A 56,845-nucleotide genomic window follows, 5' to 3' on the forward strand; every position below is an offset into this window, starting at 1 on the left:
ACCTGACGCACCGACTTGCTCGCTCCACCGCCGCCATAGGGGCCGTTGGTGTAGAGGGTTTCCACCTCGTTGCCGATGCGCACCGCATCATTTTTGGTGGCGCAGCGCGCCGCCACACGCAGCCGCACCTCCCAGGGCTCGCCCTGGGCGCGCTGGGCCAGGTCGTCACCGTGCAAGGCGCTGACGCCTATCAGCTCGCTGCGTATATCGTCGCAGGCCACACCGGTCAGTTGCAGGCGCTTGCGTACGATCGCTTCGGCCAGGCGCCCGCGGGCCACCGCACCAGGGCCGCCATAGGACATCTGCCCTTCGCCGATCCAACCGTCGAGAAAACCCACCGACACCTTCAACGCCTCCGGGCGCGCGCGCCCACTGGCGCCTCGCACCTGGACCTCATCTTGATCCAGGGCCTGAAACGTCACCTGACTGAAATCAGCCGTCACATCGGGCGTAAGGTAAGCGGCCGGATCATGCACTTCGTACAACAGTTGCTCGGTGCAGGTAGCGGTATCGATGCGCCCGCCGGAACCGGCCACCTTGCTGATCACCGCATGGCCCATGGCATCGATTTCGGCCAGCGGGAAGCCAAGGCGGTCGAGTTCGGGCACTTCCTTCACCCCGGGGTCGGCGAAGTAGCCGCCGCTGATTTGCCCTGCGCATTCGAGCAGGTGCCCGACCAGGGTGCCGCGCCCCAGTAGCGTCCAGTCGTCGACGCGCCAGCCGAACTCGAACAGCTGCGGTGCAAGAAACAGCGACGGATCGGCCACACGGCCGGTGACCACGATATCTGCATCGGCCTGCAAGGCCTGCACGATACCCTCTGCGCCCACATAAGCGTTGGCTGAAATCAATCGATCGCCCAGTTCAGAGAGGGTGGCACCGTTGTCGAGGGTCTGCTCGGGCCATTGCTGCAAGGTGGCGAGCACATCGTCGCCGGTCAGCGCCGCCACTTTGATACCAGGCAAGCCCAGCTCAGCCGCGATGCGGCGGATTTCAGAGGCCGCGCCCAGTGGGTTGGCCGCACCCATGTTGGTGATGATGCGCAGGCGCCGCCGCGTGCCGTCGGCCCCTGGACCTACGTAAGGCAGCACGCGGCGCATGCGCTCGCCCAGCAAGGGGTCGAAACCACCGTGCGGGTCCAGCAACCGCGCTTGCTGCGCCAGGGCGATGGTGCGCTCGGCCAGGCATTCGAACACCAGGTAGTCCAGTTCACCCTGTTGCGCCAACTCGATGGCCGGCTCGATGCGGTCGCCCGAATAACCGGCGCCAGCGCCGATGCGTATGGTCTTCATCTAGAAAACTCCAATGACCAGGGCGGTCAAGGTCATCAGAACCGAGGCCGCGAACAGGAAAGGGATGGTGAAGCGCTGGTGATCGGCCAGTTCGATCTTGCACAGGCCAACCAGCAGGAAGGTCGCGGGGGTCAGTGGACTGACCGGAAAACCCGTGGTGTGCACGCCCAGAAGCGAAGCCTGGGCTACTTGCATCGGGTCCACGCCCAGGGCTCTGCCAACCTCGGCGACCACCGGCATGATGCCGAAGTAGAACGAATCCGGGTCGAACAGCAGGCTCAGGGGCATGGAAAGAAAACCGACTACCGCAGGAATCAGTTGGCCATGCCCTGCAGGAATCTGCCCCACCGCCACCTCGGCCATCGCTTTGAGCATGCCGGTGCCTTGCATGATACCGGTGAAGACGCCCGCGGCCAGAAGAATGCTGGCCATGGTCAGCGCGGTCTTGGCATGGGCGTCGATGCGCGCCCGCTGCGCGTCCACGTTGGGGTAGTTCAGGCACAAGGCGAGCACGGTACCGACCATGAACATCACCACCGGGTCCACCACCCCTGCGATCATTACGCCCATCACCACCAGGGTCAGCAGCAAATTGGGCCAGAACATGCGCGGCTTGCGCAGCTCGCGTTCGGCGTCAGTCAGCACACGCTGGTGAGGGGTGACGTCGAGCGCGTCCCGGCCCAGACCCAGGCGCCGTTCTTCGCGTCGCCCAAGCCAGTAGGCACAGGCGAAGACGAAGATCAGCCCGACGATCTGCACCGGAATCAGCGGCTGAAACAGGTCAGCCACCGGCACGTGCAGCGCTGCCGATGACCGCAGCACCGGGCCGGTCCAGGGCAGGAAGTTGACCCCGGCCGCCATGGCCGTGACGCAGGCCAGGATGCGCTTGTCCATGCCCAGGCGGGTGTACAGCGGCAGCATCGCGGGGATGGTCACCAGGAAGGTCACTGCGCCCGAACCGTCCAGGTGCACCAGCAGGGCCAGCAGGGCCGTGCCCATGACGATGCGCGTCGGGCGTGTGCCGACGCGCTTGAGGATGCGGTCGATGATCGGGTCGAGCATGCCGGCGTCGGTCATGATGCCGAAGAACAGGATGGCAAAAACGAACATGCCCACGACCGGGGCGACGTTCTTGATGCCGGTGATGATGAAGCCGCTGGTTTGCAGGCCGAAGCCACCGAGCAACGCCGCGATGATGGGCAGGGCGATCAGGGCGACCAGGGGGGAGATGCGTTTGCTCATGATGCTCACGAGCATGCACAGGACAGTAGCGACACCGAGGGTGGCGAGCATGGGGTTTCCTCTTCGGGCTCAGGTCCGCGGTTGCGAGAGAAGGCCCTGTTGTTGTTTTGCAAGAGTAATAACAACGGCGTTAGGCTCTGTGAATTGAAATATTCGGCAAGCCACGTTCGGAAAAACAAAATGAAGAATGCGATACAGCTCATCCGCGCGTTCCTGGCGGTGGCGCGAACCGGTAACTTTTCCAAGGCCGCCCTGACCCTGAACCTGTCGCCCTCGGCGCTCACCGTGCAGATTCGCCAACTCGAAGACTGGCTTGGGGTGACCTTGCTCGAACGCAGCCCGCGTCACGTAGGCCTCACCGCTGCCGGTCAGCATGCGTTGTTGCCGATGGAAAAGTTGCTGCTCGATCTGGACAACATCGTCGAGGCGGCCCGTGACCATGCCACCTCCCGCCGTGGCGTACTGACCATCGCGGCCCTACCCTCGCTGTGCTCGGGGTTGCTGCCAGGCGTGGTGCAGCGCTTTCGCGAACGCTTCCCCGGCATCGAGGTCAGGCTGCGTGACGTGGTAGCCCAGCGCATCGATACGCTAGTTCTGGAGCAGGAAGTGGATTTCGGCCTGGGTGTGCAGGCACGGCCTACCCAAGGGCTGGCGTTCAAGGCCGTGCTCGAAGATCGCCTGTGCCTGTACGTACCGCACGACCACCCCTTGGCCAGGCATACGGCGGTGACGCTGGCCGAAGCGGCGGCATACCCCATGCTGCTGACCGGACGGGACAGCAGCGTGCGCAACCTGGTCGAGCGGCTGTTCGCCGACGCGCGCTTGCCCCTAGCGGCAGGGCTTGAAGCCAACTACATGTCGACGGTGCTGGCACTGGTGCGTCAGGGCCAGGGCGTGGCGTTGTTGCCCGAGTCGGCCGACGAGGGCCGTCACGAAGTGAGCAAGGTGGCGGTGGATCATCCGGGAGTGGTACGCGAGATCGGCGTGATCACGCGGGCCGAACAGGTGATGGCGCCGGCCGGTGTCGAATTCCTGCGATTGCTCAGGCCCTAGCCTGGGTGTGAAACGCTCGAATACGCGGTGAGACTGTGTTGCAAGCAGCCCCGTCTGACCGTCGCCCCAAGGCACTTCACACAGCGCTCAGAGCTGCTGCAGGTGCCCGTACAGTTTGGCGTACAACCCGCCCTCGGCAATCAACTGCTGATGGTCGCCGTCCTCGGCCACATGACCGCCGTCGAACACCAGCACCCGGTCCGCCTGTTTCACCGCCGACAAGCGGTGGGCAATGATCAGCGTGGTGCGGCCCTTGAGAAAACGCGCCAGCGCCTGATGCAGGTTGTATTCGGTGGCAGCGTCCAGCGCCGAGGTGGCTTCGTCCAGAATGACCACCTTGGGTTCGGCCAGTACCATGCGTGCAATGGCCAACCGTTGACGCTGACCGCCGGACAAGCGAACACCCGAACGTCCCACCACGCTGTCCAGGCCGTGAGGCAGCGCGGCGATGGTGCCGTCGAGCTGAGCGATCCGCAGTGCCTGCCAGCAGGCATCATCGGTGCAGTCCCGGCCCATGGTCAGGTTGGCCCGCACACTGTCGTTGAACAGCGACGGGTGCTGCAAGACCACGGCCACCTGCTCACGCAGGGTTTCCAGGCCGATTTCCTGCAGGGTGGCACCGCCGAAGCGAATGGTGCCTGCATCCGCGCTGTACAGCCCGAGCAGCAGCTGCACGAGCGTGCTCTTGCCACCCCCGCTGGCGCCGACAATGGCAACCTTCTCACCGGGTGCGATGGCCAGGTTCAGGTTATCCAGCACCGGCTCGTCGGCGTAGGCAAAGGACAGGTCCCGTACCTCGATGCCCACCGTTGCGTGCCCGGCGAAAGGGTCACTGGCTGCCGGGTACTGGGGCTCGTCGGCGCGTGCCAGCAGCTCATTGAGGCGGTTGAGCGCACCGCCAGCGGCATAGTAGGCATATTGCAGGTTCAGCAACTGCTCGACCGGGCCGATCATGAACCAGAGGTAGCTGAAGACGGCAAGCATCTGGCCGATCGACAAGTCCGAGAACAACACCGTCAACATGGCCGCTGCGCGGAAGATGTCGATGCCGAACTGGAACAACAGTCCGCTGGCGCGGCCGCTGGCGTCGCTCTTCCACTGCGATTCCACGGCGTAGTCGCGCACCTCGCGAGCCTTGACGCCCAATCGACCGAGGAAATAGCCCTGGCGGTTACTGGCGCGGACCTCCTGGATGGCATCGAGCGTTTCGGCTAACGCCTGGGTGAAGCGGGCCGTGCTGTCGTTCTCGAGCTTTTTCAGGTGCTTGACCCGCTTGCCCAACTGCACCGTGAAGTAGATGACCAGCGGGTTGAACAGCAGGATCAGCAGCGCCAGTTGCCAGTGCATCCACAGCAGGATGGCGGCCGTGCCGGTGAGGGTGAGCATGGCGACCAGAAAGCGGCTGAGGGTCTCGCCCACGAACTTGTCGAGGGTGTCCAGGTCCGTGACCAGGTGCGTGGTGACCGTGCCGCTGCCCAGGTTCTCGTACTCTTTCAGGGAAATACGCTTGAGCCGTTCGATCAGGCGAATGCGTAGCCGGTAGACGATGTCCTTGGCCAATCCGGCGAACAGCCTGGCCTGGATGACGTTGAACGCCAGTGCCGCCAGGCGCAGGCACAAGGTCAGGCACAACATCAGGCCGATATAGCCTGCTGCGACCTGCCAGCCAGACGGCAGCAGCTGGTTCATCCACTTGAGCGCGGCATCGCCGTGCCCGAGCAGCACTTCATCCACCAGCAGCGGCAGCAATAATGGGATCGGGACACTGCAGCAGGCTGCCAGCACGGCAATCAGGTTCGCCGTCCACAGCTGCTTTTTGTGGTGCAGGGCAAGCCGGCGGATTTCCGACCAGCTCAACCGGTCGGCCGAGCCCGCCGGCTTGGACGGCGCCGGGTCGGGCGACCCGGGCACATCAAGCATTGGCAGCCTGCTGCAGCCAGCGGCCAAGCAACGGTTGCAGACGCTCAAGCGGCTGATAACCGTTGGTCAGCAAGGCCAGTTGGCCGTTGCGCTCAGCGAGCAAGGTCGGGAAGCCCGCGATGCCCAAGCCTTGCGCCCAGGCGAAATCCGCGGCGGTGGCAGCGCGGGTTTCGGCGCGGGTGAACGCCTCGGCGAACGGCCCGCGCTCAAAACCCGCCTGCTCGGCCAGCTCCACCAGGTGCGGGGCGGTGGTCACGTCATGAGCCCCTTCATAGAACGCAGACTGTATGGCTGCCAGCAGAGGCCAGAGGCGCTCGCCATCCAACTCGCGGGCAGCAACCAGTGCTCGGCAGGCCGGTTCGGTGTCGTAGACAAAGCCGTCGGGCATGGCGCCCTCGAAATTGAAAGGCTGCCCCGTTGTCTGGGCCACGGCCTGCCAATGCTCGAGAATGTACTTGCGGGTGGCGCCGTCCAGCGCGGCACTGCCGCTGCGCAGCCCGCCGACCACCAGATGGGTAGGCACGCCCGCCTGACTGGCCTGATCGATCAGCGCACTGGCCACCGGTGCGAAGCCCCAGCACCAGGAACACATCGGGTCCATCACGTAGATCAGGCGCGCAGACATCACTCAGGCCTCGGCTTTGTAGTTGTGGCCAATCGGATGTGGCAGGTTGCGGGCCTTGGCCAGCTCGATCTGCTTCTGCCGGTCGATGGCGCTGCGGCGGGTCTTTTCGCTCAGCGAATCCCAGCAGTGCGGGCAGCTTACACCTGGCGAGTAGTGCTCCGAGGCACGCTCCTGGGCATTGATCGGGTGACGGCAGGCGTGGCACTGGTCATATTCACCCTCGCTCAGGTCATGGCGAACCGTGACGCGGTTATCGAACACGAAGCAGTCGCCCTCCCACAGGCTTTGTTCCTGTGGCACTTCCTCGAAGTACTTCAGGATGCCACCTTTCAGATGATAGACCTCCTCGAAGCCTTCACCGAGCATATAGCTGGACGCTTTTTCGCAACGGATGCCGCCAGTGCAGAACATGGCGACCTTCTTGTGGCGGGCCGGGTCGAAGTTGGCCTTGATGTAGTCGGGAAATTCGCGGAACGTTTCGGTCTTGGGGTCGATGGCCCCCTTGAACGTGCCGATGGCCACTTCGTAGTCGTTGCGCGTGTCGACCAGCAGCACCTCGGGGTCGCTGATCAGCGCGTTCCAGTCCTTGGGCTCGACGTAGGTGCCCACCGCCTGATTGGGGTCGACCCCAGGCACGCCCAGGGTGACGATCTCTTTCTTGAGCTTGACCTTGGTACGGTAGAAGGGCTGCTCGTCGCAGTACGACTCCTTGTGGTCGATGTCCACCAGGCGCGGGTCGCTGCGCAGCCAGGCCAGCAGGCCGTCGATGCCTTCGCGGGTGGCCGACACGGTGCCGTTGATGCCCTCATGGGCCAACAGCAAGGTGCCTTTGACATGGTTGTCGAGCATGGCCTTGAGCAGCGGCTCGCGTAGCTCGACGTAGTCTTGCAAGGTGACGAACTTGTACAGCGCCGCGACGACGATGGGGTGTGACATGAATCAGGTTCTCCAGGTGGCTGCCCTCGTAAGGGGCGGACCGGGTTACACAATGAACAAAGGGCCGCCGCACGCCCATCGCAGGCACACATGCCGCTTCAGGTGCCCGGTGCGTCAACGCAGTGGGGTTACCTGAAGCAGCTGGCGTACCAGCGATGGGCTGTGCAGCAGCCCCTTTTTGGGATGAAGCGGATTCTACCAGAACAACAGCAAGCTTTCAGTGCCCGCCGCCGGCGCAGACAGGCGATGCCGGCGCGCTGCCGACCTGTGCCCATTCATCGCCGGTATAGGTGTGAATCGCCAGCGCATGAATCTGGCCCATCAGCTCGCCCATGGTCGCATACACCTTCTGGTGCCGCTTGACGCTGTTCAAGCCTTCGAACACCTCGCTCACGATCACGGCCTTGTAGTGGGTCTGCTGACCACGGCTGTGCATGTGGCTTTCATCGAGCACCTGCAGGTGCTGAGGCGCCAGGCTCGCCAGTTGCTGTTCGATACGCTGTTGCATGTTCATGGCCGTGCTCACTTCTTGGCTGGCGCGGCTGCCTTGCCGTAGTTAGGGTCCAGCTCCTTGGTCATGTCTTCAAGCAGCTTGTTGACCACCGGCACCGCCGGTTCGAGGGTCTGCTGGGTCAGCTGAGCCGATTGCTGGGTGACCTTGGGCATCTCGCGCAGCACCTTGCGGCCAAGGGGCGACTCGTAGAACTTGACCAGGTCCTTGAGCTCTTGCTCGGTAAAGGTCTGGGTGTAGAGGTCGACCATCTTGGGCTTGAGCTTCTTCCAGCCGATGGCGTTGTCCAGCGCGGCGTTGGCCTTGGCCTGGTAGCTTTCCAGCACAGGCTGCTTGGAGGCAGGCGCCTTGGTCTGGGCAAAGCGCTGGGCGAACATCTGCTGCACTTGCATGTACACCGGCGTGCCCAGTTTGTCGGCATTGGCCAAGGTCAGGAATTTCTCGGCAGCGGCGTTGTGGCTGGGGGTGGCGGCCAGGACCTGGCCACTGGCGCAAGCCAGGGCGACAGCAGCACAGAGGACACGAAGACGGGTCATTGCATTTCCTTCAGGAGGGGGAGGCGGTACCTCAGAGCGAGCATTCTGCGCCCGCCAGGGCGAGCTGCTCAAGTGGCACGACAGGCGATTGAACCGCCAGGTCGCATGAGGGCCTAAACTGCTGATTCTGACTGACAGGGAGTGAATGCAGCATGAGCCGTATCGAAACAGACAGCCTTGGGCCGGTTGAAGTTCCTGAGCACGCCTACTGGGGCGCGCAGACTCAGCGCTCGTTGATCAACTTCGCCATCGGCCAGCAACGCATGCCGCTCGCCGTCCTGCATGCCCTGGCGCTGATCAAGAAGGCCGCTGCCCGCGTCAACGACCGCAACGGTGCACTGCCCGCCGACATTGCCCGGCTGATTGAGCAGGCCGCCGATGAGGTCCTGGACGGCAAGCACGACGATCAGTTCCCGCTGGTGGTCTGGCAGACCGGCAGTGGCACGCAGAGCAACATGAATGTCAACGAGGTGATCGCAGGTCGCGCCAACGAACTGGCCGGCCAGGTGCGCGGCGGCAAGTCGCCGGTGCACCCCAACGATCACGTCAACCGCTCCCAGAGCTCCAACGACTGCTTCCCCACCGCCATGCACATCGCAGCCGCCCAGGCCGTGCACGCGCAACTGCTGCCGGCCATCGCCGAGCTGTCCTCGGGCCTGGCCGAGCTGTCGGCACGGCACCATCGCCTGGTCAAAACCGGACGCACCCACATGATGGATGCCACGCCGATTACCTTCGGCCAGGAAGTCTCGGCGTTCGTGGCGCAACTCGATTATGCCCAGCGCGCCATCCGCGCCAGCCTGCCGGCGGTGTATGAGCTGGCCCAGGGCGGCACGGCGGTGGGCACGGGCCTCAATGCGCCCCAGGGGTTCGCCGAAGCCATTGCTGCCGAGCTGGCCGCTCTGTCCGGGCTGCCCTTCGTGACCGCACCCAACAAGTTTGCAGCGCTGGCCGGGCACGAGCCGCTGACCAGCCTGGCTGGGGGGCTGAAAACCTTGGCGGTGGCCTTGATGAAGATCGCCAACGACCTGCGCCTGCTCGGATCAGGGCCCCGTGCGGGGTTGGCCGAGGTGCGCTTGCCCGCCAACGAGCCCGGCAGTTCGATCATGCCGGGCAAGGTCAACCCGACACAGTGCGAGGCGCTGTCGATGCTGGCCTGCCAGGTGCTTGGCAACGATACCACCATCGGTTTTGCCGCCAGCCAGGGGCATCTGCAGTTGAACGTGTTCAAGCCGGTGATCATCCACAACCTGCTGCAGTCCATCGAGCTGTTGGCAGACGGTTGCCGCAACTTCCAGCAGCATTGCGTGGCGGGCATCGAGCCAGATACCGAGCAGATGGCCGCACACCTGGAGCGAGGGCTGATGCTGGTAACGGCACTCAACCCGCATATCGGGTACGACAAGGCCGCAGAGATCGCCAAGAAAGCCTATGGCGAGGGCAAGACCCTGCGTGAGGCGGCGCTTGAGCTGGACTACCTCACCAACGAGCAGTTCGATGAGTGGGTAAGGCCGGAGAACATGCTGGCGCCGGGTGGCAAGGGTTGAAGTCTGTGGGGGCGGCTTGCGTTGCCCCCTTTTATTCGGCAACGCCAAAAAGGCTCGCGCATTGGGTGTGGGAGCAACTGCCTTGCACCGCATCCGGGCCAGCGAGTCCCCGTGTGAGCGGCAGGGATAGGCTGCCGAGCGGCCGCAACCATTCCTGCTGCTCCTGCTGCCCAACCGGCGTCTGATCAGAGGCGCCACCCGCCCCCAACACCTAGGACACCTGCGCAAGCCGCGCGCGACGTGCCCGCCATCCCGCCACCAGTGAAGGCCCGAGCGCAACCAGCGCCGAGCCTGCCACCACGACCACAGCCCCTACATACCCGAGCATGTTGATCTGCTCCGCCTGCACATACTCAGGCCACACCAGCGCAGCCAGTGCCACCGCCACGAACGTCACCAAGGGCGTCAATGCCAACGTCGCACTGACCCGGGAAGCCTCCCAATGCGCCAGGGCTTCGGCAAAGGCGCCATAGGCCACCAGCGTGTTCAGGCAGCACGCCAGCAGCAGCCAGCTCTGTACGGGGCTCAGTTGCAAGACTTCCAGCGGCTGCACCCAAGGCGTCAGCAGCGCCGCGCAGCACAGGTAGATCATCATCATCACCTGCTGCGAGTTCCACACCGTCAGCAACTGCTTCTGGCTCAAGGCGTAGAACACCCAGATACTGGTGGCCAGCACAATGGTGAGCACACCCGTGGTATAGGCGCCAAGCGAAGTCAACAGTTCTTCCAGGCGCTGGTTGAAGAACAGCCCGAAACCTGCCAGCAGGATCAACAGCCCCACCCCCTGCCCTACGCTGAATCGCTCGCGAAACACGAATACGCTGGCCACCAGCAACAGCACCGGCCCCAGCTGCACCACCAGCTGCGCCGTACCAGGGCTCAGCAGCTTCAAGCCGATCAGGTACAGCACGTAATTGCCCATCAGCCCCAGCACCGCCACCCCCACCAGGCCCCTGCCCTTGCGCGTGAGCCTGCCCAAAGACGGCAGGCGACGGTTGGCCGTCAGCCAGGCGCACAGCAGCCCACCGGACACCAGCAGGCGATACCAGGTCACCGTCAACGGGTCCATCACCTGCAACACCTGCTTGAGCTTGATCGGCAGGATGCCCCATAGCAATGCAGTCAACAGGGCAAGCAGCAGGCCGTGAACCCAACGGCCGGAGGTGGTATGCATGGTGTCCTCGATCAGATCCGTGGTGGGGGTGGCTGAATTCTACGGGGTTGCGCAGGTAACCAGCGCAGGCATGCCGGGAAAAGAATTCATCACGTCATTCTATGGGGGCATGATGCGGGCAACACACCGGAGCGCAGCCGCGTTGCACATGCCCACCTGCCTGTCAGGGGTACGCGCCCCGCCTACTTCTTGTGCTTGGCGAACGCCGCTTCCAGCGCCTCGTTGATAGTGCGCAGGACCTTGACCCGCGCCCAGCGCTTGTCGTTGGCTTCGACCAACGTCCAGGGCGCAATCTCGCTGCTGGTGCGGTCGACCATATCGCCTACGGCCTGGCTGTAGTCGTCCCACTTGTCGCGGTTGCGCCAGTCGTCCTCGGTGATCTTGTAGCGCTTGAATGGGGTTTGCTCACGCTCCTCGAAGCGTTCGAGCTGGGTCTGCTGGTCGATGGCCAGCCAGAACTTGACCACTACCACGCCCGCGTTCACCAGTTGCTCTTCGAAGTCGTTGATTTCGCCATAGGCGCGCATCCAGTCGGCAGGGCTGCAGAACCCCTCGACCCGCTCCACCAGCACCCGGCCATACCAGGAGCGGTCGAAGATGGTGAACTTGCCACGCGCGGGAATGTGCCGCCAAAAACGCCACAGGTAAGGCTGCGCGCGTTCTTCTTCGGTCGGCGCGGCAATGGGCACGATCCGGTACTGACGGGGGTCCAGGGCAGCGGCCACGCGCCGGATCGCACCGCCTTTGCCCGCCGCATCATTGCCTTCGAAGGCCGCTACCAGGGCATGACGGCGCATGTGCTTGTGACGCAGCAAACCGGCCAGGCGCGCCTGCTCGGTGACCAGTTGCTCTTGATAGTCGGCCTTGTCCAGACGCACTGTCAGGTCCAAGGCACCGAGCAGGCTGCGCTGATCAATGCTGCGCCCAAGCGGCGCGACATTGCCCACGTGCTTGCCCTTGGGATTGTTGGCCAGGGCCGCCTGCAAGCTGTCGAGCAGGATACGCCCGACGGCCAGGCTGCGGTAATTGGGATCAACCCCCTCGACGATATGCCAGGGCGCGTAATCGCGGCTGGTGCGGCGCAGCACACGTTCCCCGAAGCGCACGAAGCGGTCGTAGGTGTGCGACTGCTGCCAATCCAGCGGGCTGATCTTCCAGCTGTGCAAGGGGTCGTCCTTGAGGGATTTGAGCCGCGCCTTCATCTGCTTCTTGGAAAGATGAAACCAGAACTTGATGATCAACGCGCCTTCATCGCACAGCATCTGCTCCAGGCGTTCGGCGCCGTTGATGGCCTGGTCCAGCACCGCATCCTTCAACACTCCATGCACGCGCCCTTGCAGCATCTGGCTGTACCAGTTGCCAAAAAACACCCCCATGCGCCCCTTGGGCGGCAAGGCGCGCCAGTAACGCCAGGCCGGTGGCCGCGCCAGTTCCTCGTCGGTCTGCTGATCGAAGGTGAGCACATCGATCATGCGCGGGTCCATCCACTCGTTGAGCAGCTTGACCGTCTCGCCCTTGCCGGCCCCCTCCACGCCATTGATCAGCACGATGACCGGAAAACGCGCTTGCTGCTTGAGCTCATACTGGGCCTCGAGCAGTGCTTGACGCAGGGCTGGAACCTCGGCGTCGTAGGTTTGCTTGTCGATGCTGTGACCAATCTCGGCAGATTCGAACATGCACGGGCTCCTTCAATGGATAAACAAGACTAGCGCAAAAGCACACCTGGGGCGGGGGTTTGGGCTGCAAGAAAGCCCCAGCCATGCGACTATCGCCACTTCTTCAGTCGCTTGTCGCTGCGCACCCGCCATGACCGTATCTCCCCCTCTCCAGCACGCCCAGATCGACTGGGACGAACAGGGCCGCCCTCATTCGCGGCATTACGATGACGTGTACTTCGCCGTCAACGAAGGCATCGATGAAACCCGCCATGTGTTTCTCGGACAGACCCGCCTGGCGGAACGTTTCACTGCAATGGCGCCCCATGCCTGCGTGGTCATCGGCGAGACGGGCTTTGGCACCGGCATGAATTTCTACTGCGCCTGGCAACTGTTCGCGCAACATGCCCACGCAGACGCCCGGCTTCATTTCGTCAGCGTCGAGAAATTCCCCCTGGACCGCGATGACCTGGCCCGTGCCATCAGCCTGTGGCCAGAGCTTGCCGCTTACAGCCAGCCTTTGCTGGCGCAATACGTGGCAGTGCACCCGGGGTATCAGCAATTCACCTTCGAAGGTGGGCGCGTCACCCTCACCCTGCTGATTGGTGATGTGCTCGAGCAATTGCCAGAGCTCGACGCCCAGGTCGATGTCTGGTTCCTCGATGGCTTTGCCCCTGCCAAGAACCCCGACATGTGGACCCCGGCACTGTTCGCGCAACTGGCGCGGCTGTCCCACCCCGGTACCGTGCTGGGTACGTTCACCACCACCGGCTGGGTACGCCGCAGCCTCGTGGAGGCGGGTTTTGCCATGAAGAAGGTGCCTGGCATCGGCAAGAAGTGGGAAGTAATGAGCGGGGCGTATGTGGGCCCACCCCCTGCCCCGACAGCACCTTGGTACGCCCGACCGCCTTCAGGTGATGGGCCGCGTCAGGCCGTGGTGGTGGGTGCAGGGCTGGCCGGCAGCTGCACGGCGGCAAGCCTGGCCCGTCGAGGCTGGCAGGTCACGGTACTGGAGCGGCATGCGGCAGCGGCGCAGGAAGCGTCCGGCAACCCGCAGGGGGTGCTGTACCTCAAGCTATCGGCGCACGGCACGGCCTTGTCCCGAATGATTCTCGCCGGTTTCGGCTACACCCGCCGTCAGCTTGAGCACCTTCAGCGCGGCGAGGACTGGGACGCCTGCGGCGTCCTGCAACTGGCCTTCGACGACAAGGAGGCGGCGCGCCAGGACAAGCTGGTGCAGGCCTTCGAGCCCGGGCTGGTACACGCATTGACCAAGGACCAGGCCCAGGCCGCTGCCGGCATCACCTTACCGGCAGGTGGGCTGTTCTATCCCGAAGGCGGCTGGGTGCATCCACCAGCGCTGTGCCGCCAACAGCTTGAGCATCCGAACATCCGCCTGGTCCCGCACCAAGAGGTTCTGTCGCTGCACAAGGTCGCTGGGCGGTGGCAGGCCTGGGCCGGTGATCAGTTGCTGGCCGACGCGCCAGTGATGGTCCTGGCCAGTGCTGCCGAGGTCAAACGGCTCGAGCCTTGTGCCGGCTTGCCGCTCAAGCGCATCCGTGGGCAGATCACCCGGCTGCCCGCAACACCCCAGAGCCAAGGGCTGGGCACCGTTGTCTGCGCGCAAGGCTATGTAGCGCCTGCGCGATGCGGCGAACACACCCTGGGCGCCAGCTTCGATTTCCACAGCACTGACCTGACCCCCACGGCGGCCGAGCATGAGGGCAACCTGGCGCTGCTGGACGAAATTTCTCCTGACCTGTCCCGCCGCCTTGGCGCAACGGGGTTCAATGTGCAGGCGCTTGAAGGCCGCGCCGCTTTCCGGTGCACCAGCCCGGACTACCTGCCTATTGTTGGGCCGTTGGCCGACGACCCTGCCTTCGCCCAGGCCTATGCAGCCCTTGCCCGGGACGCACGACAAGTGCCGCAGGTGGCATGCCCTTGGCTCGAGGGCCTGTACGTCAACAGCGGCCACGGCTCACGGGGTTTGATCACCGCGCCGCTCAGCGGTGAGCTGGTGGCGGCCTGGGTCAGCGGCGAGCCGCTGCCGGTACCGCGAACGGTCGCCGAAGCCTGCCACCCCAACCGCTTTGCACTGCGCCGGCTGGTTCGGGGCAGATAGCAGGTGCCTCGTCCAGGCAGGCGCCCTGCGACAATAGGGCGCAGCTGCGACCTTTCATCCCCGAGCGCGAATAAGGCTTAATACGGGCCTTGTTCGCCTGGGGGTCGGATGACCGTACGTGCACGCTCACTTGTGTGTTTGCTTGCAGCCATTGCCGTGCTGTTCAACCTGCTGGCGATGCCGCTCGACCGCGCCTTGCAATCCCCCAGCATCGACAGCCAATCGCTGATCCTGGGCAGCTTCTGCAGCCTGCACGGTGCGCAAAGCCTGCCCAAGTCACTGCTGGCCCAGCTCAAGGCCGAACTGCCGCAGCTTGACGATCAGCCAGAAATGAAACACCAGGTCGGTGACTGCTGCTGTGGCCATGCCGGGCATGCCTTGATGGCCAGCAATTACTATCGCCACCTGTTCCCCCGCTACTGGCCCGACGCACTGCTGATCGGCGACAGCCACAAGCTGCCGTTGCCGCGTGAGCAGTGGCCCAAGCTCAACCCCCGCGCCTCCCCCCTGGCCTGACCCGTCGCCGCTTACCCAATGCTGCCCCGCACCATGCGGCGCGCAGCGCTGCTCGACTGTCTCCAGGAAACACTTCATGTCTGCGTTTCGTCATACCGCACGCGCCGTCCTGCCCGTGCTCGCTGTTTACAGCCTTAGCCCCTTGTCATCGGCCGTTGCCGAAACACGCTCTGCCGAGAACTCGATAATGACCCTCGGTGCGGTCAGCGTGACCAGTACCGAAAGCGGCCCGCTGGCCACCCGCAGCGTGCTCAGTTCGGTGGATATTCTAGGCGGTGACATCCTCGAAAAAATGCCAGTGGCCTACAGCTGGGAGCTGTTGCGCCGGGCACCGGGGGTGATGCTCACCGAGTTCAACCAAGGCACTACCTCGGGCAAGCTGTCGTTTCGCGGCTTCAATGGCGAAGGCGAAGTGAATGCGGTCAAGTTGCTGATCGATGGGATCCCCAGCAACACCAATGACGGCAACATGCCCTTCATCGACGCGGTGTTCCCCATGGACATCGACAGCATCGACGTGGTGCGCGGCACCAGCGACCCGCGCTATGGCCTGAACAACATCGCCGGAAACGTCAACATCAACACCCGCACTGGCGGCAACTACAACAAGGCGCGCCTGCGCTACGGCAGTTTCAACACCCGCGAGGTGCAACTGGCCAAAGGCATCGAGACCAGCAACTGGACGCAGAACTACTTCTTCGCCCGCCAGCAGGTCGACGGTTACCGCGATCATGCCGACACCGAACGCTACAGTTTTGGCGGCAAGTGGTTCTATACCCCTGACGATGGCAGCTATCGCCTTGGCCTGATCGCCCGCCACTACGAGTCAGAAGCTCAGGAGGCCGGCTACCTGACCGAGGATGACGCCCGCCATCATCCGCGCATGAGTAATGACTACAACGCCACGGACAAAGGCACGCGGCGAATGAATCAGGTCAGTGTGCACCTGGACGCCGACCTGGCCGAGACCCTGTCCTGGTCGGCCAAGACCTACTTCAATACCTATGACGACCGTCGCTGGACCCAGTACTGGCGCACGAGTTCACAGCAGGAGCGCGACACCTACGAGGACCAGTACGGCGCCATCACCTCGCTGACCTGGCGACCCCAGGTGGACTGGCTGCACGCCTTTGCGCTGGAAGGTGGCAGCGATGTGCAGAAGCAACAGAACCGCAGCGAGCGCTACCGCACCGTGGAGCGTGTACGCCAGGCGCAGACACGCGACCAGGACTTCGACTTCAACACGGTCGGTGCCTACGTGCAGGCGCAGATCGAGCCGTTCGAATCGTTGAAGATCGTGCCGGCCTACCGGGTGGACAAGATCAGTGGTGACTTCACCAACAAGATGACCGGGCAGGGCTACGACATCAACGACTACGGGCTGATCAAACAGCCCAAGCTCAGCATTGTCTATTCGCCATGGAAGTTCGCCAGCGTTTATGCCAACTGGGGCCGCACCTTCCAGGTCGGGACCGGCGCCGCAGCGTACAAGGTGCCGCCGCGCAACGAGGACCTGGCCCCTTCGATCAACGAAGGCTGGGAAACCGGCATCAAGTTCACCCCGGCCAGCTGGGTCGATGGCCGCGTGGCCTACTGGCGTCAGGATGCCTCTGGCGAAGTGAGCCGGCGCCTGAACGACCCCAGCGGGGAGTCAGACAATGTCGGGGAGACACGCCGTTGGGGCTACGACCTGCAGGTCAACCTGCACCCGGACGAGCGCACCGAGGTATGGATGTCGTACTCGTGGCAGTACTCCAAGATCCTTGAGCCCAGCAGCGCGTTACCAGGCAGCAAAGGCCAGGAAATCGATCACGTGCCCCACCATCTGTGGAACACCGGCATCAGCTACCAGGCCACGCCCGCACTGCAGCTGACTGCCTGGGCGAACGGGCAGACCCACTACTACCTGGAGCGGGAGAACACCCAAGGTACGTATGGCGGCTACGTACTGATGAACCTCGGTGCAACCTACAAGCTCAGCGAAACCATGAGCGTGGACTTGCAGTTGAAGAACCTGACCAACCGCTACTTCGAGTACGTCTGGTACGACCCGGATGGGGCAGATGCGTCACTGCACTCCCCGGGCGACGGCCGTGCGCTGTATGCAGGGCTCACCCTGGACTTCTGATGCAGGCCACGGCAAGCCCTCCAGCGTGGCTTGCCGTGGCGTCACCGCTTGAGCAACAGCATGAAGAACACCCCGCCCAGTGCTGCGGTCGCAATGCCGATCGGCAGGTCCTGCGGTGCGATCAGGGTACGGGCAGCCACATCCACCCACACCAGAAACACCCCACCCAGTAGCGCACTGACCGGCATTAGCCGCCGATTGTCCGCCCCCACCAGCAGGCGCGCTACGTGGGGCACCATCAGGCCAACGAAACCGATGGCGCCCGACAGCGAGACCAGCACCCCGGTCAACAAGGACGTGCAGATGAACACCTGAAGGCGCAGGCGCCGGCCGCAGACGCCCAGGCTGATCGCGGTCTGCTCTCCACTCATCAGTGCATTCAGGCCGCGCCCCATCACCTGTAGGGCACACAGCCCAAGCAGCACGCACAGTGCCGGCAGCCAGATGACCTCCCAACGGGCAGCCCCCAGCCCACCCAGCATCCAGAACACCACCGACGCCGCAGCGTGCTGGTCACCGGTATAGAGCAGCACGTTGACCACGGCCATGAGTACGAAGGACACCGCGACCCCCGCCAACAGCAGGCGATCGCTTTCCAGGCGCCCACTGCGACGCGCCACGCCGATCACCAGCAGCATGCTCCCTATTGCCCCCGCGAACGCAGCCAGCGGCAGGCTGAGTACACCGACAAAGTCCCCGACATAGAGCATCACCAGCACCGCGCCCAACGCCGCGCCGGCGCTGACGCCCAGCAAATGCGGATCTGCCAGGGGGTTTCGGGTGACGGACTGCAGGGCTGTGCCCACCAAGGCAAGCCCTGCCCCGACCAGTGCGCCCAACAGCACACGCGGGGCACGGATGAGCCAGACGATGTGCACCTGGCTCTTGCTGAGCGCAGGCCCCCAGTCGATGCCCAATTGCTGCGCGACGATCCCGATGACGTGGGTCAAGGGCACCGATGCCGGGCCAAATGCCAGCGACACGACCGATGACGACACCAGCAGGATGACCAGCATCACGATCAGCCAACCATAATGCACCGGGCTGCGCGCCAAGGTCACGGTGCCCCCGCTGCGAACAGCTCGGGGTGCAGGGCGCGGGCAATGTTCTCCACCGCCTCGACGTTCTCCACCGAGGGGGTGACCTGCAGGTAGGTCAGGGGTAAGAAGCGCTGCTCGCGAATGGCCCGTACCTCTTTCAACGCAGGCTGCTGCATCAGAAAATCACGTTTCTGCTGCCAGGTCCTTGGCCCGTAGTCGACAATCAGGATCACGTCAGGGTCGCGCTCTACCACGCTTTCCCAATTGACCTGGGTCCAACTGGCGGCCACCTCGTCCATCACGTTCACGCCACCGGCTGCGTCGATCAGTGCCTGCGGCATGCCCAGACGCCCCGATGTCATCGGACGATCTTCGCCGCTGTCGTACAAAAAGACCCGTGGTCGGTGTTGCGCCTGCCCTACCCGCGCTTGCACCGTGGCGATTCGCTGGCGCATCTGGTGGATCAGCGCTTGCGCCTGGCGCGGGTGATCGAACATGCGCCCCAGGTTGTCCAGATCGCGGTAAACGTCATCGAAACTCGCACGTTGGCCAGACATGACCCAAGAGCAGGACTCGCTCAACTCGTAGACCGGGACCCCAAAGGGTGCCAGCGTCGCGGGGGTGACCGGCCCTCCTACGTGCATGCCATAGTTCCAGCCGGCGAAAAACAGGTCGGTATCGACTGCTAGCAGCGTTTCAATGGAAGGATACCGACTGGCCAGTTGCGGTATGCCCTCCAGCGCAGCGTCAATCCATGGGTCACGGTGTTTACTTCGGGTGAACCCTGTGTAGCCGATGATGCTGTCTCGCAGCCCCAGGTGCAGCAGCATGGCGGTCATGTTCACATCGTGCACCACCACCCGCTGGGGAGCCTTGTTGAACGTCACCAGGCGCTCACAACTGCGCACGTTCAGCGGGTACTCGCTGGCCACGGCAGGCAGCGCAAACAAGAGCGTTATCAGGGCAATCAGAAAGCGAGCGTTCATGGTCGGGTTATCCAGGTAATGCGGGGGTAAGGGTGCAGCGGATGAAGGTCGACCAGCGCCTGGACACCAAACACCTCCTGGATCAGTTCGCCGGTCAGCACCTGCTGGGGCGTGCCACTGACACGGATTCGGCCAGCGTCGATGACGTACAGGCGGTCGCAGAATGCCGCCGCCAGGTTGAGGTCGTGGAAGCTGGCCAGGGTGCTCAGCCCCAGGCTGCGCAAATGCCGCAAAAGCCCAAGCTGGTAACGCGGGTCGAGGTGGTTGGTTGGCTCGTCGAGAATCAGCAGTTCAGGGGCCTGGACCAGTGCCCGGGCCAGTAGCACGCGCTGCTTCTCGCCCCCGGATAGCGAAGCGAACGTGCGCCCGTCATAACCTGCCAGCCCAACCAGCACGAGCGTGTGAGCAACCCTTTGCCGGTCCTCGGGCGAGTCGCCGTCAAACAGGGCCTTGTGCGGCGTGCGCCCCATGGCCACCACTTCGGCAACACTCAATCCAAACTCGCCAGGAAACTCCTGAAGCACCACCGCGATACGCTGGGCACACCAGCGCGGGCTGCGTTGCCAGATATCGGCACCGCTCAAGCTGACGCTGCCTGCGGTGGGTAGCGTGGCGCGATAGGCGCAACGTAGCAGGCTGGTCTTGCCACTGCCGTTAGGGCCGATAAGCCCTACGCACTCACCGTCGTCCACATGCAGGTCCACGCCTTGCAGGATCTGGCGCACCCTGCGCCCCGCCTCGGGCACTGCCCAATGCAGGCCCTCGATACTCAGTCGAGTCATCGGATTCACTCCAGCAAGCACCAGCCCGAAGGCCGGTGCAACAGGTCAGAAGCGGTAATCCGCCGTGACGAAAAATGACCTTGGCTCGCCCAGGTACCACTGGCGCCCATTGTTGCCGGTGGTGGTCGCGTACTGGCGATCGAACAGGTTGTTGAGCTGCAAGCCCAAGGTCAGGTCCGGCTGCACGTGCCAGTCAACGTTGGCGTCGACCACGGTGTAGCTCGGCACCTGCACGGTGTTGGCATTGTCCCCATAGCGGCTGTCGACATACCGCGCACCCGCCCCGGCACTGAGCAACCGACCAAAGTCCTTGCTCAACCACAGGTTGGCCGATCGCCGGGGCACATCGACCGGCCGATTGCCGTTGTAGTTGCTGGTGCCACTGGCAAACTCGTCGTACTCCGCGCGCACCCAGGCGGCGTTGGCCGAAAGCTGCACATCGTAGGGCAGGCGCAACGCCAAGTTGGCCTCGATGCCGTCCGAGGATTGCTGGCCGACCTGTTGCTGAAGGACAGGGTTGAGCGGGTCGCTGCTCAAGAGCTTTTTCTTGACGATGTGGTAGGCCGCAAGCGTCCACTCGCCACGGCCATCAGGGAGCATCTGTTTGACACCGACTTCGGTCTGTTTGGCGGTACTCAGGTCCCAGCTTTGTTGCGCTGTACTGAGCGTCAGCAGGTTGCTCACGCCCTCGGTGCTGGTGGCGTACTGACCATAGACCGAGAGGTCCTCGGTCAGCGCGAACACCAGGCCTGCCCGCCAGTTGTCGCCACTCAGGCTGCGGTCCGAGCGGGTATCGGTGTCCAGATCGTCACGGTTCAGATGCACCTGATCACGCCGCACACCGGTGATCAGCGACAGGCGCTCGGTGAGTTGCGTGCGGTTTTCGGCGAACAGCGAGAATTGCCGTGCCTGGTTGGCTTCGCGCGAGCGATAGGGGTCGGTGCTGATGTAGTCTCCGCCGCCCGAGCCCGACAGTGGCACGGTGTCGGTAAAGGTATTGCCAAAATCATGTTTGCGCACGAAGCGGATCGCATTGTAGTCGGCGCCAACAACGGTCTGGCTGTCCAGGCCGAACAACGCGTGCTGCAGGGTGAACGACTGGCGATCCCCGATCTGCTCCTGGGTCTGCTTGATGCTGATGAAACTGCTGCGCTGCACCTGGTCGCCAGGCAGCCAGGTGTAGCTTTCGGCATTTCGCCACCGGCGCTGGGCCTTGAGGAAGTACAGCTGATTGCTGGCGGTCAGGTTGTCGGTGATCACCCAGTCCGTGACCAGGCGAGTGGACTGATCGTTGTAATGCACCTCGGCATTGGCCACGTTGTAGTTGTGGTCACGCAGCGACTCACGGTAATGCCCATTGACCAGCGGCGTACCGAAATACTGCTGCGGATCCTGGTCACCGTAGTCATGGCTGAGGGTGATGCTGAAATCGTCGTTCGGCTGCCAGCGCAATGAACCGCTGACAGCAACGCTGGCTGACTCACCACGGTCGACCCAGCCATTGCTGTCCAGTTTATTGAGGTTCAAGCGATAGCTCAGGGTATCGGTCAGCGAACCGCCGCTGTCCAACGCCAACTGCCGGCGATCATGGGAACCGTAGCCCAGGCGGACATGATTGCGAACCTCGCCGTCGAAGGGCTTCTTGGGCACCACGTTGATCACCGCACCGGTGGCGCCCTCCCCGTACAACACCGAAGCCGGGCCGCGCAGTACGTCGATGCGGTCCACGGCCCAGGTGTCCACGGGAAACGTGACGGTGCCAGCACCCACGTACAGGCGGGTGCCGTCATACAGCTGCATGGTCGAACTGTGCCCGGTGAAGCCACGGGCCGAAAGCGCAGTGCCACCGTTGCCAGGCGTGCCGATGAAGGTGATGCCGGGGGTGCGGGTCACTGCTTCCTGCACCGTGGCGTTGTTGCGTCCACTGATGTGCTCGGCGCTGATGCTGGTGACGCTGGCTGGCGTTTCCAAGGGCGTGAGGTGCAGGCGCGAACCGCTGGTGCCAGGGGTGTGCAAGTCCATGGGAGGGTTCTGCTCGGCAGTGCCGGTGATGGCCGTGGCGGGCAATGCCAGTGCAAGGCCGTCTTCGGCTGCCTGAATCGGTACGGCCATGCACACACAGGGCACCAGGCTCGCACCCAGCAACGCCCCTTGAGGGGTATGAAAAACACTAAAGCGGGACATATCTTTCCTTTTGCAGCAGGAATGAAAGAATCCCGGAGGGAACAACGCATGGGGAACGCGCAGGCGCACGCGCCCACGGAAACCGGCCTGCGCCCGCCCACCGCGGGTTTGCCAAACAAGGCTTCAGGCCGGTCTCCGGGCTCGCGAGGGTCATGATGCCGTCACCTTCCCATGCCTGTGGCACAGTGGTCTGTCGAAAGCATCGCTCGCATACCGTTGCGGGGGCAGCGCCGGACTGATCACCCTGGGGCGACGAACCGGCTTCCCGTTTCACCCCATGCACGGCGGCAGGGGGCACCTGAAACAGGCGCGCAGATGACCACCAAAATCGTCCTGGGTCAACATCCCGTGTGGATGATGAGCCGCCGCCAAGCGTCGACGAACGGCATTGCGAAGATTAACGCCCCCCGCCTGGCGGGCTTCATCCGAGCGTGCGAAGGCGCGCTCAGGTAGGCGTAGCACTGGGTTTGAACGCGATGGATCGATGCTGGACGTCGACCCACAGAGGCGGACTTCAGCCACGAGGAATCACCGAAATTCGCACCAAAACCAGGCGCCCACGTAAAGTTTTATTGAACGATCGGGCCTTGCACGCCCTCGAAAAACCCAGACCGCTCACCGAGGCGCGTTCAGATGACGTGTTCGCGCCCAGTGGGACAGACGACCGTTCGGCGCTGTTCATACGCCCCGAAGCGAGTCAACAACGTTACTGGCTGGCAGCTTTGCGTACGCTTGGTATCAGGTAACGCAGGCTGTACGACACGCGCCACACGTACGCGACCATGTGCCTGGTGGCCGGCATGAACCCGGCATTCATCGCCGCGCAACTCGGGCACAGCGTGCAGGTGCTGCTCTGCATGCGCCAGGTGGATCACCCCCTCACGATTGGGCGGGGCTTGATCAGCCCTGGCGTTTGGAGGCGGTACAAATGGGGTACGAGTGAAAAGCCAGTGACGCCATGAGTGCCGAAACTCAAAGGGTTTACGTTACATGTGCGGACTAGCTGGAGAATTGCGTTTCACCCCCCTCGGTCAAGCCCCTCGCCCAGCCGACCTGGCTGCCGTTGAGCGAATCACTCATCACCTGGCGCCACGTGGCCCGGATGCGTGGGGCTTTCACAGCCAGGGGCCGATCGCCCTCGGCCACCGTCGCCTGAAAATCATGGACCTGTCCGACGGCTCCGCCCAGCCCATGCAGGACAGCACGTTAGGCCTGTCACTGGCCTTCAACGGCGCCATCTACAACTTCCCTGAACTGCGCCAGGAACTGCTGGACCTGGGCTATACCTTCTGGTCCGACGGTGACACGGAAGTGCTGCTCAAGGGGTACCACGCCTGGGGCGAGGCCTTGCTGCCCAAGCTCAATGGCATGTTTGCCCTGGCTATCTGGGAGCGCGACAGTCAGCGCCTGTTCCTGGCCCGCGACCGCCTGGGCGTAAAGCCCCTGTACCTCTCGCGCAACGGCGAGCGCCTGCGCTTTGCCTCCACCTTGCCGGCGCTGCTCAAAGGGGGCGACATCGACCCGATGCTCGACCCGGTGGCGCTGAACCATTACCTGAATTTCCATGCCGTGGTCCCGGCACCGCGCACGCTGTTGGCCAACGTGCAAAAGCTCGAACCCGGGACCTGGATGCGCATCGACCGCCACGGCGAAGTCGAGCGCAGCACCTGGTGGCAACTCCAGTACGGCCCCAACCCGGATGAGCGTGACCTGACCCTCGAGGATTGGACCACACGCGTACTGGACGCCACCCGCGATGCAGTTGCCATCCGCCAGCGCGCCGCCGTCGACGTGGGCGTGCTGCTCTCCGGCGGTGTCGATTCCAGCCTGCTGGTCGGCCTGCTGCGCGAAGTGGGTGTGGATGACCTGTCGACCTTCTCCATCGGTTTCGAGGATGCAGGCGGCGAGCGCGGAGACGAATTCCAGTACTCGGACCTGATCGCCAAGCACTACGGTACCCGCCACCATCAACTGCGCATTGCCGAGCACGAGATCATCGACCAACTGCCCGCGGCGTTCCGTGCCATGAGCGAGCCGATGGTCAGCCACGACTGCATCGCCTTCTACCTGCTGTCGCGGGAAGTGGCCAAGCACTGCAAGGGCGTGCAGAGCGGCCAGGGAGCCGACGAGCTGTTTGCCGGCTACCACTGGTACCCGCAGGTCGATGGCGCCAACGATGCATTCGCGGCGTACCGCGAAGCGTTCTTCGACCGCAGCCATGCCGAATACCGTGACACCGTGCAGCCGGCCTGGCAGCTGGAGAACGATGCCGCCGGCGACTTCGTCCGTGAACACTTCGCCCGCCCTGGCGCCGACGCCGCCGTGGACAAGGCCCTGCGCCTGGACAGCACGGTGATGCTGGTGGACGACCCGGTCAAGCGCGTGGACAACATGACCATGGCCTGGGGGCTGGAAGCCCGTACGCCGTTCCTGGACTACCGCCTGGCAGAACTGTCGGCCCGCATTCCGGCACGCTTCAAGCTGCCCGACGGCGGCAAGCAGGTGCTCAAGGAGGCGGCGCGCCGAGTGATTCCGCACGAGGTCATCGACCGCAAGAAGGGTTACTTCCCGGTGCCTGGCCTCAAGCACCTCGAAGGCGCCACCCTGGGTTGGGTCCGCGACCTGCTGACCGACCCCAGCCAGGACCGCGGCCTGTTCAATCCGGCCATGATCGACCGTCTGCTAAGCAACCCGCACGGCCAGCTCACCCCCCTGCGCGGTTCCAAACTGTGGCAGTTGGCGGCGCTGAACCTGTGGCTGACCGAACAAGGACTTTGAACCCATGAAAGCCCACGAAACGGCCTATGGCCAGCGCCTGCTGCGCGGCCAGGCGCCCTCTTACGAGCGCCTGCAGGCACGCCTTGCGGGCGATGGCAGCGAGCCTCACGATCAGCCACGTGCCCTGCACTGTGGCTGGGGACGACTACTGATCGGGCATACCTATGCCGACCCGGCCAAGCTAGCCGAAGACCTGTTGGGCGAATGCCGCGGCGAACGCGACATCGCCCTGTACGTGGCAGCGCCCCAGCAGGTGCTGGCACACGCGCCGCAGCAACTGTTCCTGGACCCCTCGGACACCCTGCGCCTGTGGTTCACCGACTATCGCCCGGCGCAACGGGTATTTCGCGGGTTTCGCGTGCGCCGTGCGCAAAACCCCAGTGACTGGCAAGCCATCAACACGCTCTACCAGGCACGCGGCATGCTGCCCGTCGACCCGGAGCTGCTCACCCCGCGCCACCTGGGTGGGCCGGTGTACTGGCTGGCCGAGGACGAAGACAGTGGCGCGATCATCGGCAGTGTCATGGGCTTGAACCACGCCAAGGCCTTCGACGACCCGGAACACGGTAGCAGCCTGTGGTGCCTGGCCGTCGATCCGCACTGCACCCGCCCCGGGGTGGGTGAAGTACTGGTGCGTCATCTGATCGAGCACTTCATGAGCCGCGGCCTTGCCTATCTGGACCTGTCGGTGTTGCATGACAACCGCCAGGCCAAGCGCCTGTACGAAAAACTGGGCTTTCGCAACCTGCCCACGTTCGCCGTCAAGCGCAAGAACGTCATCAACGAACGCCTGTTCCTGGGCCCTGGGCCACAGGCTGACCTCAACCCCTATGCGCGGATCATCGTCGATGAGGCCCTGCGCCGGGGTATCGAGGTGCAGGTGTGCGACGCGGCTGCCGGGCTCTTCACCCTGAGCCTGGGCGGTCGCCGTGTACGCTGCCGGGAGTCGCTCAGCGACCTGACCAGCGCCGTGACCATGACCTTGTGCCAGGACAAGCGCCTGACCCAACACGCCCTGCACACCGCAGGTCTGCTTGTGCCGGCACAGCAATTGGCCGGTAACGCCGATGACAACCTGGCGTTCCTCGAGGACCACGGCGCGGTCGTGGTCAAACCCGTGGATGGCGAACAGGGCCAGGGCGTAGCGGTCAACCTCACTACCCTCGAAGACGTCACGCGTGCGGTCGAACACGCCCGTCAGTTCGACAGCCGCGTGCTGTTGGAAAGCTTCCATGCCGGGCATGACTTGCGCATCGTGGTCATCGGCTATGAAGTGGTCGCGGCCGCGATTCGCCACCCGGCGCAGGTGATGGGCGATGGTACGCACAGCATCCGCGAACTGATCGACGCACAAAGCCGGCGCCGTCAAGCGGCCACCGGGGGCGAAAGCAAGATCCCCGTGGACGATGAAACCGAGCGCACGCTGGCCGCGGCCGGCTTTGGGTTCGAGGATGTGTTGCCCGCAGGTCACCAGCTGGCCGTGCGGCGCACCGCCAACCTGCACACCGGCGGCACGCTCGAGGATGTCACGGCACGCCTTCACCCTACACTCGCCGATGCGGCCATTCGTGCAGCGCGGGCACTGGAGATACCCGTGGTGGGCCTTGATTTCATGGTCAAGGATGCCAGCGAACCCGACTACGTCATCATCGAAGCCAACGAGCGCGCAGGCCTGGCCAATCACGAGCCACAACCCACGGCAGAGCGCTTCATCGACTTGTTGTTCCCCCATAGCAGGCCGCTGGCCTGATACACCCATGCTCCGCTTCGACGGGAGCCCGGCGCCAGCGCCGCTCCCGCTCGACTGTTACGACCGGATCATCCAACGATTTTTCAACCGACCGGAGGCCTGGACATGTCCGAACGACATCCCGAACCCGATCTCGAGTACCTCAAGCGTGTCTTGCTGGAGATGCTCGCCATCCCCAGCCCTACAGGCTTCACCGACACCATCGTGCGCTACGTGGCCGAGCGCCTGGACGAGCTGGGCATTCCCTACGAGCTGACTCGACGCGGCACTATTCGCGCCACCCTCAAAGGGCGTCAAAGCTCCCCGGACCGCGCCGTCTCCGCGCACTTGGACACCATTGGCGCCAGCGTGCGCCAGGTGCAGGACAACGGTCGCCTGGCCCTGGCGCCGGTGGGCTGCTGGTCCAGCCGCTTCGCCGAAGGCAGCCGCGTCAGCGTGTTCACCGATACGGGCGTATTTCGTGGCAGCGTACTGCCGCTGATGGCCAGTGGGCATGCCTTCAATACCGCCATCGACCAGATGCCCATCAGTTGGGACCATGTGGAAGTGCGCCTGGACGCTTACTGCGCCACCCGTGCCGATTGCGAGGCGTTGGGCGTGGGGATTGGCGACTTCGTGGCCTTCGATCCGCTGCCCGAGTTCACCGACAGCGGTCACATCAGCGCCCGTCATCTGGATGACAAGGCCGGGGTCGCCGCCTTGCTGGCGGCCTTGAAAGCCGTGGTGGAAAGCGGCCGTCAGCCGCTGATCGATTGCCACCCGCTGTTCACCATCACCGAAGAAACCGGCTCGGGTGCCGCCGGCGCCCTGCCCTGGGATGTCAGCGAGTTCGTCGGGATCGATATCGCCCCGGTCGCCCCCGGCCAAGCCTCCAGTGAGCACGCCGTCAGCGTGGCCATGCAGGATTCGTCCGGGCCGTACGACTACCACTTGTCCCGGCACTTGCTCAAACTTGCAGGCGAACAGGAATTGCCGGTACGCCGCGACCTGTTCCGCTACTACTTCAGCGATGCCCACTCTGCGGTGACCGCAGGCCACGACATCCGCACGGCGCTGGTCGCCTTCGGCTGCGATGCCACCCATGGCTATGAGCGCACGCACATCGACAGCCTGGCCGCGTTGAGCCAGCTGTTGTCGGCTTACCTGTTGAGCCCGCCCGTGTTCGCCAGCGACTCGCAGCCGGCCAATGCGTCCCTGGAGCGCTTCAGTCACCAGCTCGAGCACGATGCGCAGATGGAGAGCGACACTCGCGTGCCGGCGGTGGACAGCCTGGTCGGTCAGAAGACCTGACGGAACGCGCGGGACCGCCTGGCGGGCGGTCCCTGCTCCATCGAAATCGCGTAGGATGCCTACAACTCATTCAGACACGTTACCCATGCTGATACCCTACGAACACCTGCAAGCCGACACCCTCACCCGCCTGATCGAGGACTTCGTCACCCGCGACGGCACCGACAATGGCGATGACACACCGCTGGAAACCCGTGTGCTGAGGGTTCGCCAAGCGCTATCCAAGGGGCAGGCGTTCATCCTGTTCGATCCGGAAAGCCAGCAGTGCCAGCTGCTGGCCAAGCACGACGTGCCCCGCGAACTGCTGGAATGATGCCCGTGCGCGTCGACGCCAGTCGGCCTCATGAAGCCTTGTTCGCCCTGCGCGCCCTGGCACATTGCGTTTCCTTGATGCGCCTGTAGACCTCGGCGCGGTGCACCGGCACTTCCCTGGGTGCATCGACACCGAAGCGCACCACCCCGTCCCGGGTCTCTACCACCATGATTCGGATGTCATCGCCGATCACGATGACCTCGCCCACTTCGCGTCCTATTACCAACATGTTCCGGTCCTCCAGCGAAAGGGAAAACCGGAGCGTGCAGTGTAGCCATTTGGCTACTCAATACTTCCACCCTCATTCAGAAAGACCCGACGCGCCTAGGTAACCTTTCTTACGGATCCACCCTACGCCTTAACGGGCTCGGGCCTTCGCACGCATCTTCACTGCCATGTCGGCCATTTCATCGTACAGCCGCTCAGGTGCCTGGCATTTCAACGCCCAGGCCTGACGGCCCGCTTCGTGGGGCAGGATCAGGAACTGCCCGTCAGCCACCTGGCGGTAGATGCAGTCGGCGATATCGCTGGCACTGATGGGCGAGCCTTCCAGCAGCTTGCCGACCTGCGCTTTCATGGCCGGGTCCGGCCCACGGAAGGAGTCCAGCAGATTGGTCTGGAAAAATGACGGGCAGACCACGTGCACACCCACCCCCAGTTGGCGCAGCTCCACCAGCAGGCTTTCCGAGAGCGCCAGCACCCCCGCCTTGGCGACGTTGTAGTTGCTCATGCCGGGGCCCTGCATGAGCGCTGCCATGGAGGCGATGTTGACGATGCGCCCTTTGCTACGCTCAAGCAGCGGCAGAAAAGCCTTGCAGCCTTTGACCACGCCCATGAGGTTTACCGAAATCTGCCAGTCCCAGTCTTCGAGCGACAACTCGGCGAAGAACCCGCCTGATGCCACGCCGGCGTTATTGACGATGAGATCGATGCCGCCGAAGTGCTCCTCGCAGGCCTGGGCCAGCGCGGTGAGCTGGCTGTAGTCACGTACATCGCACCGTTGTACGAACCCGTCGCTGCCTGCGGCACGCACCATTTCCAGCGTCTGACGCAGCCCAGCCTCACTGATGTCGGCCAACGCCAGGCGCCAGCCTTCGCGCGCCCAACGCAGGGCAATTTCGCGGCCCAGCCCGGAGCCTGCGCCCGTGATCATGATGCGCTTGTGCATGGCGACTGCCTTTTTCAGAGGTTGTGGCCCCAGTCTAATCAAGCCTATGCCCAGAGCGGGTGCTTATCAGGCAAGTGAATGAGCGGCCATGAACCGCCCGCTGCGCACAAAGACGGGGCGATGACCAACACGCCGATGGAATCTTTCACAAGCGGCGCCGGTCATTAGTTACAAGAGGCCGGCAACCTGGGCCCTTGACCCTCAACCATGCAAGGACTCCTCCATGACCACGATTCTCATCATCATCCTGATCCTCCTGTTGATTGGCGGCTTGCCAGTGTTCCCGCACTCGCGCAGCTGGGGTTATGGCCCGTCCGGCATCGTCGGTGTGGTGCTGGTGATCTTGTTGGTGTTGCTGTTACTCGGCATGATTTAGTGCAGCAAAAAAAACCGCGCCGAGGCGCGGTTTTTTCATGCCTGCGAATCAGTGCGATACCGCCCCTGAAGCGCCCAGGCCAGTCTGCGAGCGTACGAACTGCGGGAAGAACAGCGCCCGCTCGTTTTCGGCAGCCGTGGACTTGTCGGTGATCGAGAAGAACCAGATACCCACGAAGGCAATCAGCATCGAGAACAAGGCCGGGTACTCGTAAGGGTAGATCGCTTTCTCGTGACCAAGGATCTGCACCCAGATGGTCGGGCCGAGCACCATCAGCGTCACCGCGCTGATCAGGCCAAGCCAGCCGCCAATCATGGCGCCACGGGTGGTCAACTTCTTCCAGTACATCGAGAGCAGCAGTACGGGGAAGTTGCAGCTGGCCGCAATGGAGAAGGCCAGGCCCACCATGAAGGCGATGTTCTGTTTCTCGAACAGGATGCCCAGGCCAATGGCCAGGACGCCCAGTGCAACGGTGGTGATCTTCGAGACGCGGATTTCGTCCTTGTCGTTGGCCTTGCCCTTGCGCCACACGCTGGCGTACAGGTCATGGGACACCGCCGAGGCACCCGCCAGGGTCAAGCCTGCCACAACCGCCAGGATGGTGGCGAAGGCCACGGCCGAGATGAAGCCCAGGAACACACTTCCGCCTACGGCATTGGCCAAGTGCACGGCGGCCATGTTGTTACCGCCCAGCAAGGCGCCGGCGGCGTCCTTGAAGTCCGGGTTGGTGCTGACCAACAGGATGGCGCCGAAGCCGATGATGAAGGTCAGGATGTAGAAGTAACCGATGAAACCTGTGGCATAGAGCACGCTCTTGCGGGCTTCCTTGGCATCGCTGACGGTGAAGAAGCGCATCAGGATGTGTGGCAGGCCAGCCGTACCGAACATCAAGGCCAGGCCCAGCGAGAAGGCCGAGATGGGGTCTTTGACCAGACCGCCGGGGCTCATGATGGCCTCGCCCTTGGCATGCACCTTGATGGCTTCGGAGAACAGGGTGTTGAAGTCAAAGCCCACGTGCTTCATCACCATCAGCGCCATGAAGCTTGCACCCGACAGCAACAGCACCGCCTTGATGATCTGTACCCAGGTGGTGGCCAGCATGCCGCCGAACAGCACGTACAGGCACATCAGGATACCGACCAGGATCACGGCCACGTGGTAGTCCAGGCCGAACAGCAGTTCGATCAACTTGCCTGCACCGACCATCTGCGCAATCAGGTAGAAGGCCACCACCACCAGCGAGCCTGAGGCCGACAGGGTGCGGATCTGCTTTTGCCCCAGGCGATAGGAGGCCACATCGGCGAAGGTGTACTTGCCCAGGTTGCGCAGGCGTTCGGCGATCAGGAAGAGGATGATCGGCCAGCCTACCAGGAAGCCGATGGAGTAGATGAGGCCATCGTAGCCGGAGGTGAACACCAGTGCGGAAATACCCAGGAACGAGGCTGCCGACATGTAGTCCCCGGCGATGGCCAAGCCGTTCTGGAACCCGGTGATGCGACCACCGGCAGCGTAGTAGTCCGAGGCGGATTTGTTGCGCTTGGAGGCCCAGTAGGTGATGCCCAGGGTGAAAGCCACGAACGCCACGAACATGGCGATGGCAGAAACGTTCAGCGGTTGTTTCTGCACCTCGCCGGTCAGGGCATCGGCAGCCCACACGGCGGGTGCGAAGACGCCGCAGGCCAGAACGGCCAGTGTCTTGGCATGACGAATCATTGTTGCGCCTCCTTCAGGATGGCCTTGTTCAGCTCATCGAATTCGCCGTTGGCTCGGCGCACGTAGATGGCGGTCAGGACAAATGCCGAGATGATCAGCCCGACGCCCAGGGGAATGCCCCAGGTGATCGATGACTCAGGGCTGATCTTGGCGCCCAGTATCTGGGGACCGTAGGCGATCAGAAGGATGAAAGCGCAGTACAGGCCGAGCATGATCGCCGAGAGTATCCAGGCGAACCGTTCGCGCTTGCTGACCAGCTCCTTGAAACGGGGGCTGTTTTGTATCGAGAGGTAAATGCTGTCGTTCATTGTTTTTGTCCTAGCAGCACAGAGAGGGAATGTAACCCACGTCCTTACTTTATGCGGCTGTTGGACGGCAACCAGACGACCTTAGTCTTAGATGCAACGGTGTTTTACCGATTGCGCAACAAAGCGGATGACGGAGGTGGGGTTCGAGGGGAGTTTCTGCCTGATCGTGTGCAGACAGAGGTGGCCCTCCCTCAGAGCTCAGCACATCGCGTACCGAGCAATCGGTGAATCGGACTTCAGACTACATATACCCGGGGGTTGTACGCGTGCGACGGGTGTGGGCATCGGTGGATTTCCAGTAATCTGCTACAGGGTTTAATACTGCGCCCAGTGTTTCAATCAATCATTTTCAATATTGAATGAGTGCAACCTGGCAACCTTGGTAACTTCCAAAGATCTTGCCAAGCCACTCACTCCACCCTACTCTGCTGTTGCTGTTGCTGTTGCTGTTGCTGTTGCTGTTGCTGTTGCTGTTGCTGTTGCTGTTGCTGTTGATCTTGATCTTGATCTTGATCTTGATCTTGATCTTCGCGACTTCAGAAGGCCGAACGCAGGGCTTGCGGAGGGAGGTGACAGGCATGGATGCCTGTCAAGCGCTGGGCCCCAGGATGGGGCCTGCAGCGCGGTCCTCCCGGGAGCAAGACCGGAGTGAGGGAACCCCGAAGCGCAGCGTAGGGGCCGTATGAATGGAGCGCAGCCTTTTTTGGTTACTTTTTGTGGCGTTTGACAAAAAGTAACTCGCCGTAAGGGCGAAAAGGTGATTCAGCGTCGCCATCGCAAATGGACTATGCTCAATATCAACACCCACACCAATGCAATCAAACTTCAAACTTCAAACTTCAAAGCGTGGGCGCATACAGCAAGTTGGTATTCATTGGCGCGGGTGGCGCACAGTCACCTTTCCGCCCTTACGGCGGCTCACTTTTTGTCTTGTCAAAAAGTAAGCAAAAACCGCCTGCTCCTATCATCCGGCCCCTACGCTACGCTCCGGGGTCCCCTCGCTCCGGGCTTGCTCCCGGGAGGACCGCGCTGCAGGCCCCATCCTGGGGCCCAGCGCTTGACGGGCATCCATGCCCGTCACCTCCCTCCGCAAGCCCTGCGCTCGGCCTCCTGAAGTCGCGATCTGTGTTGCCTGGACTACCGCGCGCTTAGAAGCAAAAGCAAAAACCAAAGCAACGGCAACGGCAACGGCAACGGCAACGGCAACGGCAACGGCAACGGCAACGGCAACGGCAACGGCAACGGCAACGGCAACGGCAACGGCAATGATACGGCAAGGTTCGTGGGTGCGCAGATAGCGAGCTCGACCACTGAGCACTGGACCCTAACCATTTGCGCCCCAGGCAAATGTTTAGCCAATCCCGATGCAAAGGTTGCCATTCACTACTTTAATTCTCCACAACCGACATGTGAGTATCGAATGCATGATTCCCGCCCTGCCCAGCCCACCATCGTCCAATCGCCCTTCGCCGTCGAAGCCCCAGACGCTGTGCGGCGAGAATCCGCTGGTGCATGTCATCCTCGCCTTCTGGGCATTGTGGCACTGCCGTCACGCCCGCCCGCCCGACACCTCGCTCATGCCTGCATGACCTCACCCGGCCTGTTTAGGACCGTTTGACCCAGCCAGGCCGCCTGCACAGGCAGAGGCCTGAGCGTTCGCGAGCGAATGATTATGCACTTTGCACATGTGGATCAGGCCAGCCAGTTCCTGGCCGCCAACCCCGATATCGATCTGTTCGAACTGTTCATCCTCGACGCCAACGGCGTGCCACGCGGCAAGCTGCTGCACCGTGATGAACTGCTGGCCGTATACCAGACCGGTCGGCCATTACCCAGCACCATTCTCGGCCTTACCGTAAACGGCGACGACGTGGAAGATTCGGGCCTGGTCTGGGATGTCGGCGACATCGATTGCCGCGCCTACCCACTCGATGGCAGCCTGGTTCGCCTGCCCTGGCGCCGGGTGCCGACCGCAGCGCTGCAAGTGAGCATGCACCCGCGCCAAGGCCTGCCTGCCAGCGTGGCCGACCCTCGTCATGTACTGTTGCGCACCGTCGACGCCCTGAAGGCCGATGGTTATCACCCCGTGATGGCCTGCGAACTGGAGTTCTACCTGCTCGACCAGCAGCGCGATGCCCACGGCCATCCACAGCCGGCGCTCGACCGGGACGGCGGACGCCCTCGCAGCACTCAGGTGTATGGGCTGCGGGAGCTGGAGCAGATCGAGCCGTTCCTGGCAGACCTGTACGCAGCCTGCAAGGCGCAAGGCATACCGGCGCGCACGGCCATTTCGGAATACGCCCCAGGCCAGGTGGAAATCACCCTCGAACACGGTGATGCGCTGCAGGCGATGGATCAGGCGGTACGCTACAAGCGCTTGGTCAAAGGCGTCGCCCACGCCCACGGCATGCAGGCCTGCTTCATGGCCAAGCCGTTCGGCCACCTGGCCGGCACTGGCATGCACATGCACCTGAGCCTGGCCAACAGCGCCGGCCGTAACCTGTTCGCCAGCAAAGACCCGGCCGGCACACCGCTGCTGCGCCAGGCAGTGGCCGGCATGTTGCAGCACCTGCACGAGTCGCTGCTGCTGTTTTGCCCCAACGCCAACTCCTTCCGCCGCTTCCAGGCCAACAGCTACGCGCCCCTGTCGCCCACCTGGGGCGTGGACAACCGCACAGTCAGCCTGCGGGTGCCGGGCGGACCGGCCAACAGCCGGCATGTAGAGCACCGTATCTGCGGGGCCGACGCCAACCCGTATCTGGCTGCCGCCGCCATTTTGGCCGCCAGTCACGCCGGCATACGTGATCAGCTCGACCCAGGCGCGCCGATTCAGGGCAACGGTTATGCCCAGGCGACCGAACACCTGCCAACTGACTGGCTCACCGCGCTGCAGGCCCTGGAGCAGTCCACTTGGGCCCGCGATGCATTGGGCGATGCGTTTCTTGGCGTGTACCTGAAGGTCAAGCGCGCCGAGTACCGTCAATTCATGGCCGAAGTCAGCGAACAGGACTGGCGCTGGTACCTGCACCAGGCCTGAGCCCCATACAGAACAAGGATTACCCATGAACGCAGCAGTCAACAAAGACCCGGCGCAACGTGCACCGTCCTACTACACCGCCACCCTCAACGACCCCACCACCTACCCCCAGCTCAAGGGCACCGTACAGGTGGACGTGGCAATCATCGGCGCGGGCTTCACCGGCTTGGCAACGGCTGTGGAGCTGGCCGAACGCGGCCTGAAGGTCGCGGTGGTCGAGGCCAACCGGGTGGGCTGGGGCGCCAGCGGGCGCAATGGCGGGCAAGTGACCGGCAGCCTGTCGGGGGACGAGGCCATGCGTGCACAGATGCGCAAGCGGCTGGGCAGCGACGTGGACGATTTCATCTGGCACCTGCGCTGGCGGGGCCACCAGATCATCGAGCAACGGGTGGCCCGCTATGGCATCGACTGCGACCTCAAGCACGGTCACCTGCACGCGGCCATGAAGCCCTCGCACCTGGACGAGCTACGGGCTTTCGAGGCCCAGGCACAGCGCTATGGCATGGGGGATCAGGTCGAACTGCTCGACCGCCAGGCGATGGCCGAGCACCTGCAAAGCCCCCTGTATCTGGGCGCCCTCAAGAACCGTCGCAACCTGCACCTGCACCCGCTGAACCTGTGCCTGGGCGAAGCCCGCGCCGCCCACGGCCTGGGCGCGCTGATCTTCGAGCAGACCGAAGTGCTGGAAATCATCCACGGCGCCCGCCCTGCCGTGGTGACGGCCCATGGGCGTGTAGACGCGCGCCAAGTCATGCTGGCGGGCGATGTCTACCACAAGCTGGAAAAGCGCCAGCTCAAGGGCAAGATATTCCCGGCCATGGGCGGCATCGTCACCACGGCGCCACTGGGCGAGCTGGCAGCGCAGATCAACCCGCATGACCTGGCCGTCTACGATTGCCGGTTCGTGCTGGACTACTACCGCCTGACGGCCGACAAGCGCCTGCTGTTCGGCGGCGGCGCCAACTACTCAGGGCGCGACTCGCGGGATATCGAAGCTGAACTGCGCCCCTGCATCGAGCGCACCTTCCCAGCCTTGAAGGGCGTGCCCATCGCGTTCCAGTGGAGCTGCGCCATGGGCATCGTGGTCAACCGGATTCCCCAAGTGGGCAAGCTTTCGGACCATGTCTGGTACTGCCAAGGGTATTCCGGGCACGGCATCGCCACCAGTCACATCATGGGCGAAATCATGGCGCAAGCCCTGACGGGCACGCTGGAGAAATTCGACACCTTCGCCCAGTGCAAGCATGTGCGTGTGCCGATGGGGGACGTGTTGGGCAACCCGCTCTTGGCGGCGGGCATGTGGTACTACCAGATGCTGGAAAAACTGCGCTGAAGCCCAGGCCCGTCAATCGCCCTGCGCGGCCTCATCAAAAGGGCTGCAAGGCGATTGCGGGCGGTGCACGCCAGGTCAGGCGCTTTTCTTGAGGTTGAGCTTCTTGAGCTCTTCGTCACGCAGTTCGCGGCGCAGGATCTTGCCGACATTGGTGGTCGGCAAGGTGTCGCGAAACTCGACCTGACGCGGCACCTTGTAACCGGTGAGGTTGGCACGCATGTGCTCCATCACCTGCTCCTTGGTCACGGTCATACCGGGTTTGACCACGACGAAGACCTTGATGAGCTCGCCGGATTTCTCATCCGGAATGCCGATGGCCGCACACTGCGACACGCCGGGCACCGCCGCCAGCACGTCTTCGAGTTCATTGGGGTAGACGTTGAAGCCGGACACCAGAATCATGTCCTTCTTGCGGTCGACGATACGCATGTAGCCGTCGGGCTGGATCAGGGCGATGTCGCCGGTCTTGAGCCAGCCGTCGCTGTCGAGAATCTCGGCGGTGGCCTCCTCGCGCTGCCAGTAGCCTTTCATCACCTGAGGGCCCTTGACGCAGAGTTCGCCCACTTCGCCCAAGGGCAGCTCGTTGCCGGCGTCGTCGACGATCTTGCACAGCGTGGACGGCACCGGAATGCCAATGGTGCCCACCTGGTTGGCCTGCGCCGGGTTCACGGCGGCCACCGGGCTGGTTTCGGTCATGCCGTATCCTTCGCAGATGGCGCAACCGGTCACCGTACGCCAACGCTCGGCAACGCTCAGTTGCAGCGCCATGCCGCCGGACAGGGTGATCTTCAAGGCCGAGAAGTCCAGGGCGCGGAACGCATCGCTGTTGCACAGCGCCACGAACAGCGTATTGAGACCCACGAAGCCCGTGAACTTCCACTTGCCCAGCTCCTTGACCATGGCGGACAGGTCGCGGGGGTTGCTGATCAGCACGTTGTGGTTGCCGATCAGCATCATGGCCATGCAATGGAAGGTGAAGGCGTAGATGTGGTATAGCGGCAGCGGGGTGATGAGGATCTCGCACCCTTCCTGCAGGTTCGAGCCCATCAGCGCCCGGCACTGCAGCATGTTGGCCACCAGGTTGCGGTGAGTCAGCATGGCGCCTTTGGCCACACCGGTGGTACCGCCGGTGTATTGCAACACGGCCACGTCATCGGCCTGCGGGTTGGCCTCGGTCACCGGCTGGCCCTTGCCCAGGGCCAGGGCATCGTTGAAGCGCACGGCGCTGGGCAGGTGATAGGCCGGCACCATCTTCTTGACGTACTTGATCACGCTGTTGATCAGCAGCCGCTTGAGCGGGGGCAGCAGGTCTGCCACCTCGGTGACGATGATGTGCTTGACCTGGGTCTTGGGCACCACCTTCTCGGCCAGGTGCGCCATGTTCGCCAGACACACCAACGCCTTGGCGCCGGAGTCCTTGAACTGGTGCTCCATTTCCCGGGCGGTGTACAGCGGGTTGGTGTTCACGACGATCAAGCCGGCGCGCATGGCACCGAACACCGCCACTGGGTACTGCAGCACATTAGGCAACTGCACCGCGATACGGTCACCGGGCTTTAGGTCGGTATGCTGCTGCAACCAGGCGGCAAAGGCACCGGACAGGGTATACAACTCACCGTAAGTGAGGGTCTTGCCCAGGTTGCTGAAGGCCGGTTTGTCGGCGAAGCGCTGGCAGGATTGCTTGAGTACCGCCTGGATGTTGGGGAATTCGTCGGGATCGATCTGCGCCGCGATACCGGCCGGATACTTGTCCTTCCAAAAATGGTCGATCATGCAAGCCCACTCCTTCAGCAACAGCGAAGTTCGTTTCACGCGTCGAGGCGTTTATTATTGATATGAGATGACGGCCTGATGCAAACCAGATCATCTGAAAGCGGGCCGAGAGTAGCAGCTTTGCCGAGGGTCTACTAGAGCCCAAAGCGGGCTTGACAGTCACAAAAGTGACTCAAAGAATGCTTTGGGTCACGTTTAGAGTATTTGACTTAATTAGCCTGGGCATCCAGCAGGATGTGCCGTGCCAGAGGCCCTGGCGCACGGCACCACGTTCTTACCGCAGGCTACCGATCTAGCTGGCGTCGCGCAGTTCGCGCCGCAGGATCTTGCCCACGGGCGTCATCGGCAGCGCCTCGCGCAGCACGATGTGCTTGGGCACCTTGTAGCCGGTGAGGTTGGCCTTGCAGTAGGCCTTGAGCTCCTCGACATCCACACCACCCTCGCGCGGCACCACGAACAGCTTCACCGCTTCGCCGGAACGTTCGTCCGGCACGCCGATGGCGGCACAGTTGGCCACCTTGGGATGGCCCATCACCACCTCTTCGACTTCGTTGGGGTATACGTTGAAGCCAGACACGATGATCATGTCCTTCTTGCGGTCGACGATGCGGGTAAAGCCGTCCGGGTCGATCACGGCAATGTCACCGGTCTTGAACCAGCCTTCGGCGTCCAGTGCCTCGGCCGTGGCCTCGGGTTGCTGCCAGTAGCCCTTCATGACCTGCGGGCCTTTGATGCACAGCTCGCCGGGTTCCCCCAACGCCAGCTCGTTACCGTCGGCGTCGATCACCTTGAAGGCCGTGCCCACCACCGGGATGCCCACCGTACCCAGCCGCGCCAGCGTGCCATAGGGGTTGGTGCTGGCCACGGGGGACGTTTCGGTCAGGCCGTACCCTTCGACGATGCGGCAGCCTGTCAGCTGTTCCCAGCGCTCTGCCGTGGCCTTGACCAGGGCGGTGCCGCCGGAATTGGTGACCTTGAGTGCGGAGAAATCGAGCTGGCGGAAGCCGGGGTGGTCCATCAGCGCGACGAACAGGGTGTTGAGGCCCAGCAACGCAGAAAACCGCCACTTGCCCAGCTCCTTGATGAAGCCAGGTATGTCCCGCGGGTTGGTGATCAATACGTTGTGGTTGCCGGTGACCATCATGCACATGCAGTTCGCAGTGAAAGCATAGATGTGGTAGAGCGGTAACGGCGCGATCATCACCTCTTCGCCGTCCTTGAGCAGCTTCTGCCCGTCCGGCCCATGTTGGGAGAAGCACGCCAGCACCTGCAGCATGTTCGCCACCAGGTTGCCGTGGGTGAGCATTGCGCCCTTGGCCAGCCCTGTCGTGCCGCCGGTGTACTGCAGCACGGCGATGTCACCCAGCCCCAAGGGCACAGGCTGGGGCACGCCACCGCGGCCCTGGCGCAGCACCTGCTTGAACGACACAGCCTGGGGCAGCGCATAGGCCGGCACCATCTTCTTGAACTTGTCGACCACGGTGTTGACCAGCCAGCCCTTGAGCGTGGGCAGCATGTCGCCCATCTTCGCTTCGATCAGGTACTCAATACCGGTATCGGGCAGGACCGTCTGCACACGCTTGCCGAACAGGTTCATGTACACCAGGGCCCGGGTACCACTGTCCTTGAACTGGTGCCGCATTTCGCGCTCGGTGTACAGCGGATTGGTGTTGACCACGATCAGCCCTGCGCGCATGGCGCCGAACACCGCGATGGGGTACTGGAGCACGTTGGGCATCTGCACCGCGATGCGGTCGCCCGGCTTGAGGTCGGTATGTTGCTGCAGCCAGCTGGCGAAGGCAGCCGACAGGCGATCGAGGTCGGCGTAGGTCAAGGTCACGCCCAGGTTGCTGAAGGCCGGGCGATCGGCAAAGCGCTTGCAGGAGCGTTCGAACACCTCGACCACAGACGCGTAGGCTTGCATGTCCAAGGTGGACGGCACGCCCGCCGGGCGCTTGTCATTCCAGAAGTCGGCTTGCATTTATTGTTGTTCCTCTGCCGGGACCTGCACTGCGTCCTGATTAGTCCGAGTGCCTGCGCGCAGGCGATGCACAGGCGTTGATTCGACGTTAGCAGGTAAGCCAGGCACGGCCCAGCCGTCAGCGCCTGCCATTAACATTGTGAATCTTATTTGTGCCCTTCCTGCAATTTGCTCGACTGTGGGTACACTGACGTGGGCGCAAAATGTGATCCGGGCGACCCCGGCAAGCGTCTCACCCGTCTGGCCGACGCCCTGCGTGCGACCGGCATCCGACCTGTACTGCTTAAGGAAGCCCTGATGTCCCAGCTCAGCAACACGCCCTACGAAGCCCTTGAAGTCGGCCAGAAAGCCGAATACACGAAGTTGGTCGAGGAGCGCGACATCCAGCTGTTCGCCGCCATGTCCGGCGATCACAACCCGGTGCACCTGGATGCCGAGTTCGCGGCCAAGAGCATGTTCCGCGAGCGCATTGCCCATGGCATGTTCAGCGGCGCGTTGATCAGTGCGGCGGTGGCCTGCACGTTACCAGGCCCTGGTACCATCTACCTGGGCCAGCAGATGAGCTTCCAGAAGCCGGTCAAGATCGGCGACACCCTGACGGTGCGCCTGGAAATCCTGGAAAAACTGCCCAAGTTCAAAGTGCGTATCGCCACCAACGTGTACAACCAGCACAACGAACTGGTCGTCGAGGGTGAAGCCGAGATCCTGGCACCGCGCAAGCAGCAAACCGTCGAACTGGTTTCCCCGCCGAACTTCGTGGCCAGCTGAGCACCGTCGTGCAGTCATGGCCGCCAGTGCACTGCACCCGGCTTTCAGCCCCGGAACGGCGGCTGCTCGACCACTTCTATCGCCAACAGGGCTCGCGCATGCGCGCCCCTGCGCAGGGCACGTTTTGGGTGGCCAAGTCGCCGGGCATCATTGCTGGGTTGTCCCTCAGCGAGGTGGACGGTGGTCAGTGGTTGACGGGGCTGTTCGTGGCGCCTGATCGGCGCTCGGAAGGCGTGGGTGAGCAATTGGTCGCAGCGGCCCTGGAGAACGCCTGCGCCAGCACATGGTTGTTTTGCCATCCATCGCTCGCCCTCTATTACGGACGCCAGGGGTTCGCGCCGGCTGGAGCGCTACCCCGGTCGCTGCATGACAAGTTCCAGCGCTATCAACGCAGCAAGGCCTTGATAGCGCTGGAGCGCACCGCCCAACCGGGGCAGGTCAGCGCGGGGTAGGTTCAACGCCCGCCGCTTCATCAGCACCGGGGCGTTCCTTGCCCAATACCTTGGGCTTCTCGTCGTCGCGGGTGCCATCGAAGTCTTTTTCGCCTGGGTCCTTGCCCTCGGCCGACATATGCTCGATCACCGCGTTCATCTCTGCGCCCAGCAACAGCACGGCAGCCGAGATGTAGAAGTACAGCAGCAGTACGATGATCGCCCCGATGCTGCCGTACATGGCGTTGTAGTCTGCGAACGTCTTCACGTAGTAGGCAAAGCCCAGCGACGCGATGATCCACACCACGACCGCCAGCACCGAGCCCGGGGTGATGAAGCGAAATTTCTGCTCCACATCGGGCATGACGTAGTAGATCACCGCGACCGCGACCATCAGCAGAATCACGATCACCGGCCAGCGAAGAATGGTCCACAGGGTGACGATGAACTCTTCCATGCCAATCTGCGCCGCGATCCACTCCATGACCTGCGGGCCCAGCACCATCAGCGCAGCGGCCGCCAGCAGCATGCCTGCCAACCCGATGGTGTACAGCACCGACAGCGGGATGCGTTTCCAGACCGGGCGCCCTTCTGGTACATCATAGGCCGCGTTCATGGCGCTCATCATCAGGCGCACGCCGGCCGAGGCCGTCCACAGGGCAATGACGATACCCACCGACAGCAAGCCACCCTTGGACTGCTGCAATTGGTCGATGACAGGGTTGACCTGCTCAAGGGCCTGGGGCGGCAAGACCAGTTCTGACTGCAAGCGCAGCCAGGAAAAGAAGTCTGGCAGGTGCAGGAAACCGATCAGGGCAATGAGAAACAACAGGAAGGGGAATAACGAGAAAAGGGCCTGGTAGGCCAATGCCGAAGCATAAGTAGACATCTCGTCATCGAGGAATTCGTTGACGGTGCGCACCAATACGCGGTGCAAGGGTAAGCCCTGCAAGGCGGAAAAAATCATAGCGTCTCCTTTCGCCGCTTGATCGATCTGACGTTCAGTCTAATAGACCCTGCGCTTGGGGTGCTGCTCCCGGTAGTCATGCAACGGCTTTGAATATTTCTGCCGGTTACCGTCCCCTGCTTCGAAGCGCAGAGGACGGCTCGGCAGGCGTGAATCATTACTTGGTCAGGTCGTCGACCTTGTTTTTCACGTCGCCTTTGACCTGCTGGCCTTCGCCCTTGATTTCCTGGGCCTTGCCTTCGCCTTTGAGTTTTTCGTTGTCAGTGAGGTTGCCAACACCTTGCTTGATGTTGCCCATTGCCTCGTTGGCCATACCTTTAATTTTGTCTCCAGTACCGCTCATGGCAAAACTCCTGTGATGTAGCACGCGTATCGTGCCGACAGAAGGTTGACCCAGCCGCTTGCACAGGAGTTTCAAGAAATTTGCGTCAACAAGCCAAACGGTTGAAAGGCGTAGGCGTAAATGCGGGGATCAGGGCCTGAAACCTTGCCCGCCAAGGTGCCACCCCTCACAATGCGGCCTTTGAAGGCTTCGACCCGCAGGAACCTGCATGAAACTCGACAAACCCGCTGCCATCGCCCGACGCAACAGCGCACTGGCGCGCCCGGTGCTGACCAGTGCCAATACGCTGTTCGCCATTCTCGACCCCAAGCGCAACCTGTGGTGGTTCGAGGTCCCGGTGGCCTTGCTTCGCAAAGGCCAGCCCGACTGGGTCAACCTGCTGCTGCATACCCCGCTGACCGATGAACTTCAGCACCTGAAGGTGCCGATCAACTTCCTGCGGGCCCACCAAGAGCAGATGGAAGTGCGCAACCCTGGCAAGCGTCGCTCCACCATCAGCCTGGCCCTGAGCGCTGACCGCGACTCGTTGCTGCGCGACACGCGCCCCGGTGGCGATCAGCTGGACTTCAACACCTTCGTGCAGGGCTGATCAGGCTTTCTCGATCCGGTCGTCATGGATGACGATGCGGCCCTGCTTGAACAGCCCGCCAATGGCCTTCTTGAAATTGCCCTTGCTGACATTGAACAGCTTGCTGATCAAGGCAGGGTCGCTCTTGTCCGAAACCGGCAACACCCCACCCTCGGCGTCCAGGCGCGCCATGATCTGCTCCTGCAAGCTGCCGGACAGCGCAGCGCCCACCGGCTGCAAGCTGAGCGAAACCTTGCCGTCGGCCCGCACTTCCTTGATGTAACCCTGCTCGTGCATGCCTGAGCGCAGGAACTTGAACACCTCGTTCTTGTGAATCAAGCCCCAGTGACGGTTGTTGATGATGGCCTTGAACCCCATCGGCGTTTCGCCGGCCACCAGCAGCTCAACCGGCTGACCAGGTTTGTAGTCTGCAGGCGTGGTGTCGAGGTAACGGTCCAGGCGCGAGGTGGCGGTGATGCGGCGGGTGCGCTTGTCCAGGTACACGTGCACCACGCAATAGTCACCGATCTTCAGCGGCCGTGCTTCTTCGGAATAGGGCATCAGCAGGTCCTTGGACAGGCCCCAGTCCAGGAAGATACCCGCACCGTTGATGTCCTTGACCTTGAGGCTGGCGAACTCGCCCACCTGCACCTTGGGCTTCTCGGTGGTGGCAATCAGCTGGTCTTCGCTATCGAGGTAGATGAACACGTTCAGCCAGTCATCGACTTCGGTCTCGGCACCCTTGGGAATGTAACGGGACGGCAGCAGGATTTCCCCGTCGGCACCGCCGTCCAGGTATAGGCCGAAGTCCACGTGCTTAACAATTTGCAAACTGTTGTAACGCCCAAGCAGAGCCATTTTCGAACATCCTCAAGTCAAGGCGGCTATTTTCCGGATAGACCCGCCCTGGTGTCAAAGCCTGCGGTCGGTTCATCGCCGCTCACGCTTCCACGTGCCATCCGGTGGAACCGCAGGTCTCGTGCTGCGTCTACCCCTTGGCTGCCACTGCAAGGACCCGCACATGCCTGCACGCCTGCTCAAAGTCCTGTCGATCTGCCTGGGTTTCGCCCTGATGCTGGGCGCCTGCAGCCGCATCGACCTGGCCTATCGCAACCTCGATCGCCTGGTGCCCTGGTCGCTGGGCGACTACCTGGACATGAACCGCGAGCAGAAAACCCTGCTCGATGATCGCCTCAGGCAGCACCTGGCGTGGCACTGCCAGACGCAACTGCCCGGCTACCTCGACTGGCTGGACCGCCTGCGCACCATGGTGGCCGATAACCAAGTCACCGACCAGGCGCTGCAGCAGCGCACCGAGGAGGCCCGCGAGGCGATTGGCCGGGTCGCGGCCGAAATCACGCCGTCGGCCACCGAGTTGCTGCAAGGCATGAGCGATGCGCAGGTGGCGGAGATGCGCGATGCGTTTCGTGACGATATTGCCGAGCGGCGCAAGGAATATGTCGATACGCCCCTGCCCCGCCAGATCAGCGAGCGCGCCGAGCGCATGGAAAAACGCCTCAAGCCTTGGTTCGGCGAGCTGACCGAGACACAGCGGCAACGGGTTGGCGCCTGGTCCCGCGCGTTGGGTGACCAGAACAGCGAGTGGATACGCAACCGGGCCCATTGGCAGCAGCAACTGCTGTTGGCGGTGGAACAACGGCACGAGTCAGGCTTCCCGGCACGGGTCGCGACCTTGCTGCAGAACAAGGAAAGCCTATGGACGGCCGACTATCGCCGGGCCTTCCAGAACACCGAGCAGCAAGCACGCAGCCTGGTGGTGGACCTGATGCAGCAGAGCACTCCCGCCCAGCGCCAGGTGCTGCTGGATCGGCTGACCAAGGTGCGCAGCGACTTCAGCGTCTTGAAGTGCCTGCGCGGCGCTTGAACAGGCTATGGCAGGACACTGGCTGAACTTCGCTGGGCAAGAAAGCGCAAGAATCCGCCGGCCTGCTGACGTACACTCGCGCCCCTGCCAAGCCCCCGGAGACCGTCGTGAGCCCCACCGCCCTAGCCCGCCTGCTGACCCTTGCTGCCGTATGGGGCGCGAGCTTTCTGTTCATGCGCATCATCGCCCCTGTACTGGGCACCGTGCCAACGGCCTTCTTCCGTGTCTCCATCGCCTGCCTGGGCTTGATCGCGCTGCTGGGCGCAGCGCGCGTACGCTGGGATTTCCAGGGTAAGTTAGGCGCCTGCCTGGTGCTGGGCATGATCAACTCGGGCATTCCGGCCACCTTCTACTCGGTGGCAGCCCAGGTGCTGCCGGCCGGTTATTCGGCCATCTTCAATGCCACGACCCCTTTGATGGGCGTGCTGATCGGCGTGTTGTTCTTCAAGGAACCCATGACGTTGGCCAAGTTGAGCGGCATTTTCCTGGGCCTGTTCGGCGTGGGTATCCTGAGCGGCGCGGGGCCTGTTGCCCTGGATGCAGCCCTCTTGCAAGGCGCCCTGGCGTGCCTGGCGGCCACGACCTGCTATGGGTTTGCCGGCTACCTGGCCCGCCGCTGGGTCAGCGGCCTGGACAGCCGCCTGTCGGCCCTGGGCAGCATGCTCGGTGCGACCCTGCTGCTTACCCCGTTGTTCGCCTGGAGCGTGCTTACCCAGCCACCGGCCAGCTGGGGCGGCTGGCCGGTCTGGGGCTCGCTGGTGGGGCTTGGCCTGTTGTGCACGGCGTTCGCCTACATCCTGTACTTCCGCCTGCTGGCCGAAATCGGCCCGGTCAAAGCCAGTACCGTGACCTTCATGATCCCCGTGTTCGGCGTGCTGTGGGGAGCCTGGCTGCTGAATGAGCCGTTGTCGATGGCCCACCTGTACGGCGGCCTGCTGATCGGCGTGGCTTTGTGGCTGGTCCTGCGCCCGGCACGGCGCCGGGGCGCTGCATGAACAGCGTCTACAAAAAAGTGCTGTTCCCGCTGCAGCAGGACGCCAATGGCTATCCGCCGGCATCGGTGGAAGGGCTATGGGCCAAGGCCGTCGAAGACGGTTACGTGATCGACAACATCCCGTTTCATGTCTACGGCATCGCCCCAGGTGACGTGATCTGCACCCATGAAGAGGCTGGCCAGCACTGGTTCGCCCGTTTGCTGCGCAGCAGTGGCAGCTCGGTGTTCCGGGTTCGGGTCAAGCCGCCCGAGACACTGGAGCAGGTCAGCGAAGCCTTGGTGGAATTCGGGTGCACCTGTGAAAGCGAACCTGCGGTGAAGATGCTGGCGATCGCCATCCCACCGGCACGAACGCTCGACACCCTGCTGTATTACCTGATCACCCAGCGTGAAGCGGGTTTTCTGGACTTCGAGGAAGGCGTACTGCGCCACTGCGTTGCCCACGAGTTTCGCCAGGGATAAAGGCGACTGCCTTGCAGGCGCCCCTCCCGGTCGAGGGCGTCGTCAGAACAACCAGCGGTACAGCAGATAGGCTACGACGACGGCCAGAATCGGTCGCAACACGCGGTATGCCTTGGGGTTGGCACGCTTGAACTGCTTGACGCGCGTGCTCAGCTTGTTGCTGAACCGCTTGCTCCAGGCATAAGCCTGGTTGATCCCGCCCACGCGTTCATCGTCGGTATTCTGTGGCGCGGTGGCGCGGCCCAGAAATGCGCTGACCTTGCGGTTGAGGCGGGTCATGATTGGGCTGTTCAAAGGACGCTCCACGTCGCAGAACAGGATCACACGGGTGACCTCGGTCTCATTCTTGACCCAGTGCACGTAGGTTTCGTCGAACATCACGTCCTGGCCATCGCGCCAGGCATAGGGCTGGCCGTCCACATAAATGCGGCAGGCATCGGAGTTGGGGGTCGAGAGGCCCAGGTGATAACGCAGGGAACCTGCAAACGGATCACGGTGCGGGTTCAGGTGGCTGCCGCCGGGCAACAGGGCGAACATCGCGCCCTTGACGTTGGGGATGCTGCTGACCAGCTCGACGGTTCGCGGGCACAGCGCTTCGGCAGACGGCAGGGGTTTGTCGTACCACTTCAGGTAGAAGCGCTTCCAGCCTTTCTTGAAGAACGAACCGAAACCGGCATCGTTGTCCTTTTCGGCTGCCCGGATATAACCCTCGTCGAACAGGCGCATGGCCTCCTCGCGAATTTCCTGCCAGTTGTCCTTGAGCACGTCCAGCTCCGGGAAGCGTTGGCGGTCCAGGTACGGCTTGGACGGCACGCCCGAGAACAGGTACATCAACGCATTGTAGGGGGCGAACAGCGCCGAATGGTTGACGAACTGGCGCAACACGGGCAGGCGGGCCTTGCCGCGCAGGTGGACGAACAGCACGCTGCCGAAGAACACCAGCAGCACACCTGCCTTGGCGAGGAAGGAAACGGTCATGCAACACTCCTAGGGCGGGACACAGGCCAGCGCTGCCTGATCCGGGGAAAATCATCCGGGCATCATAAACCTATCGCGCCCAGGCACAAACCACCTGGGCGCAACGAGACGGATGAAGATTGTGCAATGAACCCCGCCGCCAGGTATTGCTTCGGGTCACCGCCAAGGCAGGTTATTGCTGGGTTTCCTGCTCGCTGAACAGGTCGCTGAACAGCATGCTGGACAGGTACCGCTCGCCTGAGTCGGGCAGAATCACCACGAGGGTCTTGCCCTGCATTTCCGGCTTTTCTGCAAGGCGCACGGCAGCGGCCATGGCGGCACCGCAGGAAATACCACACAGGATGCCTTCTTCCTGCATCAGGCGGATCGCCATGGACTTGGCTTCGTCATCGCCCACCGTCATGACCTGATCGACGATCGACAGGTCGAGGTTCTTCGGCACGAAGCCCGCGCCGATGCCCTGGATCTTGTGCGGCGTGGGCGTGAGCGCCTCGCCTGCCAGGGTCTGGGTGATCAGCGGCGAGGCGATGGGCTCGACCGCCACCGAGGTGATCGCCTTGCCCTGGGTGTGCTTGATGTAGCGCGCGATACCGGTGATGGTGCCGCCGGTGCCGACACCAGCAACGATCACATCCACGGCGCCATCGGTATCGTTCCAGATCTCAGGGCCCGTGGTCTTTTCATGGATGGCCGGGTTGGCAGGGTTTTCGAACTGCCCGGGCATGAAGTACTGCTCGGGGTTGGAGGCGACGATTTCGTTGGCTTTCTCGATGGCGCCCTTCATGCCCTTGGCAGGTTCGGTGAGCACCAGTTCGGCGCCAAGGGCCTTGAGCACCTTGCGCCGCTCCAGGCTCATGGAGGCCGGCATGGTCAGCATGAGCTTGTAACCGCGGGCGGCAGCGACGAAGGCAAGGCCGATGCCGGTGTTGCCCGAGGTGGGTTCGACGATGGTCATGCCGGGCTTGAGCTTGCCGCTGCTCTCGGCGTCCCAGACCATGTTCGCGCCGATGCGGCATTTGACCGAATACCCTGGGTTGCGCCCTTCGATCTTGGCCAGGATGGTCACGCCGCGCGGCGCGAGGCGGTTGATCTGCACCAGGGGCGTGTTGCCGATGGAGTGGGCATTGTCTGCGTATATACGGCTCATGGCAGGGTCCTTGGCATGATGAAGAACTCGGAAAGGCCCAAGGGTAAGCCCCGGCCCCAAGGCCCGTAAAGCCTGTTCGAACTCCGGCGCAGCCCCTGCGGTCAACCACACACCTTGCCTTGGAGAACTGCCATGAGAGCCCGCTATCGCTGGCCGCTGATCGCCCTGGGCAGCCTCATCGTGCTGCTGGTGGCCTTGCAGCTTGCCCTGCCCTACCTGGTGCGCGACTACCTCAATGAAAAGCTGGCCGACATGGGCGACTACCGTGGGCAGGTCAGCGATGTGGACTTGGCCTGGTGGCGCGGCGCCTATACCGTCAACGGGCTGAAGATCGTCAAGACCACAGGCAAGGTGCCAGTGCCCTTCCTCGACGCCCCGGTGATCGACATCTCGGTCAGCTGGCATTCGCTGTGGTACGACCGCGCCGTGGTGGCCGAAGTGGCGTTCCTGCGCCCGGAGCTGAACTTCGTCGATGGCGGCGACAAGCAGAACTCCCAGACCGGCCAGGGCACTGACTGGCGTCAGCAACTGGACAAGTTGCTGCCCATCACGCTCAACGAAGTGGTAATCGACGACGGGGTGCTGACCTTCCGCAACTTCAACTCCAAGCCCCCGGTCACGCTCAAGGCGACGCAGTTGCAGGCCAGCGTTCGCAACCTCACAAACATCCGTGACGAAGCCGGCCGGCGCGACGCCAGCTTCGAAGCCCGTGCCCTGGTCGCAGGCGATGCCAAGGTCGAGAGCCGTGCCACCTTCGATCCGTTCAGCGACTTCGACGACTTCGAGTTCCGCCTGCGTGCCACCGGTATCGAGCTGCGCCGACTCAACGACTTTGCCAGCGCCTATGGCAAGTTCGACTTCAAGGCGGGTCATGGCGATGTGGTCATCGAGGCCGAGGCGACCAACGGCCGCCTGAACGGCTACATCAAGCCCCTGCTGCGCGACGTCGAGGTGTTCGACTGGCAACAGGACGTGGAGGACAAGGACAAGGGCCTGTTCCGCTCGGTGTGGGAGGCGCTGGTGGGTGCCACCGAAACCGTGCTCAAGAACCAGCCGAAAAACCAGTTCGCCACGCGCGTTGAGCTCAGTGGCAGCGTGCGCAGGCAGAACATCAGCGCATTCGAGGCATTCCTGCAGATCCTGCGCAATGGTTTCGTGCAGGCGTTCAGTGCGCGCTACGAGCGCAGCGCGCCGGATTCCGACTAAGGCGCGGTGACGAGGCATTCGGGGACTGAATACTCGGTCTGCGTTTTCAGTCGTCGTACCCCCGCGTTATAGTCGGGCCACCATCACACACCCTGTGTTGGCCACTTGAGCACCAGCCTGTCGCCCACCCCACCAAGGTCTGGCCTAGCAGGCCGGCTGCGCGTGGCCCGCAAGCCCAAGCAGAGGAAAGACCCAATGAAGTTCGAAGGCACGGGTGACTATGTCGCCACGGACGACCTGAAACTGGCCGTCAATGCGGCCATCACCCTTGAGCGCCCGCTATTGGTCAAAGGTGAGCCCGGTACTGGCAAGACCATGCTGGCCGAGCAGCTGGCAGCTTCGTTCGGGGCGCGCCTGATTACCTGGCACATCAAGTCCACCACCAAGGCTCACCAGGGCTTGTACGAATACGATGCCGTGAGCCGCCTGCGCGACTCCCAGCTGGGTGTGGACAAGGTGCACGACGTACGCAACTACCTCAAGAAAGGCAAGCTGTGGGAAGCCTTCGAGGCCCAGGAACGGGTGATCCTGCTGATCGACGAGATCGACAAGGCCGATATCGAATTCCCCAACGACCTGTTGCAGGAACTCGACAAGATGGAGTTCTACGTCTACGAAATCGACGAGACCATCAAGGCCACGCAGCGCCCGATCATCATCATCACGTCCAACAACGAAAAGGAGCTGCCGGACGCTTTCCTGCGCCGCTGCTTCTTCCACTACATCGCCTTCCCCGACCGGGCCACGCTGCAGCGCATCGTGGACGTGCACTACCCCAACATCAGCCAGTCGCTGGTCAGCGAGGCGCTGGATGTGTTCTTCGACGTGCGCAAGGTACCGGGCCTGAAGAAAAAGCCTTCGACGTCCGAACTGGTCGACTGGTTGAAGCTGTTGATGGCCGACAACATTGGCGAAGCGGTACTGCGCGAGCGCGACCCAACCAAGGCCATCCCTCCGCTGGCCGGGGCGCTGGTGAAAAATGAGCAGGATGTGCAACTGCTCGAGCGCCTGGCCTTCATGAGCCGGCGCGGCAACCGCTGAGGGAGCCTGGGCCATGTTGCTCAACCTGTTCAACGAAATGCGCGCGGCGAAGGTGCCGGTGTCGGTGCGCGAACTGCTCGACTTGCACCATGCCTTGCAACGGCACGTGGTGTTCGCCGACATGGACGAATTCTACTACCTGGCCCGCGCCATCTTGGTGAAGGACGAACGCCATTTCGACAAGTTCGACCGAGCCTTCGCCGCTTACTTCAAGGGCCTGGTGAACCTGGATCGTCACATCGAGGCGTTGATCCCCGAGGACTGGCTGCGCAAGGAATTCGAGCGCTCTCTGACCGCCGAGGAGCGCGCGCAGATCCAGTCCCTGGGCGGGCTGGACAAGCTGATCGAGGCGTTCAAGCAGCGCCTGCAGGAGCAAAAGGAGCGCCACGCAGGCGGCAACAAGTGGATTGGCACCGGAGGCACCAGCCCGTTCGGCTCGGGTGGGTTCAACCCCGAAGGGATCCGCGTGGGCGACGCTGGCGAGCGCCAGGGCAAGGCGGTGAAGGTCTGGGACCAGCGCGAGTACAAGAACCTGGACGATCAGGTGGAGCTGGGTACACGCAACATCAAGCTGGCCCTGCGACGCCTGCGCAAGTTCGCTCGCCAAGGCGCTGCCGAAGAGCTGGACATCGATGGCACCATCGACCATACCGCGCGCGATGCGGGGCTGCTGAACATCCAGATGCGCCCGGAGCGGCGCAACACGGTGAAATTGCTGCTGCTGTTCGACATCGGTGGCTCGATGGATGCCCATGTCAGGGTCTGCGAGGAGCTGTTCTCGGCATGCAGGACCGAATTCAAGCACCTGGAGTACTACTACTTTCACAACTGTGTGTATGAGACGGTGTGGAAGAACAACTTGCGCCGGACGTCGGAGCGTTATTCCACCTTCGACCTGCTGCACAAGTACGGCGACGACTACAAGGTGGTGTTCGTCGGGGACGCTGCCATGGCCCCTTACGAAATCACCCAGCCGGGCGGCAGCGTGGAGCATTGGAACGAGGAGGCCGGGTATGTCTGGATGCAGCGCATCATGGCCAAGTTCCGCAAGGTCATCTGGATCAACCCATACCCCCGCCAGGCCTGGGACTACACCGCCTCAACCCATCTGGTGCGTGAACTGATCGAGGACCGGATGTATCCGCTGACCTTGCAGGGGTTGGAGGATGGGATGCGGTATTTGTCGAAGTGAGGCAGCCAGGATAAGCGCCCTTCTATGCTCGCCAGCGTTCCAAGTACCCCTGCTGCTCCCGCCATGCCTGCTCCTGCACTACCGGTCGGAACCGCACCGTCGCGCCTGGCATGCACTGTGCCAGTTGTGCCAGTGCCAGCGGCGTCAGCGCCCCCAGGCGGGGATAACCGCCGATGGTCTGGCGGTCATTGAGCAACACGATCGGCTGCCCGTCGGGCGGGACCTGGACGGCGCCAAGGGGAATGCCCTCGGAGATCATGGCCGGGCCTTGGTAAACCAGAGGTGGGCCAAGCAGGCGTATACCCATGCGGTCGGCACGGGTATCCAGTGTCCAGTCGCGGTTGAAGGCATCGAACAGGCTGAGGCCGGCAAAGTCGCCGATCTGCGCGCCGATCACCAGGTCCAAGGTGGGCTTGGCAACATATTCAGGGCGCGCCCGATCAGGCACTTCGCCGATCGGTTTCGCTGCACCGGCAAAACTCAAGCATTGACCTTCACGCAACACACTCCCCTGGCCATCGACTCCGCCCAGCCCCTCACGCACGACCGTGGCACAACTGCCCATCACAGGCTCGGCATCGAAACCGCCCGGTGCAGCCAGGTAAGCGCGTACGCCCCGCCGGGGTTGCCGGAGAGTAAGGCGCTGCCCCTTGGTCAGGGTGAAGCTGCGCCAAGGGGCCAGGTATTGATCGTCGATGTGCGCGTCCAAGTCGGCCCCGGCCAGCGCCAGCACGCAATCATGCTGCGCCACCACGCTGAACCCACCCAAGGCAACCTCTACGACGGGAGCCTGCAGGGCATTGCCCAGCAACCAGTTGGCCCAGTGCATCGCGACCCAATCCAGAGCACCGCCCTGGGTGACCCCAAGGTGCCTCACGCCAAAGCGACCCGCATCCTGTAATGCACACAGCGGTGTGCTGGCCTCGACTAGCAAGTGCTTCATGCCTGTGCCTCTTCATCACCGCCCAACGCCAGAAATTCCTGCCGCGTCACCGCTACGAAACGGACGCGGTCACCCGGTTGCAGCAGGCTGTAGCCGTCGCGCTCACGGTCGAACAACCGTACCGGCGTCCGTCCGATCAGGTTCCAACCACCGGGTGAAACGGCCGGGTAGGCGGCGGTCTGGCGCTCGGCAATCCCGACACTGCCCGCTGCCACCTGCTTGCGCGGGGTGCTTAGCCTCGGGGTGGCCAGCCGTTCGTCCACCAGCCCCATGAACGCGAAACCTGGCGCGAACCCTAGGGCGAACACCGGGTAGTCACGTTCGCTGTGCAAGCGCACGACCTCAGCTTCGCTCAGGCCTGCCTGACGCGCTAGCACGGGCAACTCCGGACCGACGCTGGCGTGGTACCACACCGGTATCTCGTGCCGACAGCCGCTGCTGTCAGTGCCAGGCTGTAGCCCTTCAAGGGCTTGCCTGATCAGGCAGCGCGCATCGGCCGGCGCCAGGTCGAAATGCACCATCAGGGTGGTGTAGGACGGCACCAGGTCGCGCAAGTGCGCACCGAACGCTGCTTGCAAGCGCTGGCTGGCGGCAAGCACCCAGGGCATGTTGGCTTCCTCGATGCGCTCGAACAGGCGCACCATCAGACAATCGATACCGACCACTTCGATGCGCAGGGTCATGCTGATACGATCCCATCAAGCGCCTGGCGAATCTGCCGAACTGCCGCCACCGAGCTGTCGTTGTCCCCATGCACGCAGAGCGTATGGGCCTTGAGCAGCAACGCAGTGCCATCGCTGGCCAGCAATGCGTGACCGTGGGCCAGCTTCACGGCTTGCTCCACCACCTGGGCCGGGTCGTGGTGCACGGCGCCCGGCAGGCGTCGCGACACAAGGTGGCCGCTGGCGGTGTAGGCGCGATCGGCGAACGCCTCGAACCAGAGCGGTACGCCGATTTCAGCGCCCAGCGCCTGGGCGGCCGCATCGTCGGCCGTGGCCATGAGCATCAGCGGCAGGCCACTGTCATAGGCCGCCACGGCCTCCAGCACCGTGCGCAGGATCAGCGGGTCGGCCATCATGTCGTTGTACAACGCACCGTGGGGTTTCACGTAGGCGACGCGTGTGCCCAGCGCCTTGCAGATGCCATCGAGCGCGCCGATCTGGTAGTGCAGCAAGTCACGGATTTCTTCGGCACTGCACGCCAGGCTGCGCCGGCCGAAGCCGACCAAATCCGGGTAGGCCGGGTGCGCGCCCACGGTGACGTCGTGAGCCAGGGCCAACGTCACGGTGCGGCGCATGATGCCGGGGTCGCCGGCATGATAGCCGCAGGCGATATTGGCACAGTCGATGTAAGGCATGACCTCGGCATCCAGGCCCATGCGCCAGCTGCCGAAGCTTTCGCCCATGTCGCAATTGAGTAGCAGGCGTTGCACCACGGTGTACCCCTTGTCGTTATCCATGTGCCTACCTTAGCGCGCCTGCAATTGTTTGCCGCGTGTTTCTGGCAGGCTCAGCGCTGCTACGATCACCACGCCATAAGACACCGCCGAGAACAGGCCAATGCCCAGGCCCAGCGGCACCTGCTGCCCCAGCATGCCGATCAGCAGCGGGAACAGCGCCGCGACGATCTTGCCGACGTTGTAGCAAAAACCTTGCCCCGAGCCGCGAACGCGCGTGGGAAACAGCTCGGTCAGAAAGGCCCCCATGCCGCTGAAGATGCCCGAGGCGAAAAAACCCAGCGGGAAACCCAACCACAGCATCACCCCATCACTGACGGGCATTTGCGTGTACAGCAGCACGATGACGAACGAGCCTACGGCGAACAGGATGAAATTTTTCTTGCGCCCAAGCAGGTCGGACAGGTAGGCGCTGATCACATAGCCCACATAGGAGCCTACGATCACCATTGCCAGGTAGCCGCCGGTACCCAGCACGCTCAGCCCACGCTCGTTCTTCAGAAACGTGGGCAGCCAGGCGGTGATTGCGTAGTAGCCGCCCAGGGCGCCGGTGGTCAGCAGCGAGGCACGCACGGTGGTCCAGAGCATGCCGGGGGCAAAGATTTCATAGAAATGCGAGGGCGCCGCAGTGGCTTCGGTTGCCTTGGCCTGGCGGTAGACCTCCGGATCCTTGACCAGCCGCCGAACGAAGATCACGAACACGGCCGGCACCAGCCCGAGCAAGAACAGCGCCCGCCAGGCCTGCTCCGGCGGCAACCAGGTGAACAGCAGCGCGTACAGGATGGCCGTCAGCCCCCAGCCGATGGCCCAGCCCGACTGCACCATGCCCACCGCCTTGCCGCGGTCCTGGGCACGAATGACCTCGCCGATGAGCACCGCGCCTGCCGTCCACTCACCACCGAAGCCAAAACCCATCAGGGTCCTGGCGACCAGCAGTTGCTCGTAGTTCTGGGCAAAGCCGCAGAGGAAGGTGAAGAAGGCGAACCACAGCACTGTCAGTTGCAGGGTGCGGACCCGGCCGATGCGGTCTGAGAGAATGCCGGCCACCCAGCCACCGATGGCCGAAGCGACCAGGGTACTGGTGTGGATCAGCCCAGCCTCGGTGGTGGTGATGCCCCACAACATGATCAACGTGGGGATGACGAAGCTGAGCATCTGCGTGTCCATGCCGTCCAGGCCATAGCCGATCTTGCAGCTCCAGAATGTACGTCGCTGTTGTTGATCGATGTCGCGGTACCAGGCAAAAGGCCCGGAGGAGGATGGGGAACTGATCTGCTGCTGCGTGCCGGTGGGGTTCATGGATGCCTCGGCTTGTTGGTATTGTTTTATGGGGCGACAGCAAAGGTCGCGGCCTGGGCTTCATGTTCAGAGCACGCGGCGCTGGCGTCCAACGAGAAAAACCCCGGGTCTGGAACAAGAAAAACTGATCATGAACCTTCGCTTTCTCGAAACGTTCGTCTGGGTCGCTCGCCTCAAGAGCTTCCGCCTGACCGCGCAGAAGCTGTTCACTACCCAGGCGTCGGTGTCCAGCCGTATCGCGGCGCTCGAAGCCGACCTGGGCGTTAAGCTGCTGTTGCGCGACTCGCGCGGGGTCAGCCTGACCCCGGAAGGCAGCAAGGTGCTGGAACATGCCGAGCGCATGCTGGAAACCGCCAAGGCGCTCAAACAGTCGCTGGACAGCGACCGGGCCAAGGTCGGGCGTATTCGTCTCGGGGTAATGGACACGGTCATTCATACCTGGATGAGCGCGCTGGTGGCCGAATTGACCGAGCGTTATCGGCAGGTAGAGATCGAACTGGTCGCCGACACGGCGCTGAATTTGCGCGAGCAACTGCACAAAGGCTTTCTGGACGTGATCGTGCAAACAGACTTGCTGCGCGAGCCTTCGATCCGCAGCCTGGATCTGGCGCGCTATCCGATGGGCTGGGTGGTCGCTGCCGGGTCGCACCTGCACAGGGACTACGCGTCACTGGCCGAGCTGGGGCGCGAGCGCATCATTACTTTCTCGAAGAATTCCCGGCCCCACCAGGAAGTACTGGCGTTGCTGCAAGGGGCCGGGGTGCAAACGCCGCGGCTGAACTGCGTCAATTCGGTAGCGGCCATTACCCGCTTGTTGCGCGACGGTTTTGGCATCGGGGCCTTGCCACCTGCCCTAGTGGAGGCCGAACTGAACCAGGGTGACCTGGTGCTGCTGGCTGGGCTTCAGCCTCCGCCAAGCCTGGAGCTGGTAGTGGCCTGGCAGACCGGGGTGGCATTGGTGGATGAAGTGGTTGGTGTCTGTCGGCAGGTGCTGGAGCGCTATGCGCAGGACGTGGGCGGGCAACGGATCGTGCTGGTGCCGGGGGGGATGTAGTAAGGGTTTTGACTCGATTTGGGGTAACCGCGCAAATGGCTA

At 63.1% G+C, this 56,845-nt stretch carries 51 protein-coding genes and 1 riboswitch (1 of these 52 only partly in view); of the genes, 22 read left to right on the forward strand and 29 right to left on the reverse strand.

Annotated features, from left to right (window positions below; all coding sequences use genetic code 11):
• Both NMB38_RS15500 and NMB38_RS15505 read right to left on the reverse strand, forming a co-directional pair.
• Positions 1 to 1,292 carry the 5' portion of an acyclic terpene utilization AtuA family protein gene (locus NMB38_RS15500; protein ID WP_028688046.1) on the reverse strand. It extends 73 nt beyond the left edge of the window, so the window shows 1,292 of its 1,365 coding nt (coding positions 1-1,292); its start codon is at positions 1,290 to 1,292; its stop codon lies beyond the left edge, outside the window.
• Positions 1,293 to 2,585: a CitMHS family transporter gene (locus NMB38_RS15505; protein WP_027915867.1), complete on the reverse strand. Its 1,293-nt coding sequence runs from the start codon at positions 2,583 to 2,585 to the stop codon at positions 1,293 to 1,295.
• Between the two features lie 129 nt (positions 2,586 to 2,714).
• On the opposite strand from NMB38_RS15505, the gene NMB38_RS15510 reads away from it, so the two are divergent.
• Entirely contained in the window at positions 2,715 to 3,587 is an 873-nt protein-coding gene (locus NMB38_RS15510) for a LysR family transcriptional regulator (RefSeq protein WP_027915866.1), read from the forward strand.
• Positions 3,588 to 3,674: 87 nt separating this feature from the next.
• Here the strand turns inward: NMB38_RS15510 and NMB38_RS15515 are convergent, their stop codons facing one another.
• The 5 genes from NMB38_RS15515 to NMB38_RS15535 form a co-directional block, all read right to left on the reverse strand.
• Positions 3,675 to 5,507: an ABC transporter ATP-binding protein gene (locus NMB38_RS15515; protein ID WP_027915865.1), complete on the reverse strand. Its 1,833-nt coding sequence runs from the start codon at positions 5,505 to 5,507 to the stop codon at positions 3,675 to 3,677.
• Entirely contained in the window at positions 5,500 to 6,132 is a 633-nt protein-coding gene (locus NMB38_RS15520) for a DsbA family protein (RefSeq protein ID WP_027915864.1), read from the reverse strand. Before NMB38_RS15520 ends, NMB38_RS15515 begins: the two co-directional genes overlap by 8 nt.
• Before the next feature lie 3 nt (positions 6,133 to 6,135).
• Entirely contained in the window at positions 6,136 to 7,068 is a 933-nt protein-coding gene (trhO, locus tag NMB38_RS15525; RefSeq protein WP_027915863.1) for an oxygen-dependent tRNA uridine(34) hydroxylase TrhO, read from the reverse strand.
• A gap of 217 nt (positions 7,069 to 7,285) precedes the next feature.
• On the reverse strand, positions 7,286 to 7,582 hold the full coding sequence (locus NMB38_RS15530) for a BolA family protein (RefSeq protein ID WP_027915862.1): 297 nt from the start codon (positions 7,580 to 7,582) through the stop codon (positions 7,286 to 7,288).
• Positions 7,583 to 7,590: 8 nt separating this feature from the next.
• Positions 7,591 to 8,115 (reverse strand): DUF2059 domain-containing protein, encoded by a 525-nt coding sequence (locus tag NMB38_RS15535; RefSeq protein ID WP_027915861.1) that lies wholly within the window; start codon positions 8,113 to 8,115, stop codon positions 7,591 to 7,593.
• A 152-nt stretch (positions 8,116 to 8,267) separates the two neighbouring features.
• On the opposite strand from NMB38_RS15535, the gene NMB38_RS15540 reads away from it, so the two are divergent.
• On the forward strand, positions 8,268 to 9,662 hold the full coding sequence (locus tag NMB38_RS15540; protein WP_027915860.1) for a class II fumarate hydratase: 1,395 nt from the start codon (positions 8,268 to 8,270) through the stop codon (positions 9,660 to 9,662).
• A 211-nt stretch (positions 9,663 to 9,873) separates the two neighbouring features.
• On the opposite strand, the gene NMB38_RS15545 is transcribed toward NMB38_RS15540, so the two are convergent.
• Both NMB38_RS15545 and pap read right to left on the reverse strand, forming a co-directional pair.
• Complete coding sequence (locus tag NMB38_RS15545; RefSeq protein ID WP_490805953.1) at positions 9,874 to 10,836, reverse strand: DMT family transporter; 963 nt, start codon at positions 10,834 to 10,836, stop codon at positions 9,874 to 9,876.
• A gap of 182 nt (positions 10,837 to 11,018) precedes the next feature.
• Positions 11,019 to 12,512, reverse strand: a complete 1,494-nt coding sequence (gene pap, locus NMB38_RS15550; RefSeq protein WP_027915857.1) for a polyphosphate:AMP phosphotransferase — start codon at positions 12,510 to 12,512, stop codon at positions 11,019 to 11,021.
• A gap of 130 nt (positions 12,513 to 12,642) precedes the next feature.
• On the opposite strand from pap, the gene mnmC reads away from it, so the two are divergent.
• The 3 genes from mnmC (at position 12,643) to NMB38_RS15565 (ending at position 17,257) form a co-directional block, all read left to right on the forward strand.
• Positions 12,643 to 14,613: a bifunctional tRNA (5-methylaminomethyl-2-thiouridine)(34)-methyltransferase MnmC2/FAD-dependent 5-carboxymethylaminomethyl-2-thiouridine(34) oxidoreductase MnmC1 gene (mnmC, locus tag NMB38_RS15555; RefSeq protein WP_028688050.1), complete on the forward strand. Its 1,971-nt coding sequence runs from the start codon at positions 12,643 to 12,645 to the stop codon at positions 14,611 to 14,613.
• Positions 14,614 to 14,721: 108 nt separating this feature from the next.
• Entirely contained in the window at positions 14,722 to 15,129 is a 408-nt protein-coding gene (locus NMB38_RS15560; RefSeq protein WP_023533821.1) for a DUF2946 family protein, read from the forward strand.
• 76 nt (positions 15,130 to 15,205) lie between these two features.
• Entirely contained in the window at positions 15,206 to 17,257 is a 2,052-nt protein-coding gene (locus NMB38_RS15565) for a TonB-dependent receptor (RefSeq protein ID WP_049695605.1), read from the forward strand.
• A 41-nt stretch (positions 17,258 to 17,298) separates the two neighbouring features.
• Here NMB38_RS15565 and NMB38_RS15570 read toward each other — a convergent pair whose 3' ends face one another.
• From NMB38_RS15570 to NMB38_RS15585, 4 genes are read right to left on the reverse strand one after another with little or no spacing between them, the layout of a single operon-like run.
• The gene (locus NMB38_RS15570) at positions 17,299 to 18,318 is read right to left on the reverse strand and encodes a FecCD family ABC transporter permease (RefSeq protein ID WP_027915854.1); all 1,020 of its coding nucleotides are present in this window, start codon (positions 18,316 to 18,318) and stop codon (positions 17,299 to 17,301) included.
• The gene (locus NMB38_RS15575; RefSeq protein WP_081728223.1) at positions 18,315 to 19,283 is read right to left on the reverse strand and encodes an ABC transporter substrate-binding protein; all 969 of its coding nucleotides are present in this window, start codon (positions 19,281 to 19,283) and stop codon (positions 18,315 to 18,317) included. The genes NMB38_RS15570 and NMB38_RS15575 overlap by 4 nt, the downstream gene beginning before the upstream one ends.
• Positions 19,280 to 20,065, reverse strand: a complete 786-nt coding sequence (locus NMB38_RS15580) for an ABC transporter ATP-binding protein (protein WP_049695603.1) — start codon at positions 20,063 to 20,065, stop codon at positions 19,280 to 19,282. Before NMB38_RS15580 ends, NMB38_RS15575 begins: the two co-directional genes overlap by 4 nt.
• A 45-nt stretch (positions 20,066 to 20,110) precedes the next feature.
• Complete coding sequence (locus NMB38_RS15585) at positions 20,111 to 22,249, reverse strand: TonB-dependent receptor (protein WP_373456157.1); 2,139 nt, start codon at positions 22,247 to 22,249, stop codon at positions 20,111 to 20,113.
• Positions 22,250 to 22,358: 109 nt separating this feature from the next.
• Positions 22,359 to 22,566, reverse strand: a riboswitch (cobalamin riboswitch).
• Positions 22,567 to 23,239: 673 nt separating this feature from the next.
• On the opposite strand from NMB38_RS15585, the gene NMB38_RS15590 reads away from it, so the two are divergent.
• The 4 genes from NMB38_RS15590 (at position 23,240) to NMB38_RS15605 (ending at position 28,380) form a co-directional block, all read left to right on the forward strand.
• Positions 23,240 to 25,027, forward strand: coding sequence for an N-acetylglutaminylglutamine amidotransferase (locus NMB38_RS15590; protein WP_027915850.1), 1,788 nt, complete (start codon positions 23,240 to 23,242; stop codon positions 25,025 to 25,027).
• Between the two features lie 4 nt (positions 25,028 to 25,031).
• The gene (gene ngg, locus NMB38_RS15595; protein WP_088523386.1) at positions 25,032 to 26,777 is read left to right on the forward strand and encodes an N-acetylglutaminylglutamine synthetase; all 1,746 of its coding nucleotides are present in this window, start codon (positions 25,032 to 25,034) and stop codon (positions 26,775 to 26,777) included.
• 105 nt (positions 26,778 to 26,882) lie between these two features.
• Positions 26,883 to 28,067 (forward strand): osmoprotectant NAGGN system M42 family peptidase, encoded by a 1,185-nt coding sequence (locus tag NMB38_RS15600; protein ID WP_023533809.1) that lies wholly within the window; start codon positions 26,883 to 26,885, stop codon positions 28,065 to 28,067.
• 85 nt (positions 28,068 to 28,152) lie between these two features.
• A complete protein-coding gene (locus NMB38_RS15605) occupies positions 28,153 to 28,380 on the forward strand; it encodes a YheU family protein (RefSeq protein WP_027915848.1) in 228 nt (75 codons plus the stop codon).
• 28 nt (positions 28,381 to 28,408) lie between these two features.
• Here the strand turns inward: NMB38_RS15605 and csrA are convergent, their stop codons facing one another.
• Together csrA and NMB38_RS15615 are read right to left on the reverse strand one after the other, a co-directional pair.
• Positions 28,409 to 28,609, reverse strand: coding sequence for a carbon storage regulator CsrA (gene csrA / locus NMB38_RS15610; RefSeq protein ID WP_028688055.1), 201 nt, complete (start codon positions 28,607 to 28,609; stop codon positions 28,409 to 28,411).
• Positions 28,610 to 28,738: 129 nt separating this feature from the next.
• The gene (locus NMB38_RS15615; RefSeq protein ID WP_028688056.1) at positions 28,739 to 29,548 is read right to left on the reverse strand and encodes an SDR family oxidoreductase; all 810 of its coding nucleotides are present in this window, start codon (positions 29,546 to 29,548) and stop codon (positions 28,739 to 28,741) included.
• A gap of 223 nt (positions 29,549 to 29,771) precedes the next feature.
• Here NMB38_RS15615 and NMB38_RS15620 point away from each other — a divergent pair, with 223 nt between their 5' ends.
• Positions 29,772 to 29,924 (forward strand): DUF3309 family protein, encoded by a 153-nt coding sequence (locus NMB38_RS15620; RefSeq protein ID WP_012271016.1) that lies wholly within the window; start codon positions 29,772 to 29,774, stop codon positions 29,922 to 29,924.
• A gap of 48 nt (positions 29,925 to 29,972) precedes the next feature.
• Here the strand turns inward: NMB38_RS15620 and NMB38_RS15625 are convergent, their stop codons facing one another.
• The 3 genes from NMB38_RS15625 to NMB38_RS15635 form a co-directional block, all read right to left on the reverse strand.
• Entirely contained in the window at positions 29,973 to 31,637 is a 1,665-nt protein-coding gene (locus NMB38_RS15625) for a cation acetate symporter (protein ID WP_027915845.1), read from the reverse strand.
• Complete coding sequence (locus NMB38_RS15630) at positions 31,634 to 31,945, reverse strand: DUF485 domain-containing protein (protein WP_023533810.1); 312 nt, start codon at positions 31,943 to 31,945, stop codon at positions 31,634 to 31,636. The genes NMB38_RS15625 and NMB38_RS15630 overlap by 4 nt, the downstream gene beginning before the upstream one ends.
• 349 nt (positions 31,946 to 32,294) lie before the next feature.
• Positions 32,295 to 32,525: a hypothetical protein gene (locus NMB38_RS15635; protein ID WP_494354830.1), complete on the reverse strand. Its 231-nt coding sequence runs from the start codon at positions 32,523 to 32,525 to the stop codon at positions 32,295 to 32,297.
• A 1,092-nt stretch (positions 32,526 to 33,617) separates the two neighbouring features.
• Between NMB38_RS15635 and NMB38_RS15640 the strand changes: the two genes are divergently transcribed.
• Positions 33,618 to 34,982, forward strand: a complete 1,365-nt coding sequence (locus NMB38_RS15640) for a glutamine synthetase family protein (RefSeq protein ID WP_345956338.1) — start codon at positions 33,618 to 33,620, stop codon at positions 34,980 to 34,982.
• 25 nt (positions 34,983 to 35,007) lie between these two features.
• Positions 35,008 to 36,315 carry an NAD(P)/FAD-dependent oxidoreductase gene (locus NMB38_RS15645; protein ID WP_027915843.1) on the forward strand — a complete coding sequence of 436 codons (1,308 nt, stop codon included), beginning with the start codon at positions 35,008 to 35,010 and terminating at the stop codon, positions 36,313 to 36,315.
• Positions 36,316 to 36,390: 75 nt separating this feature from the next.
• Here NMB38_RS15645 and fadD1 read toward each other — a convergent pair whose 3' ends face one another.
• Positions 36,391 to 38,088, reverse strand: coding sequence for a long-chain-fatty-acid--CoA ligase FadD1 (gene fadD1, locus NMB38_RS15650; RefSeq protein WP_027915842.1), 1,698 nt, complete (start codon positions 38,086 to 38,088; stop codon positions 36,391 to 36,393).
• 292 nt (positions 38,089 to 38,380) lie between these two features.
• Complete coding sequence (gene fadD2 / locus NMB38_RS15655; protein ID WP_111475277.1) at positions 38,381 to 40,069, reverse strand: long-chain-fatty-acid--CoA ligase FadD2; 1,689 nt, start codon at positions 40,067 to 40,069, stop codon at positions 38,381 to 38,383.
• 297 nt (positions 40,070 to 40,366) lie between these two features.
• Between fadD2 and NMB38_RS15660 the strand changes: the two genes are divergently transcribed.
• Positions 40,367 to 40,837 (forward strand): MaoC family dehydratase, encoded by a 471-nt coding sequence (locus NMB38_RS15660; protein WP_049695594.1) that lies wholly within the window; start codon positions 40,367 to 40,369, stop codon positions 40,835 to 40,837.
• Positions 40,838 to 40,899: 62 nt separating this feature from the next.
• Positions 40,900 to 41,289 (forward strand): GNAT family N-acetyltransferase, encoded by a 390-nt coding sequence (locus NMB38_RS15665; protein ID WP_490806124.1) that lies wholly within the window; start codon positions 40,900 to 40,902, stop codon positions 41,287 to 41,289.
• Here the strand turns inward: NMB38_RS15665 and NMB38_RS15670 are convergent.
• Both NMB38_RS15670 and NMB38_RS15675 read right to left on the reverse strand, forming a co-directional pair.
• The gene (locus NMB38_RS15670; protein WP_027915838.1) at positions 41,276 to 42,235 is read right to left on the reverse strand and encodes a YihY/virulence factor BrkB family protein; all 960 of its coding nucleotides are present in this window, start codon (positions 42,233 to 42,235) and stop codon (positions 41,276 to 41,278) included. The genes NMB38_RS15665 and NMB38_RS15670 overlap by 14 nt on opposite strands.
• Positions 42,236 to 42,392: 157 nt before the next feature.
• Positions 42,393 to 42,578, reverse strand: coding sequence for a CsbD family protein (locus NMB38_RS15675; protein ID WP_049695592.1), 186 nt, complete (start codon positions 42,576 to 42,578; stop codon positions 42,393 to 42,395).
• A gap of 208 nt (positions 42,579 to 42,786) precedes the next feature.
• On the opposite strand from NMB38_RS15675, the gene NMB38_RS15680 reads away from it, so the two are divergent.
• The gene (locus tag NMB38_RS15680) at positions 42,787 to 43,167 is read left to right on the forward strand and encodes a hypothetical protein (protein ID WP_023534906.1); all 381 of its coding nucleotides are present in this window, start codon (positions 42,787 to 42,789) and stop codon (positions 43,165 to 43,167) included.
• On the opposite strand, the gene NMB38_RS15685 is transcribed toward NMB38_RS15680, so the two are convergent.
• Positions 43,168 to 44,004 (reverse strand): CvfB family protein, encoded by an 837-nt coding sequence (locus NMB38_RS15685; RefSeq protein WP_490806123.1) that lies wholly within the window; start codon positions 44,002 to 44,004, stop codon positions 43,168 to 43,170.
• A 163-nt stretch (positions 44,005 to 44,167) separates the two neighbouring features.
• Between NMB38_RS15685 and NMB38_RS15690 the strand changes: the two genes are divergently transcribed.
• The 3 genes from NMB38_RS15690 (at position 44,168) to NMB38_RS15700 (ending at position 46,487) form a co-directional block, all read left to right on the forward strand.
• A complete protein-coding gene (locus NMB38_RS15690) occupies positions 44,168 to 45,031 on the forward strand; it encodes a DUF6279 family lipoprotein (protein ID WP_345956341.1) in 864 nt (287 codons plus the stop codon).
• Between the two features lie 107 nt (positions 45,032 to 45,138).
• The gene (locus tag NMB38_RS15695; protein ID WP_027915834.1) at positions 45,139 to 46,026 is read left to right on the forward strand and encodes a DMT family transporter; all 888 of its coding nucleotides are present in this window, start codon (positions 45,139 to 45,141) and stop codon (positions 46,024 to 46,026) included.
• A complete protein-coding gene (locus NMB38_RS15700; RefSeq protein WP_027915833.1) occupies positions 46,023 to 46,487 on the forward strand; it encodes a DUF4265 domain-containing protein in 465 nt (154 codons plus the stop codon). Before NMB38_RS15695 ends, NMB38_RS15700 begins: the two co-directional genes overlap by 4 nt.
• Before the next feature lie 42 nt (positions 46,488 to 46,529).
• Here NMB38_RS15700 and NMB38_RS15705 read toward each other — a convergent pair whose 3' ends face one another.
• Together NMB38_RS15705 and cysK are read right to left on the reverse strand one after the other, a co-directional pair.
• The gene (locus NMB38_RS15705) at positions 46,530 to 47,465 is read right to left on the reverse strand and encodes an aspartyl/asparaginyl beta-hydroxylase domain-containing protein (protein WP_028686827.1); all 936 of its coding nucleotides are present in this window, start codon (positions 47,463 to 47,465) and stop codon (positions 46,530 to 46,532) included.
• A gap of 172 nt (positions 47,466 to 47,637) precedes the next feature.
• Positions 47,638 to 48,612, reverse strand: a complete 975-nt coding sequence (gene cysK, locus NMB38_RS15710; RefSeq protein ID WP_088523805.1) for a cysteine synthase A — start codon at positions 48,610 to 48,612, stop codon at positions 47,638 to 47,640.
• Between the two features lie 132 nt (positions 48,613 to 48,744).
• On the opposite strand from cysK, the gene NMB38_RS15715 reads away from it, so the two are divergent.
• The 3 genes from NMB38_RS15715 (at position 48,745) to NMB38_RS15725 (ending at position 52,051) form a co-directional block, all read left to right on the forward strand.
• Positions 48,745 to 49,818 (forward strand): DUF748 domain-containing protein, encoded by a 1,074-nt coding sequence (locus tag NMB38_RS15715; protein ID WP_027915830.1) that lies wholly within the window; start codon positions 48,745 to 48,747, stop codon positions 49,816 to 49,818.
• Between the two features lie 195 nt (positions 49,819 to 50,013).
• Entirely contained in the window at positions 50,014 to 50,859 is an 846-nt protein-coding gene (locus NMB38_RS15720) for an AAA family ATPase (protein ID WP_345956342.1), read from the forward strand.
• A 13-nt stretch (positions 50,860 to 50,872) separates the two neighbouring features.
• Complete coding sequence (locus tag NMB38_RS15725) at positions 50,873 to 52,051, forward strand: vWA domain-containing protein (protein WP_345956343.1); 1,179 nt, start codon at positions 50,873 to 50,875, stop codon at positions 52,049 to 52,051.
• Positions 52,052 to 52,073: 22 nt separating this feature from the next.
• On the opposite strand, the gene NMB38_RS15730 is transcribed toward NMB38_RS15725, so the two are convergent.
• From NMB38_RS15730 to NMB38_RS15745, 4 genes are read right to left on the reverse strand one after another with little or no spacing between them, the layout of a single operon-like run.
• Positions 52,074 to 52,994 carry a 5-oxoprolinase subunit C family protein gene (locus tag NMB38_RS15730; RefSeq protein ID WP_236166068.1) on the reverse strand — a complete coding sequence of 307 codons (921 nt, stop codon included), beginning with the start codon at positions 52,992 to 52,994 and terminating at the stop codon, positions 52,074 to 52,076.
• Positions 52,991 to 53,677, reverse strand: a complete 687-nt coding sequence (gene pxpB, locus NMB38_RS15735; protein ID WP_049695588.1) for a 5-oxoprolinase subunit PxpB — start codon at positions 53,675 to 53,677, stop codon at positions 52,991 to 52,993. Before pxpB ends, NMB38_RS15730 begins: the two co-directional genes overlap by 4 nt.
• A complete protein-coding gene (locus tag NMB38_RS15740; protein ID WP_059183716.1) occupies positions 53,674 to 54,453 on the reverse strand; it encodes a 5-oxoprolinase subunit PxpA in 780 nt (259 codons plus the stop codon). Before NMB38_RS15740 ends, pxpB begins: the two co-directional genes overlap by 4 nt.
• A gap of 9 nt (positions 54,454 to 54,462) precedes the next feature.
• Complete coding sequence (locus tag NMB38_RS15745) at positions 54,463 to 55,749, reverse strand: MFS transporter (RefSeq protein WP_027915826.1); 1,287 nt, start codon at positions 55,747 to 55,749, stop codon at positions 54,463 to 54,465.
• 130 nt (positions 55,750 to 55,879) lie between these two features.
• Between NMB38_RS15745 and NMB38_RS15750 the strand changes: the two genes are divergently transcribed.
• A complete protein-coding gene (locus NMB38_RS15750; RefSeq protein WP_059183715.1) occupies positions 55,880 to 56,803 on the forward strand; it encodes a LysR family transcriptional regulator in 924 nt (307 codons plus the stop codon).
• Positions 56,804 to 56,845: the final 42 nt, after the last annotated feature.

This window comes from Pseudomonas sp. FBCC-B35 (assembly GCF_059133755.1).

Coding starts and splice junctions, on each gene's coding strand:
- fadD2 (WP_111475277.1), bottom strand. CDS start 40,069: ATGCAAGCCGACTTCTGGAATGACAAGCGCCCGGCGGGCGTGCCGTCC.
- NMB38_RS15730 (WP_236166068.1), bottom strand. CDS start 52,994: ATGAAGCACTTGCTAGTCGAGGCCAGCACACCGCTGTGTGCATTACAG.
- NMB38_RS15715 (WP_027915830.1), top strand. CDS start 48,745: ATGAGAGCCCGCTATCGCTGGCCGCTGATCGCCCTGGGCAGCCTCATC.
- NMB38_RS15680 (WP_023534906.1), top strand. CDS start 42,787: ATGAAACTCGACAAACCCGCTGCCATCGCCCGACGCAACAGCGCACTG.
- NMB38_RS15675 (WP_049695592.1), bottom strand. CDS start 42,578: ATGAGCGGTACTGGAGACAAAATTAAAGGTATGGCCAACGAGGCAATG.
- NMB38_RS15720 (WP_345956342.1), top strand. CDS start 50,014: ATGAAGTTCGAAGGCACGGGTGACTATGTCGCCACGGACGACCTGAAA.
- NMB38_RS15585 (WP_373456157.1), bottom strand. CDS start 22,249: ATGTCCCGCTTTAGTGTTTTTCATACCCCTCAAGGGGCGTTGCTGGGT.
- NMB38_RS15520 (WP_027915864.1), bottom strand. CDS start 6,132: ATGTCTGCGCGCCTGATCTACGTGATGGACCCGATGTGTTCCTGGTGC.
- trhO (WP_027915863.1), bottom strand. CDS start 7,068: ATGTCACACCCCATCGTCGTCGCGGCGCTGTACAAGTTCGTCACCTTG.
- pxpB (WP_049695588.1), bottom strand. CDS start 53,677: ATGACCCTGCGCATCGAAGTGGTCGGTATCGATTGTCTGATGGTGCGC.
- NMB38_RS15580 (WP_049695603.1), bottom strand. CDS start 20,065: ATGACTCGACTGAGTATCGAGGGCCTGCATTGGGCAGTGCCCGAGGCG.
- NMB38_RS15615 (WP_028688056.1), bottom strand. CDS start 29,548: ATGCACAAGCGCATCATGATCACGGGCGCAGGCTCCGGGCTGGGCCGC.
- NMB38_RS15620 (WP_012271016.1), top strand. CDS start 29,772: ATGACCACGATTCTCATCATCATCCTGATCCTCCTGTTGATTGGCGGC.
- ngg (WP_088523386.1), top strand. CDS start 25,032: ATGAAAGCCCACGAAACGGCCTATGGCCAGCGCCTGCTGCGCGGCCAG.
- NMB38_RS15690 (WP_345956341.1), top strand. CDS start 44,168: ATGCCTGCACGCCTGCTCAAAGTCCTGTCGATCTGCCTGGGTTTCGCC.
- NMB38_RS15560 (WP_023533821.1), top strand. CDS start 14,722: ATGACCGTACGTGCACGCTCACTTGTGTGTTTGCTTGCAGCCATTGCC.
- fadD1 (WP_027915842.1), bottom strand. CDS start 38,088: ATGATCGACCATTTTTGGAAGGACAAGTATCCGGCCGGTATCGCGGCG.
- mnmC (WP_028688050.1), top strand. CDS start 12,643: ATGACCGTATCTCCCCCTCTCCAGCACGCCCAGATCGACTGGGACGAA.
- NMB38_RS15740 (WP_059183716.1), bottom strand. CDS start 54,453: ATGGATAACGACAAGGGGTACACCGTGGTGCAACGCCTGCTACTCAAT.
- cysK (WP_088523805.1), bottom strand. CDS start 48,612: ATGAGCCGTATATACGCAGACAATGCCCACTCCATCGGCAACACGCCC.
- NMB38_RS15590 (WP_027915850.1), top strand. CDS start 23,240: ATGTGCGGACTAGCTGGAGAATTGCGTTTCACCCCCCTCGGTCAAGCC.
- NMB38_RS15575 (WP_081728223.1), bottom strand. CDS start 19,283: ATGAACGCTCGCTTTCTGATTGCCCTGATAACGCTCTTGTTTGCGCTG.
- NMB38_RS15670 (WP_027915838.1), bottom strand. CDS start 42,235: ATGATTTTTTCCGCCTTGCAGGGCTTACCCTTGCACCGCGTATTGGTG.
- NMB38_RS15535 (WP_027915861.1), bottom strand. CDS start 8,115: ATGACCCGTCTTCGTGTCCTCTGTGCTGCTGTCGCCCTGGCTTGCGCC.
- NMB38_RS15685 (WP_490806123.1), bottom strand. CDS start 44,004: ATGGCTCTGCTTGGGCGTTACAACAGTTTGCAAATTGTTAAGCACGTG.
- NMB38_RS15640 (WP_345956338.1), top strand. CDS start 33,618: ATGCACTTTGCACATGTGGATCAGGCCAGCCAGTTCCTGGCCGCCAAC.
- NMB38_RS15705 (WP_028686827.1), bottom strand. CDS start 47,465: ATGACCGTTTCCTTCCTCGCCAAGGCAGGTGTGCTGCTGGTGTTCTTC.
- NMB38_RS15625 (WP_027915845.1), bottom strand. CDS start 31,637: ATGATTCGTCATGCCAAGACACTGGCCGTTCTGGCCTGCGGCGTCTTC.
- NMB38_RS15545 (WP_490805953.1), bottom strand. CDS start 10,836: ATGCATACCACCTCCGGCCGTTGGGTTCACGGCCTGCTGCTTGCCCTG.
- NMB38_RS15645 (WP_027915843.1), top strand. CDS start 35,008: ATGAACGCAGCAGTCAACAAAGACCCGGCGCAACGTGCACCGTCCTAC.
- NMB38_RS15515 (WP_027915865.1), bottom strand. CDS start 5,507: ATGCTTGATGTGCCCGGGTCGCCCGACCCGGCGCCGTCCAAGCCGGCG.
- NMB38_RS15630 (WP_023533810.1), bottom strand. CDS start 31,945: ATGAACGACAGCATTTACCTCTCGATACAAAACAGCCCCCGTTTCAAG.
- NMB38_RS15600 (WP_023533809.1), top strand. CDS start 26,883: ATGTCCGAACGACATCCCGAACCCGATCTCGAGTACCTCAAGCGTGTC.
- NMB38_RS15635 (WP_494354830.1), bottom strand. CDS start 32,525: ATGCCTGTCACCTCCCTCCGCAAGCCCTGCGTTCGGCCTTCTGAAGTC.
- NMB38_RS15565 (WP_049695605.1), top strand. CDS start 15,206: ATGTCTGCGTTTCGTCATACCGCACGCGCCGTCCTGCCCGTGCTCGCT.
- NMB38_RS15530 (WP_027915862.1), bottom strand. CDS start 7,582: ATGAACATGCAACAGCGTATCGAACAGCAACTGGCGAGCCTGGCGCCT.
- NMB38_RS15540 (WP_027915860.1), top strand. CDS start 8,268: ATGAGCCGTATCGAAACAGACAGCCTTGGGCCGGTTGAAGTTCCTGAG.
- NMB38_RS15725 (WP_345956343.1), top strand. CDS start 50,873: ATGTTGCTCAACCTGTTCAACGAAATGCGCGCGGCGAAGGTGCCGGTG.
- NMB38_RS15505 (WP_027915867.1), bottom strand. CDS start 2,585: ATGCTCGCCACCCTCGGTGTCGCTACTGTCCTGTGCATGCTCGTGAGC.
- NMB38_RS15750 (WP_059183715.1), top strand. CDS start 55,880: ATGAACCTTCGCTTTCTCGAAACGTTCGTCTGGGTCGCTCGCCTCAAG.
- pap (WP_027915857.1), bottom strand. CDS start 12,512: ATGTTCGAATCTGCCGAGATTGGTCACAGCATCGACAAGCAAACCTAC.
- NMB38_RS15605 (WP_027915848.1), top strand. CDS start 28,153: ATGCTGATACCCTACGAACACCTGCAAGCCGACACCCTCACCCGCCTG.
- csrA (WP_028688055.1), bottom strand. CDS start 28,609: ATGTTGGTAATAGGACGCGAAGTGGGCGAGGTCATCGTGATCGGCGAT.
- NMB38_RS15745 (WP_027915826.1), bottom strand. CDS start 55,749: ATGAACCCCACCGGCACGCAGCAGCAGATCAGTTCCCCATCCTCCTCC.
- NMB38_RS15700 (WP_027915833.1), top strand. CDS start 46,023: ATGAACAGCGTCTACAAAAAAGTGCTGTTCCCGCTGCAGCAGGACGCC.
- NMB38_RS15660 (WP_049695594.1), top strand. CDS start 40,367: ATGTCCCAGCTCAGCAACACGCCCTACGAAGCCCTTGAAGTCGGCCAG.
- NMB38_RS15510 (WP_027915866.1), top strand. CDS start 2,715: ATGAAGAATGCGATACAGCTCATCCGCGCGTTCCTGGCGGTGGCGCGA.